Source organism: Blastococcus sp. SYSU DS0616, from assembly GCF_054051015.1.
In genome coordinates, this window is sequence record NZ_JBJHAJ010000007.1 from 1 (window position 1) to 57,671 (window position 57,671).

At 73.4% G+C, this 57,671-nt stretch carries 51 protein-coding genes and 5 tRNA genes (1 of these 56 running past the window's edge); 41 read left to right on the forward strand and 15 right to left on the reverse strand.

Features of this window, described 5'->3' with window-relative positions:
* From ACI79K_RS06935 to ACI79K_RS06970, 8 genes are all read left to right on the forward strand, one after another.
* On the forward strand, positions 1–984 hold a 984-nt coding region (locus ACI79K_RS06935), incomplete at its 5' end, for an HNH endonuclease signature motif containing protein (protein ID WP_456599326.1).
* 85 nt (positions 985–1,069) lie between these two features.
* On the forward strand, positions 1,070–2,419 hold the full coding sequence (gene trpB / locus ACI79K_RS06940; protein ID WP_456599327.1) for a tryptophan synthase subunit beta: 1,350 nt from the start codon (positions 1,070–1,072) through the stop codon (positions 2,417–2,419).
* A complete protein-coding gene (gene trpA, locus ACI79K_RS06945; protein WP_456588591.1) occupies positions 2,416–3,216 on the forward strand; it encodes a tryptophan synthase subunit alpha in 801 nt (266 codons plus the stop codon). The genes trpB and trpA overlap by 4 nt, the downstream gene beginning before the upstream one ends.
* Entirely contained in the window at positions 3,213–4,154 is a 942-nt protein-coding gene (gene lgt / locus ACI79K_RS06950; RefSeq protein ID WP_456588592.1) for a prolipoprotein diacylglyceryl transferase, read from the forward strand. The genes trpA and lgt overlap by 4 nt, the downstream gene beginning before the upstream one ends.
* Before the next feature lie 358 nt (positions 4,155–4,512).
* Positions 4,513–9,177, forward strand: a complete 4,665-nt coding sequence (gltB, locus tag ACI79K_RS06955) for a glutamate synthase large subunit (RefSeq protein ID WP_456599328.1) — start codon at positions 4,513–4,515, stop codon at positions 9,175–9,177.
* Positions 9,170–10,660 carry a glutamate synthase subunit beta gene (locus tag ACI79K_RS06960; protein WP_456599329.1) on the forward strand — a complete coding sequence of 497 codons (1,491 nt, stop codon included), beginning with the start codon at positions 9,170–9,172 and terminating at the stop codon, positions 10,658–10,660. The genes gltB and ACI79K_RS06960 overlap by 8 nt, the downstream gene beginning before the upstream one ends.
* A 113-nt stretch (positions 10,661–10,773) precedes the next feature.
* Positions 10,774–12,189 carry a pyruvate kinase gene (gene pyk / locus ACI79K_RS06965; RefSeq protein WP_456588595.1) on the forward strand — a complete coding sequence of 472 codons (1,416 nt, stop codon included), beginning with the start codon at positions 10,774–10,776 and terminating at the stop codon, positions 12,187–12,189.
* The gene (locus ACI79K_RS06970) at positions 12,186–13,064 is read left to right on the forward strand and encodes an acyl-CoA thioesterase (RefSeq protein ID WP_456588596.1); all 879 of its coding nucleotides are present in this window, start codon (positions 12,186–12,188) and stop codon (positions 13,062–13,064) included. Before pyk ends, ACI79K_RS06970 begins: the two co-directional genes overlap by 4 nt.
* Before the next feature lie 16 nt (positions 13,065–13,080).
* Here ACI79K_RS06970 and ACI79K_RS06975 read toward each other — a convergent pair whose 3' ends face one another.
* On the reverse strand, positions 13,081–14,658 hold the full coding sequence (locus ACI79K_RS06975) for a pyridoxal-dependent decarboxylase (protein WP_456588597.1): 1,578 nt from the start codon (positions 14,656–14,658) through the stop codon (positions 13,081–13,083).
* Positions 14,655–15,161, reverse strand: coding sequence for an ArsR/SmtB family transcription factor (locus ACI79K_RS06980; RefSeq protein WP_456599330.1), 507 nt, complete (start codon positions 15,159–15,161; stop codon positions 14,655–14,657). Before ACI79K_RS06980 ends, ACI79K_RS06975 begins: the two co-directional genes overlap by 4 nt.
* 479 nt (positions 15,162–15,640) lie before the next feature.
* Between ACI79K_RS06980 and ACI79K_RS06985 the strand changes: the two genes are divergently transcribed.
* Entirely contained in the window at positions 15,641–16,009 is a 369-nt protein-coding gene (locus ACI79K_RS06985; RefSeq protein WP_456599331.1) for a hypothetical protein, read from the forward strand.
* 8 nt (positions 16,010–16,017) lie between these two features.
* On the opposite strand, the gene ACI79K_RS06990 is transcribed toward ACI79K_RS06985, so the two are convergent.
* Positions 16,018–16,091: transfer RNA gene (locus tag ACI79K_RS06990), tRNA-Leu, on the reverse strand.
* A gap of 79 nt (positions 16,092–16,170) precedes the next feature.
* Here ACI79K_RS06990 and ACI79K_RS06995 point away from each other — a divergent pair.
* Positions 16,171–16,770 carry an ANTAR domain-containing response regulator gene (locus ACI79K_RS06995; protein ID WP_456597702.1) on the forward strand — a complete coding sequence of 200 codons (600 nt, stop codon included), beginning with the start codon at positions 16,171–16,173 and terminating at the stop codon, positions 16,768–16,770.
* Positions 16,771–17,004: 234 nt separating this feature from the next.
* The gene (locus ACI79K_RS07000) at positions 17,005–18,345 is read left to right on the forward strand and encodes an ABC transporter substrate-binding protein (protein ID WP_456588601.1); all 1,341 of its coding nucleotides are present in this window, start codon (positions 17,005–17,007) and stop codon (positions 18,343–18,345) included.
* Between the two features lie 384 nt (positions 18,346–18,729).
* Here ACI79K_RS07000 and ACI79K_RS07005 read toward each other — a convergent pair whose 3' ends face one another.
* The 5 genes from ACI79K_RS07005 to ACI79K_RS07025 form a co-directional block, all read right to left on the reverse strand.
* Positions 18,730–19,635, reverse strand: coding sequence for an ABC transporter ATP-binding protein (locus ACI79K_RS07005; RefSeq protein ID WP_456588602.1), 906 nt, complete (start codon positions 19,633–19,635; stop codon positions 18,730–18,732).
* A complete protein-coding gene (locus ACI79K_RS07010) occupies positions 19,632–20,639 on the reverse strand; it encodes an ABC transporter ATP-binding protein (RefSeq protein WP_456588603.1) in 1,008 nt (335 codons plus the stop codon). Before ACI79K_RS07010 ends, ACI79K_RS07005 begins: the two co-directional genes overlap by 4 nt.
* The gene (locus tag ACI79K_RS07015) at positions 20,629–21,627 is read right to left on the reverse strand and encodes a branched-chain amino acid ABC transporter permease (protein WP_456588604.1); all 999 of its coding nucleotides are present in this window, start codon (positions 21,625–21,627) and stop codon (positions 20,629–20,631) included. The genes ACI79K_RS07010 and ACI79K_RS07015 overlap by 11 nt, the downstream gene beginning before the upstream one ends.
* A gap of 3 nt (positions 21,628–21,630) precedes the next feature.
* Positions 21,631–23,007, reverse strand: a complete 1,377-nt coding sequence (locus ACI79K_RS07020) for a branched-chain amino acid ABC transporter permease (RefSeq protein WP_456588605.1) — start codon at positions 23,005–23,007, stop codon at positions 21,631–21,633.
* 164 nt (positions 23,008–23,171) lie between these two features.
* The gene (locus ACI79K_RS07025) at positions 23,172–23,582 is read right to left on the reverse strand and encodes a PaaI family thioesterase (RefSeq protein ID WP_456588606.1); all 411 of its coding nucleotides are present in this window, start codon (positions 23,580–23,582) and stop codon (positions 23,172–23,174) included.
* Between the two features lie 66 nt (positions 23,583–23,648).
* Here ACI79K_RS07025 and polA point away from each other — a divergent pair, with 66 nt between their 5' ends.
* Together polA and ACI79K_RS07035 are read left to right on the forward strand one after the other, a co-directional pair.
* A complete protein-coding gene (polA, locus tag ACI79K_RS07030) occupies positions 23,649–26,387 on the forward strand; it encodes a DNA polymerase I (protein ID WP_456599332.1) in 2,739 nt (912 codons plus the stop codon).
* Positions 26,388–26,439: 52 nt separating this feature from the next.
* Entirely contained in the window at positions 26,440–27,513 is a 1,074-nt protein-coding gene (locus ACI79K_RS07035; protein ID WP_456588608.1) for an AI-2E family transporter, read from the forward strand.
* Positions 27,514–27,525: 12 nt separating this feature from the next.
* Here ACI79K_RS07035 and ACI79K_RS07040 read toward each other — a convergent pair whose 3' ends face one another.
* Entirely contained in the window at positions 27,526–28,380 is an 855-nt protein-coding gene (locus ACI79K_RS07040) for a class I SAM-dependent methyltransferase (protein WP_456588609.1), read from the reverse strand.
* Between the two features lie 220 nt (positions 28,381–28,600).
* On the opposite strand from ACI79K_RS07040, the gene rpsA reads away from it, so the two are divergent.
* A complete protein-coding gene (gene rpsA / locus ACI79K_RS07045) occupies positions 28,601–30,070 on the forward strand; it encodes a 30S ribosomal protein S1 (RefSeq protein ID WP_456588610.1) in 1,470 nt (489 codons plus the stop codon).
* Between the two features lie 212 nt (positions 30,071–30,282).
* Here rpsA and ACI79K_RS07050 read toward each other — a convergent pair whose 3' ends face one another.
* Complete coding sequence (locus ACI79K_RS07050) at positions 30,283–30,543, reverse strand: hypothetical protein (protein ID WP_456588611.1); 261 nt, start codon at positions 30,541–30,543, stop codon at positions 30,283–30,285.
* Positions 30,544–30,688: 145 nt separating this feature from the next.
* Here ACI79K_RS07050 and coaE point away from each other — a divergent pair, with 145 nt between their 5' ends.
* Positions 30,689–31,285 (forward strand): dephospho-CoA kinase, encoded by a 597-nt coding sequence (gene coaE / locus ACI79K_RS07055; protein WP_456588612.1) that lies wholly within the window; start codon positions 30,689–30,691, stop codon positions 31,283–31,285.
* 123 nt (positions 31,286–31,408) lie between these two features.
* Here the strand turns inward: coaE and ACI79K_RS07060 are convergent.
* From ACI79K_RS07060 to ACI79K_RS07075, 4 genes are all read right to left on the reverse strand, one after another.
* Positions 31,409–31,483, reverse strand: a tRNA-Val gene (locus ACI79K_RS07060).
* A gap of 56 nt (positions 31,484–31,539) precedes the next feature.
* A tRNA-Cys gene (locus ACI79K_RS07065) sits at positions 31,540–31,610 on the reverse strand.
* Between the two features lie 41 nt (positions 31,611–31,651).
* Positions 31,652–31,724: transfer RNA gene (locus ACI79K_RS07070), tRNA-Gly, on the reverse strand.
* 95 nt (positions 31,725–31,819) lie between these two features.
* On the reverse strand, positions 31,820–32,284 hold the full coding sequence (locus ACI79K_RS07075; RefSeq protein ID WP_456599333.1) for an SsgA family sporulation/cell division regulator: 465 nt from the start codon (positions 32,282–32,284) through the stop codon (positions 31,820–31,822).
* Positions 32,285–32,651: 367 nt separating this feature from the next.
* Between ACI79K_RS07075 and ACI79K_RS07080 the strand changes: the two genes are divergently transcribed.
* From ACI79K_RS07080 to ACI79K_RS07185, 22 genes are all read left to right on the forward strand, one after another.
* Complete coding sequence (locus ACI79K_RS07080; RefSeq protein WP_456599334.1) at positions 32,652–33,107, forward strand: TIGR02611 family protein; 456 nt, start codon at positions 32,652–32,654, stop codon at positions 33,105–33,107.
* Positions 33,108–33,133: 26 nt separating this feature from the next.
* Positions 33,134–33,205 (forward strand) — tRNA-Val (locus tag ACI79K_RS07085).
* A 92-nt stretch (positions 33,206–33,297) separates the two neighbouring features.
* Positions 33,298–33,681, forward strand: a complete 384-nt coding sequence (locus tag ACI79K_RS07090) for an HNH endonuclease (RefSeq protein WP_456588615.1) — start codon at positions 33,298–33,300, stop codon at positions 33,679–33,681.
* 9 nt (positions 33,682–33,690) lie between these two features.
* Positions 33,691–34,236 (forward strand): MOSC N-terminal beta barrel domain-containing protein, encoded by a 546-nt coding sequence (locus ACI79K_RS07095; protein WP_456599335.1) that lies wholly within the window; start codon positions 33,691–33,693, stop codon positions 34,234–34,236.
* 10 nt (positions 34,237–34,246) lie between these two features.
* A complete protein-coding gene (locus ACI79K_RS07100) occupies positions 34,247–35,377 on the forward strand; it encodes a CapA family protein (RefSeq protein ID WP_456599336.1) in 1,131 nt (376 codons plus the stop codon).
* 50 nt (positions 35,378–35,427) lie between these two features.
* Positions 35,428–37,473, forward strand: coding sequence for a threonine--tRNA ligase (gene thrS, locus ACI79K_RS07105; RefSeq protein ID WP_456599337.1), 2,046 nt, complete (start codon positions 35,428–35,430; stop codon positions 37,471–37,473).
* Positions 37,470–38,051 carry an HIT family protein gene (locus tag ACI79K_RS07110; RefSeq protein ID WP_456588619.1) on the forward strand — a complete coding sequence of 194 codons (582 nt, stop codon included), beginning with the start codon at positions 37,470–37,472 and terminating at the stop codon, positions 38,049–38,051. Before thrS ends, ACI79K_RS07110 begins: the two co-directional genes overlap by 4 nt.
* The gene (gene pgsA, locus ACI79K_RS07115) at positions 38,052–38,669 is read left to right on the forward strand and encodes a phosphatidylinositol phosphate synthase (protein ID WP_456599338.1); all 618 of its coding nucleotides are present in this window, start codon (positions 38,052–38,054) and stop codon (positions 38,667–38,669) included.
* Entirely contained in the window at positions 38,666–39,610 is a 945-nt protein-coding gene (locus ACI79K_RS07120) for a phosphatidylinositol mannoside acyltransferase (RefSeq protein WP_456588621.1), read from the forward strand. Before pgsA ends, ACI79K_RS07120 begins: the two co-directional genes overlap by 4 nt.
* Entirely contained in the window at positions 39,610–40,824 is a 1,215-nt protein-coding gene (locus tag ACI79K_RS07125) for a glycosyltransferase family 4 protein (RefSeq protein WP_456599339.1), read from the forward strand. Before ACI79K_RS07120 ends, ACI79K_RS07125 begins: the two co-directional genes overlap by 1 nt.
* 11 nt (positions 40,825–40,835) lie before the next feature.
* On the forward strand, positions 40,836–41,387 hold the full coding sequence (locus ACI79K_RS07130; protein WP_456588623.1) for a hypothetical protein: 552 nt from the start codon (positions 40,836–40,838) through the stop codon (positions 41,385–41,387).
* 48 nt (positions 41,388–41,435) lie between these two features.
* Positions 41,436–42,344, forward strand: coding sequence for a pyridoxal 5'-phosphate synthase lyase subunit PdxS (gene pdxS, locus ACI79K_RS07135; protein ID WP_456588624.1), 909 nt, complete (start codon positions 41,436–41,438; stop codon positions 42,342–42,344).
* Positions 42,341–42,970, forward strand: a complete 630-nt coding sequence (gene pdxT, locus ACI79K_RS07140; RefSeq protein WP_456588625.1) for a pyridoxal 5'-phosphate synthase glutaminase subunit PdxT — start codon at positions 42,341–42,343, stop codon at positions 42,968–42,970. Before pdxS ends, pdxT begins: the two co-directional genes overlap by 4 nt.
* Complete coding sequence (locus ACI79K_RS07145; RefSeq protein WP_456588626.1) at positions 42,967–43,728, forward strand: YebC/PmpR family DNA-binding transcriptional regulator; 762 nt, start codon at positions 42,967–42,969, stop codon at positions 43,726–43,728. Before pdxT ends, ACI79K_RS07145 begins: the two co-directional genes overlap by 4 nt.
* Before the next feature lie 108 nt (positions 43,729–43,836).
* Complete coding sequence (gene ruvC / locus ACI79K_RS07150) at positions 43,837–44,409, forward strand: crossover junction endodeoxyribonuclease RuvC (RefSeq protein ID WP_456597718.1); 573 nt, start codon at positions 43,837–43,839, stop codon at positions 44,407–44,409.
* Positions 44,406–45,044: a Holliday junction branch migration protein RuvA gene (gene ruvA / locus ACI79K_RS07155; RefSeq protein WP_456597719.1), complete on the forward strand. Its 639-nt coding sequence runs from the start codon at positions 44,406–44,408 to the stop codon at positions 45,042–45,044. The genes ruvC and ruvA overlap by 4 nt, the downstream gene beginning before the upstream one ends.
* Complete coding sequence (gene ruvB / locus ACI79K_RS07160) at positions 45,041–46,165, forward strand: Holliday junction branch migration DNA helicase RuvB (protein ID WP_456599340.1); 1,125 nt, start codon at positions 45,041–45,043, stop codon at positions 46,163–46,165. The genes ruvA and ruvB overlap by 4 nt, the downstream gene beginning before the upstream one ends.
* 148 nt (positions 46,166–46,313) lie before the next feature.
* Positions 46,314–46,625 carry a preprotein translocase subunit YajC gene (yajC, locus tag ACI79K_RS07165; protein ID WP_456588630.1) on the forward strand — a complete coding sequence of 104 codons (312 nt, stop codon included), beginning with the start codon at positions 46,314–46,316 and terminating at the stop codon, positions 46,623–46,625.
* Between the two features lie 14 nt (positions 46,626–46,639).
* On the forward strand, positions 46,640–48,271 hold the full coding sequence (secD, locus tag ACI79K_RS07170) for a protein translocase subunit SecD (protein ID WP_456599341.1): 1,632 nt from the start codon (positions 46,640–46,642) through the stop codon (positions 48,269–48,271).
* Complete coding sequence (gene secF, locus ACI79K_RS07175) at positions 48,268–49,602, forward strand: protein translocase subunit SecF (RefSeq protein ID WP_456599342.1); 1,335 nt, start codon at positions 48,268–48,270, stop codon at positions 49,600–49,602. Before secD ends, secF begins: the two co-directional genes overlap by 4 nt.
* The gene (locus ACI79K_RS07180; protein ID WP_456599343.1) at positions 49,599–50,150 is read left to right on the forward strand and encodes an adenine phosphoribosyltransferase; all 552 of its coding nucleotides are present in this window, start codon (positions 49,599–49,601) and stop codon (positions 50,148–50,150) included. Before secF ends, ACI79K_RS07180 begins: the two co-directional genes overlap by 4 nt.
* A gap of 93 nt (positions 50,151–50,243) precedes the next feature.
* The gene (locus ACI79K_RS07185) at positions 50,244–52,691 is read left to right on the forward strand and encodes a RelA/SpoT family protein (protein WP_456599344.1); all 2,448 of its coding nucleotides are present in this window, start codon (positions 50,244–50,246) and stop codon (positions 52,689–52,691) included.
* 148 nt (positions 52,692–52,839) lie between these two features.
* Here ACI79K_RS07185 and ACI79K_RS07190 read toward each other — a convergent pair whose 3' ends face one another.
* Entirely contained in the window at positions 52,840–53,679 is an 840-nt protein-coding gene (locus tag ACI79K_RS07190; RefSeq protein ID WP_456588635.1) for a peptidylprolyl isomerase, read from the reverse strand.
* Positions 53,680–53,825: 146 nt separating this feature from the next.
* Between ACI79K_RS07190 and ACI79K_RS07195 the strand changes: the two genes are divergently transcribed.
* The 4 genes in view from ACI79K_RS07195 to aspS are tightly spaced (at most 32 nt apart) and all read left to right on the forward strand, a layout consistent with a single transcriptional unit that may run on beyond the window.
* A complete protein-coding gene (locus tag ACI79K_RS07195; RefSeq protein ID WP_456588636.1) occupies positions 53,826–54,509 on the forward strand; it encodes an MBL fold metallo-hydrolase in 684 nt (227 codons plus the stop codon).
* Positions 54,506–55,768, forward strand: coding sequence for a histidine--tRNA ligase (gene hisS, locus ACI79K_RS07200; protein WP_456588637.1), 1,263 nt, complete (start codon positions 54,506–54,508; stop codon positions 55,766–55,768). Before ACI79K_RS07195 ends, hisS begins: the two co-directional genes overlap by 4 nt.
* Positions 55,769–55,776: 8 nt before the next feature.
* Positions 55,777–56,760 (forward strand): aldo/keto reductase, encoded by a 984-nt coding sequence (locus ACI79K_RS07205; RefSeq protein WP_456599345.1) that lies wholly within the window; start codon positions 55,777–55,779, stop codon positions 56,758–56,760.
* A gap of 32 nt (positions 56,761–56,792) precedes the next feature.
* Positions 56,793–57,671, forward strand: partial view of an aspartate--tRNA ligase gene (aspS, locus tag ACI79K_RS07210; RefSeq protein WP_456599346.1) — the 5' end (the start) only. It continues 897 nt past the right edge of the window; 879 of the gene's 1,776 nt are visible here — the first part of the coding sequence; it begins with the start codon at positions 56,793–56,795; the stop codon falls past the right edge of the window.

The following is a 57,671-nucleotide window of genomic DNA, read 5'->3' on the forward strand; positions in this document are numbered from 1 at the left end:
TTGGGGGTGGGGAAGCTGCGGGAGGCGGTGCGCGCCGTCCTGATCGCCCGCGACGCCCCCGCGGCCGACCGCCCCCGACGGGCCCGTCGGCGGGCAGCGGATGTGACGGTGCGCCCGGTCGGGGACGGGATGAGCGAGCTGCGTGCCCTGCTGCCCCATCCCGAGGCCCGGGCCTGCCGGGACGCCGTCGATGCCCACGCCCACGCCGCCAAGGACGCCGGCGACGATCGGCCGATCGGCATGCTGCGCACCGGAGCCCTCACCGACCTGCTGCTGCGCCCCTGGCAGCAGCAACCGGCGGTGACCGCGCACCTGACCGTGGTGGCGCCGCTGCCCGCGCTGACTTCGGCCGGGTTCCTCGCCGCCGGCGCCCCGGCACCGGCCGCCTTCACCCCGCCCGGCACGCCCGCGCCGGTCGGGGAGGTGGACGGGGAGCCGATCACCGCCGCCCACCTGCGCGAACTACTCGCCGCCCTGGATGCCGCAGGCGTGCAGGCCCCACCCGGCGGCAGCCTGCAGATCGCGCTCACCGACGCCACCGGAAGACTGCGGGCGGTCACCGGCCGCCGCGAGCTGGAGAAGCTGGCCACCCGCGGCTGCCCGCTGCTCGGCCCACCGGGTCCGGTGGACCGCTACCGGCCCTCGGCCGCCCAGCAACGCTTCCTCGCAACGCGGGACCGCACCTGCCGGCACCCCGGCTGCACCGTGCCCGCCGGCTGGGCCGATCTGGACCACGTCATCCCGCACGCCGACCGCGGCGCCACCGCCTGCGAGAACTTGTGCTGCCTGTGCCGCCACCACCACCGGCTCAAGACCTTCGCCCCCGGCTGGACCCACACGCTCAGCGACGACGGCGTGCTCACCGTCATCACCCCGTCCGGGGTCACCCGCACCAGCCGACCACCCGGCTACCGCGTCCTCACCGCACCACCGCAACCACCACCGCCACCACCCGAGCCGGACGCCGACCCACCCCCGTTCTGATCCCGTGCCGGGGCACTCGACCGATCCGGTGACGTCCCGCGCACCCCTGCGCCGCTCGTGGTCCCCGGCGCGGGACACTGTGCGCATGACGACGACCAGCCCACCGCAGACCGGAGACCTCTCGCTCCCGGCGCGACCGGGCTGGCCGGACGCCACCGGGCACTTCGGGGTCTTCGGCGGCCGGTTCGTCCCCGAGGCGCTGATCGCCGCCCTCGACGAGCTGACCGAGGCCTACGAGGCGATGCGGGTCGACCCGGCGTTCCTCAGCGAGTTCGCCCGCCTGCAGCGCGACTACACCGGCCGGCCGAGCCCGGTCACCGAGGTGCCGAAGTTCGCGGTGCACGCGGGCGGCGCGCGGGTCCTGCTCAAGCGCGAGGACCTCAACCACACCGGCTCGCACAAGATCAACAACGTGCTGGGCCAGGCCCTGCTCACCCGGCGGATCGGCAAGACCCGTGTCATCGCGGAGACCGGCGCCGGCCAGCACGGCGTCGCCACCGCCACCGCGGCGGCGCTGATGGGGCTGTCCTGCACCGTCTACATGGGCGAGGAGGACACCCGACGCCAGGCGCTGAACGTCGCCCGCATGCGGCTGCTCGGCGCCGAGGTCGTCCCGGTCACCACCGGCTCGCGCACCCTCAAGGACGCGATCAACGAGGCCTTCCGCGACTGGGTCACCAACGTCGAGACCACCAACTACGTCTTCGGCACCGTCGCGGGGCCGCATCCGTTCCCGGCGATGGTCCGCGACTTCCAGCGGGTGATCGGCGACGAGGCCCGTACCCAGGTGCTCGAGCGCGAGGAGCGCCTGCCCGACGCCGTCCTGGCCTGCGTCGGCGGGGGGTCCAACGCCATCGGCATCTTCACCGCCTTCGTCCCCGACGACGGGGTGCGGCTGATCGGCCTGGAGGCCGGCGGCGACGGCGTCGACACCGACCGCCACGCGGCCACGATCACCGGGGGCTCGCCCGGCGTCCTGCACGGCGCCCGGTCCTTCCTGCTGCAGGACGAGAACGGCCAGACCGTGGAGTCGCACTCGATCAGCGCGGGGCTGGACTACCCGGGCGTCGGCCCGGAGCACTCCTACCTGCACGACATCGGGCGGGCGGAGTACCGGCCGGTCACCGACGCCGAGGCGATGGAGGCCTTCGCGCTGCTCTGCCGGACCGAGGGCATCATCCCGGCGATCGAGTCGGCGCACGCCCTCGCGGGGGCGCTCGCGCTGGGGCGCGAGCTGGGTCCGGACTCGCTGCTGCTGGTCAACCTCTCCGGCCGCGGCGACAAGGACGTGGAGACCGCGTCCCGGTGGTTCGGGCTGGGCGACCGGGACGACGCCGCTCCGGGCCCGGGCCTGGACACCGATCAGCAGCCCACCGAGGGTGGGGTCACCAACGACGAGGCCGTGGCCGGCCCGGACGCAGGGGAGATGGCGTGAGCAGGCTGGCCGAGCGGCTCGGCGCGGCGAGGACCGAGGGCCGGGCGGCGCTGATCGCCTACCTGCCGGTCGGCTACCCGGACGTCGAGGGGTCGATCGCCGCCATGGTGGCGGCCGTCGAGGCGGGGGCGGACGTGATCGAGGTCGGTGTCCCGTACAGCGACCCCGGCATGGACGGACCCGTCATCCAGCAGGCGGTGGACGTCGCCGTGCGGGCCGGGGTGGGCATGCGCGACGTCCTGCGGGCCGTCGAGGCGGTGGCCGCGGCCGGCGCCGTCCCGGTGGTGATGAGCTACTGGAACCCGATCGAGCGCTACGGCGTCGAGCGGTTCGCGACCGATCTGGCCGCGGCCGGGGGAGCGGGGGCCATCACCCCCGACCTCATCCCCGACGAGGCCGGTGCGTGGATCGCCGCCGCCGAGCGGTCCGACCTCGACCGGGTGTTCCTCGTCGCCCCGTCGTCGACCGACGCCCGGTTGCGGTCCACCACCGCCGCCTGCCGCGGGTTCGTGTACGCGGCCTCGACCATGGGGGTCACCGGCACCCGTGCCACCGTCGGCGACGCCGCCGAGCGGCTCGTGGCCCGCACCCGGGAGGCCGCGCCCGACCTCGCCGTCTGCGTCGGCCTCGGCGTCTCGGACGGCGACCAGGCCGCGGAGGTGGCCGCGTTCGCCGACGGGGTCATCGTCGGCTCCGCGTACGTGCGGGAGCTGCTCGAGGGGCGGGGGACCGAGGGCGTCCGCGTGCTGACCCGGGACCTGGCCGACGGCGTCCGCCGGGCGGAGGTGCGCGCGTGAGCGTCCTCGCGGCCATCCCCAGCCCTACCCAGGCCGTCTGGCACCTCGGTCCGCTGCCGATCCGCGCCTACGCGCTGTGCATCATCGCCGGGATCGTCGCCGCCATCGTGCTGACCCAGCGGCGCTGGGTCGCCCGGGGCGGGCACGCCGACGACGTGCTGGACATCGCCATCTGGGCCGTCCCCTTCGGCATCGCCGGCGGCCGGCTCTACCACGTGGTCTCCAGCCCCCGCCCGTACTTCGGCGAGGGTGGCGACCCGCTGCGCGCCTTCGCCATCTGGGACGGCGGCCTCGGCATCTGGGGCGCGATCGCGCTCGGCGGGGTGGGGGCGTGGATCGCCTGCCGGCGGCGCGGCATCCCGCTGCCCGCGTTCGCCGACGCCCTGGCGCCCGGGCTGCTCGTCGCCCAGGCGATCGGCCGGCTGGGCAACTGGTTCAACAACGAGCTCTACGGCGGCCCGACCGACCTCCCCTGGGCGCTGACCATCTACGAGTGGAGCGGGGGCCAGGCGGTCACCGGCGCGGATGGTGAGCCGGTCGTCCTCGGGACGTTCCACCCGACGTTCCTCTACGAGATGCTGTGGAACCTCGCGGCCGCGGCGCTGGTCATCTGGGCCGATCGCCGCTTCCGGCTCGGCCACGGCCGCGCGTTCGCGCTCTACGTGGCGTCCTACTGCGCCGGGCGGCTGTGGATCGAGTTGCTGCGCACCGACCCCGCGGAGACCTTCTTCGGAGTCCGGGTCAACGTCTTCACCTCGATCGTCGTCGGCCTGCTCGCCGTCGCCTACTTCGTCTGGCAGCGCGGGCGCCCCCGGGAGGTCGTCGACCGCGGTCCCCGCCCGTCCTCCGGGCCGGCGGCCGAGGCGTCCGGCGAGTCGTCCGGGGCCTCGGCGGCCGGGGCGCGTGACGACGATCACCGACCGCCGGCCACGGGCTGACGGCGGCACCGCCGGTCCGGTGCGACGACCCGCGGCCGGTGGGCGTGTGCACCGTCACGGATCGGCTTCGGACGTGTCAGGACGGTGTTACGGCTGTGTACTCTTCCGGCTGACCCGCCAGCGATCCTGGTCGGGTCGTAGTGTCGGACCGGGCCAGCGCTGCCCCGCGGACGACGGCCTGCCGGCACCAACCGGTGGGCTCGCGCGCCGCTGCCGGTCGGGGCCACCTGTGTCCGGCCGGTCCCCGCGCCTCCGCACGTGCCGCCCCTGACCGCCGCCCTTGACCCCCGGCCCGGGCCCCCGCCCCCCGTCCACCCCTCGCTCCGAGGGACGACGGTGCGCCGACGACGGGAGTGACATGACCGACCTTCCCGCCACCGCCACCGCGGCAGCCCCCGCCAGCGCTGTGCCGTTCTCCGCCGTGCCCGCCCCCAGCGGGCTCTACGACCCGGCCAACGACAAGGACGCCTGCGGTGTCGCCTTCGTGGCCGACGCCCGTGGCCGCCGGAGCCGCCGGATCGTCGCCGCCGGTCTCACCGCGCTGCACAACCTCGACCACCGCGGCGCCGCCGGCGCCGAGCCGAACTCGGGTGACGGGGCCGGCATCCTCACCCAGATCCCCGACGCGCTGCTGCGCGCCAGCGTGGGCTTCGACCTGCCGCCGCTCGGCGAGTACTCGGTCGGCATCGCGTTCCTGCCGACCGACGAGGCCGAGCGCGCCGCCCGGTACGACGACGTGGCCCGCCTCGCCGAGGAGGAGGGGCTCACCGTCCTCGGCTGGCGCGACGTCCCGGTCGAGCCCGAGGGCGCGGACCTCGGCCCCACGGCGCGGGCGGTGATGCCGCACTTCGCCCAGGTCTTCGTCGCCGAGACCATGGGCGGCCGGGCCGACGAGAAGGCCTTCGGCGGGAACGTCGTCTGCAACGGGGTCACCCGGCTGGAGCGGCGCTCCTTCGTGCTGCGCAAGCGTGCCGAGCGGGCCGCCGTCGACGCGGGCAGCTCGCTGTACATCGCCTCGCTGTCGTCGCGCACGATCACCTACAAGGGCATGCTCACCACCGACCAGCTGCCGCTGTTCTTCACCGACCTGCGCGACGAGCGCTACGAGTCGGCGATCGCGCTGGTGCACAGCCGGTTCTCCACCAACACCTTCCCGAGCTGGCCACTGGCCCACCCGTTCCGCTTCATCGCGCACAACGGCGAGATCAACACGATCAAGGGCAACCGCAACCGGATGCGCGCCCGCGAGGCCAAGCTGGAGACCGAGCTGTTCGACGGCCCGGCCGGCCCGGCCAGCGAGCTCGGCCTGGACCGGATCTTCCCGGTCACCGCCAGCGACTTCAGCGACTCGGCGACCTTCGACGAGGTCCTCGAGCTGCTGCACCTGTCCGGCCGCTCGCTGCCGCACGCGGTGCTGATGATGATCCCCGAGGCGTGGGAGAACCACGCCGAGATGGACGCCGCCCGCCGGGCCTTCTACCGCTTCCACTCCTCGATCATGGAGCCGTGGGACGGCCCCGCCGCCGTCTGCTTCACCGACGGCACGCTGATCGGCGCGGTGCTCGACCGCAACGGCCTGCGCCCGGGCCGCTGGTGGCACACCAAGGACGACCTGGTGGTCATGGCCAGCGAGGTCGGCGTGCTCGACATCCCGGCCGCCGACGTCGTGGCCAAGGGCCGGCTGCAGCCGGGCCGCATGTTCCTCGTCGACACCGCCTCGGGGCGGATCGTCTCCGACGAGGAGGTCAAGGGCGCCCTGGCCGCGGAGCACCCCTACGACGACTGGCTGCACGCCGGCCTGGTGCACCTGCCGCAGCTGCCCGAGCGCCGTCGCTCCCGGCCCAGCCACGAGTCGGTCGTGCGCCGTCAGCTCCTCTTCGGCTACACCGAGGAGGACCTGCGCATGCTGGTCACGCCGATGGCGGCCAGCGGCGCCGAGCCGATCGGCTCGATGGGGACCGACACCCCCATCGCCGCGCTGTCGGACCGCTCCCGGCTGCTCTACGACTACTTCGGTCAGCTGTTCGCGCAGGTGACCAACCCGCCGCTGGACGCCATCCGTGAGGAGCTGGTGACCAGCCTGGGCCGCACCTTCGGCCCGGAGCAGAACCTGCTCGCCGCCACCCCGGCGTCCTGCCGGCAGGTCTACCTGCCCTTCCCGGTCATCGACAACGACGAGCTGGCCAAGATCCTGCACATCGACGACGACGGCGACCTGCCCGGGTACGCCGCCGTCCGGATCACCGGTCACTTCGACGTCAACGGCGGCGGCACGGCGCTGGCCGAGGCGATCGAGCAGCTGCGCACCAAGGTCTCCAAGGCCATCTCCGCCGGCGCCCGGATCATCGTGCTCTCCGACCGCGACTGCGACGAGCAGCGCGCTCCCATCCCGTCGCTGCTGATGACCGCCGCGGTGCACCACCACCTGGTGCGGGAGAAGACCCGCATGGAGGTGGGCCTCGTCGTCGAGTCCGGCGACTGCCGCGAGGTGCACCATGTCGCGCTGCTGCTGGGCTACGGCGCCGCAGCGGTCAACCCCTACCTGGCCTTCGAGTCGATCGAGGACCTCATCCGCGACGGCGTCCTCACCGGCGTCGAGCCCGCCCAGGCGGTGCGCAACGTGGTGAAGGCGCTGGGCAAGGGCGTCCTGAAGGTCATGAGCAAGATGGGCATCAGCACCGTCGGCTCGTACACGATGGCGCAGATCTTCGAGGCCGTCGGCCTCTCCCAGGAGCTCGTCGACGAGTACTTCACCGGCACCTCCTGCCCCCTGGGCGGCGTCGGCATCGACGTGCTGGCCGAGGAGGTGGCCATGCGCCACCGCCGCGCCTACCCGGAGAACCCCACCGAGACCGCGCACCGTCGCCTCGAGGTCGGCGGCGAGTACCAGTGGCGCCGCGAGGGCGAGGTGCACCTGTTCAACCCCGAGACGGTGTTCCTCCTGCAGCACGCCACGCGCTCCCGGCAGTACGACGTCTTCGAGAAGTACACGCAGACCGTCGACAAGATGTCCGAGGAAGCCGCCACGCTGCGCGGCCTGTTCACGCTGAAGACCGGCGTGCGTCCGCCCGTGCCGCTCGACGAGGTGGAGCCGGTCAGCGAGATCGTGAAGCGCTTCAACACCGGCGCGATGAGCTACGGCTCGATCTCGCAGGAGGCGCACGAGACCCTCGCCATCGCCATGAACCGCCTCGGCGGTCGCTCGAACACCGGCGAGGGCGGTGAGGACCCCGACCGGTTCACCCCCGACCCGAACGGCGACCTGCGCCGCTCGGCGATCAAGCAGGTGGCCTCCGGCCGGTTCGGCGTCACCAGCGAGTACCTGGTCAACGCCGACGACATCCAGATCAAGATGGCGCAGGGCGCCAAGCCCGGCGAGGGCGGACAGCTGCCCGGCGGCAAGGTCTACCCGTGGGTCGCCCGGACCCGGCACTCGACGCCGGGCGTCGGCCTGATCAGCCCGCCGCCGCACCACGACATCTACTCGATCGAGGACCTCAAGCAGCTCATCCACGACCTGAAGAACGCCAACGACCAGGCGCGGGTGCACGTCAAGCTCGTCGCCGAGGTCGGCGTCGGCACGGTCGCGGCGGGTGTCAGCAAGGCGCACGCCGACGTCGTCCTGATCTCCGGGTTCGACGGCGGCACCGGTGCCGCGCCGCTCACCTCGCTCAAGCACGCGGGCTCGCCGTGGGAGCTCGGTCTGGCGGAGACCCAGCAGACCCTGCTGGCCAACGGGCTGCGCGACCGCATCGTGGTGCAGGTCGACGGCCAGATGAAGACCGGTCGCGACGTGATCGTCGCGGCGCTGCTGGGGGCCGAGGAGTTCGGCTTCGCGACCGCGCCGCTGGTGGTCTCCGGATGCGTGATGATGCGGGTCTGCCACCTCGACACCTGCCCGGTCGGCGTCGCCACCCAGAACCCGGAGCTGCGCAAGCGGTTCACCGGGCGGCCGGAGTTCGTGGTCACGTTCTTCGAGTTCCTCGCCGAGCAGGTGCGCTCCTACCTGGCCGAGCTGGGCTTCCGGTCCATCGACGAGGCCGTCGGTCACGCCGAGCTGCTGGACACCCGCCAGGCCGTCGACCACTGGAAGGCGCAGGGCCTCGACCTCGCACCGGTGCTCGTCGTGCCCGAGCTGCCCGAGGGCACGCCGCGGCGGGCCGTGCGCGGCCAGGACCACGGCCTGGACGTGGCGCTGGACCAGACGCTCATCCAGCTGTGCGAGGGGGCGCTGCTCGACGCGCGACCGGTGAGCCTGGAGCTGCCGGTGCGCAACGTCAACCGCACCGTGGGCACGATGCTGGGGTCGATGGTCACCCGCCGCTTCGGCGGCGAGGGGCTGCCCGACGGCACGATCGACCTCACCTTCGGCGGATCGGCCGGGCAGTCGTTCGGCGCGTTCGTGCCGCGCGGCATCACCATGCGGCTGTTCGGTGACGCCAACGACTACGTCGGCAAGGGGCTGTCCGGCGGCCGGATCATCGTGCGGCCGTCCCGCGAGGCGTCGTTCGCGGCCGAGGACAACGTCATCGCCGGCAACGTCATCGGCTACGGCGCCACGGGCGGGGAGATCTTCCTCCGGGGCCGGGTCGGCGAGCGGTTCTGCGTGCGCAACTCCGGCGCGCTGGCCGTCGTCGAGGGCGTGGGCGACCACGCCCTCGAGTACATGACCGGGGGGCGCGCGGTGATCCTCGGGCCGACCGGCCGCAACATCGCCGCCGGCATGTCCGGGGGCATCGCGTACGTGCTGGACCTCGCCCGGCACCGGGTGAACCCCGAGATGGTGGACGTCGAGCCGCTGGACGGCGAGTCGGCGCAGTGGCTGCGCGACGTGCTCGTGCGCTACGCGGCCGACACCGAGTCGACCGTGGCGACCGCGCTGCTGGCCGACTGGGGCCGCTGGTCGGAGCAGTTCAGCGTGATCATGCCGCGCGACTACCGGCGGGCACTGGAGGCCCGACGGGCCGCGGAGGCCGCCGGTACGGACGTGGACCGAGCAGTGATGGAGGCGGCACGTGGCTGACCAGACCGGTTTCCTGAAGTACGAGCGCGACCTCCCGCCGCGCCGCCCCGTCGAGGTCCGCCTCCTGGACTGGAAGGACGTCTACACCCGGCGCCAGAACGGGGAGGACCCGTTGTTCCCGACGGCGGAGGTGCGCAAGCAGGCCGCCCGCTGCATGGACTGCGGCATCCCGTTCTGCCACCACGCCTGCCCGGTGGCGAACCTGATTCCGGAGTGGAACGACCTCGCCCGCCGCGACGACTGGCACGACGCGATCGAGCGGCTGCACGCGACGAACAACTTCCCGGAGTTCACCGGGAAGCTCTGCCCGGCGCCGTGCGAGGGCTCCTGCGTGCTGAACCTGCAGGAGTCGCCGGTCACCATCAAGCAGATCGAGTGGGAGATCATCGACCGCGCCTGGGACGAGGGCTGGGTGCAGCCGCAGACCTCGGCCGAGCGCACCGGCAAGAAGGTCGCCGTCGTCGGGTCCGGCCCCGCCGGGCTGGCCGCCGGCCAGCAGCTCACCCGGGCCGGCCACGACGTGACCGTCTACGAGCGGGCCGACCGCATCGGCGGGCTGATCCGCTACGGCATCCCCGAGTTCAAGATGGAGAAGTCCGTCCTGGACCGGCGGCTGGACCAGATGCGCGCCGAGGGCACCCGGTTCGTCACCGGCGTCGAGGTGGGCGGTAGCGGCGAGGGTGACCTGTCGGTCGAGCAGCTGCGTGGCGACTTCGACGCCGTGGTGCTCGCCGGCGGCGCGACCATCGGCCGCGACCTCCCGGCTCCCGGCCGTGAGCTGGCCGGCATCCACCTGGCCATGGAGTACCTGCCCTACGGCAACCGCCAGGCTCTCGGCGAGCTCGACGACCCGCCGATCAACGCCCACGGCAAGCACGTCGTGATCATCGGTGGCGGTGACACCGGTGCCGACTGCCTCGGCACCGCCCACCGCCAGGGCGCGGCCTCGGTCACGCAGCTGGAGATCATGCCGTCCCCGCCGGACCGTCGCGACCAGGCCAGCAACCCGTGGCCGACCTACCCGATGATCATGCGCGTCTCCAGCGCGCACGAAGAGGGCGGCGAGCGGCTGTACTCGGTCAACACCGAGCGGTTCCTCGGCGACGAGAACGGCAACGTCCGCGCGCTGCTCCTCCACGAGGTCGAGCGCGTCGACGGCCGGTTCCAGAAGATCGAGGGGACCGAGCGAGAGCTCCCCGCCGACCTGGTGTTCCTCGCCATGGGCTTCACCGGGGCGCAGCGCGAGGGCCTCGTCGACACCCTCGGCGTCGAGGTCGACGGCCGGGGCAACGTCTCCCGTGACGGGGAGTTCATGTCCACCGTGCCCGGCGTCTTCGTGGCCGGCGACATGGGCCGGGGCCAGTCGCTCATCGTCTGGGCGATCGCGGAGGGCCGCGCCGCTGCTGCCGCCGTCGACACCTGGCTGACCGGGGAGTCCATGTTGCCCCGGCCGGTCACCCCGACGGCGGTCGCGCTGCGGTAGCAGCACCCGCTCCAGCCCCGGGCCCGGTTCCTACCGGTCGGTATCACCGACACGCGGGAACCGGGCCCGGGTCGCTCCGCCACCGAGTTCGTCGTGGCACTAGCGTTATCCCCATGTCCCGCCGCGCGAAGATCGTCTGCACCCTCGGTCCGGCCACCAGCTCCGCCGAGCAGGTCACCGCCCTCGTCGAGTCGGGGATGGACGTCGCCCGCCTCAACTTCAGCCACGGTTCCCACGAGGACCACGCGACCGCCTACCACCTGGTGCGGCAGGCCTCCGACAGCACCGGCCACGCCGTGGCCATCCTGGCGGACCTCCAGGGGCCCAAGATCCGGCTGGGCACCTTCGCCGACGGTCCGGTCACCTGGGCGACCGGCAGCGAGGTCTGCATCACCGTCGAGGACGTCGAGGGCACCGCGGAGCGGGTCTCGACCACCTACAAGGACCTCGCCAACGACGTCCGGGTGGGGGACCGGCTCCTGGTCGACGACGGCAACCTCTCCCTCAGCGTCGTCCGCGTCGAGGGCCCCGACGTCTTCTGCCTCGTCGTCGAGGGCGGCAAGGTGTCGAACAACAAGGGGCTCTCGCTGCCCGGGGTGGCGGTGAGCGTGCCGGCCCTGTCGGACAAGGACGAGCGCGACCTGCGGTTCGCCCTGCACCTCGGCGTCGACTTCATCGCCCTGTCCTTCGTGCGCTCGCCCGCGGACGTGGCGCTGGTCCGCGACATCATGCGCCAGGAGGACATCTCCGTCCCGGTCATCGCCAAGCTGGAGAAGCCCGAGGCGGTGCGCAACCTCGATGCCATCGTCGAGGCGTTCGACGGCATCATGGTCGCTCGCGGGGACCTGGGCGTGGAGCTCGCCCTCGAGCAGGTGCCGCTGGTGCAGAAGCGGGCCATCCAGGCGGCCCGCGAGCGCAACAAGCCGGTCATCGTGGCGACCCAGATGCTCGAGTCGATGATCACCAACTCGCGGCCGACCCGCGCGGAGGCCTCCGACGTCGCCAACGCCGTGCTCGACGGCGCCGACGCGGTGATGCTCTCGGGGGAGACCTCCGTCGGGGCGTACCCGATCGGCGCGGTCCGGACGATGGACCGGATCATCGAGGCGGTCGAGAGCGACCACCTGTGGGTGCCCGAGGTGGCACGGCGGTCGCGGTCCCGCTCCGGCGCGATCGTCCGGGCGGCGCGGGACATCGGGGAGTCCCTGGACGTCAAGGCGCTGGCCACCTTCACGCAGACGGGGGAGACCGCCCGGCGGCTCGCGGCGCTGCACCCCAGGCAGCCGCTGCTCGCGTTCACCGTCGACGCGAGGGTGCGCAGCCAACTCGCCCTGTCGTGGGGCGTGGAGACCTTCCTGGTGCCCATGGTGGAGCACACCGACGACATGGTGGCGCAGGTGGACTTCTCGCTGCTGTCCATCGGCCGGCTGAAGGTGGGCGACCGGGTGGTCGTGGTGGCGGGCAGCCCGCCCAACACGGTCGGGTCCACGAACCTCATCCGCGTTCACGAGGTGGGGACGGACTCGTGACCGGGGGGCCGCAGGACACCCAGGCGGCGGCGCTGCTGTCGGTGCTCGACCTCGCCGAGCGCGAGCCCGACGTGTTCGTCGGCAAGACGCCGAGCAGTGAGCGGCAGCGGATCTTCGGCGGGCAGGTGGCCGGCCAGGCGCTCGTGGCCGCGGGCCGCACCGTGCCCGGCGAGCGGGGCGTGCACTCGCTGCACTCCTACTTCCTCCGGCCCGGCGACCCGTCGGAGGAGATCCGCTACTCCGTCGACCGGATCCGCGACGGGCGCTCGTTCTCCACCCGGCGGGTCATCGCCTGCCAGCGGCGCGGGGGCGAGGACGTGGCGATCTTCGCCCTCACCGCCGACTTCCACGCGGGGGAGCCCGCCGTGGCGGAGCACTCCCTGCCCATGCCGGAGGCGCCCGGCCCCGACGAGATGATGGGCACCGACGAGGTCGTGGCCCGGCACGGCGAGCGGGCCGCGTTCATGGCGGCGATGGGGCGGGTCGTCGAGCAGCGCTTCCAGCAGGACCCGTTCGCCGCGCCGCCCAAGTCGCCGCCGCACACGCAGTCGTGGACCTGGTTCCGCGTCGCCGGCGAGCTGGGGGACGACCCGGTGGTGCAGGCGGCGGCGCTGACGTTCGTCAGCGACCTGACCCTGCTCTCAGCGGGGTTCGCCCGGCTGGGCGGGGGGTGGCCGGACTTCATCGGCGCCAGCCTCGACCACGCCGTGTGGTTCCACCAGCCGGTGCGTGCCGACGACTGGCTGCTCTACGAGACCGACAGCCCCGCGGCGTCGGCAGGGCGCGCGCTCTGCTTCGGGCAGATCTGGTCCGCCGACGGCCGGCACGTGGCCACCGTGGCGCAGGAGGGGCTCATCCGGTCCCTGGACCGGTGAGCCCCGGCCCCGCCGCTCAGGCGGGGCCCGCGCCCGCCGTGTCGCCGGTGCGCTCCCCGTCCGGCTGCGCAGCCGGCTGCTCGGCCCGTTCGCGCTCGGCGGCGCGTGCCGCGGCCTGCTCGGCGGCCTGGGTGGCGAAGTCGGCGGCCAGCCAGTCGTGGCCCTCGGTGAGCAGGGCCCACACCCGCTCGACGTGCGCCCGCGTCGTCGCCGGCGAGCCGATCGCGACGCGCAGGACCACCTCCCGACGCACGGTGGTGTGGGTCAGGAAGACCTCGCCGCCGTCGTTGAGGCGGTCGAGCAGCGTCATCGTCGCGACGTCGGCGTCGACACCGGCCGGCCAGCGGGGCTGGAGGCAGACCAGGGACAGCGGGTGCGGTGCGACGACGTCGAACCGGTCGTCGGCCGCGGCCCAGCCGGCCAGCTCCTGGGCCAGCGCCACGTGCCCCCGGACGTGGGCGCGCAGCCCTTCCGCGCCGTACCAGCGGAGGACGAACCAGAGCTTGAGCGCGCGGAAGCGCCGGCCGAGCTCGATCTGCCAGTCGCGGTAGTCGACGACGGCGCCGGCGTCGGTGGCGGCGTTGCGCAGGTAGTCGGGGAGGATCGCCAGGGCGCCGGTGAGGGCCGCCCGGTCGGCGACCCAGAAGAGCGTCGCGTCGAAGCCGGTGAGCAGCCACTTGTGGGCGTCGGTGGTGTAGCTGTCGGCCCACTCGACGCCGGCCTGCAACTCGCGCAGCTCGGGGGCGACCGCGCTCACGCCGGCGTACGCGGCGTCGACGTGCAGCCAGACGCCGTGCTGCTGGCAGATGGGACCGATGGCGGCCAGCGGGTCGACCGCGGTGGTCGACGTCGTGCCGATGGTCGCGCAGACCAGCACGGGCCGGTACCCGCGGGCGACGTCCCGCTCGAGCCGGGCGGCGAGCGCGCCGGGGTTCATCGCGAGGTCGCCGTCGACCTCCACGATCCGGACCGCATCGCTGCCCAGGCCGGCGATGCGCACGGCCTTCTCCATCGACGAGTGCGTCTCGGCGGACACGTAGACGGTGGCGCGGTCGGGTTGCACCCCGCCGCGGACGGTGGCCCCGCCGGAGGCGCGGTGGAGGGCGGCCAGCAGCGCGACGAGGTTCGCCCCGGAGCTGGAGTCCTGGACGACGCCCCCGCCGCTGCCCGTGGAGAGGAAGGACTCCGGCAGGCCCAGCAGGCCGGCGAACCAGTCCATGACGTGCTGTTCCAGCTCGGTCGCCGCCGGGCTGGTCACCCAGGACATCCCCTGCACGCCCAGGCCCGCCGAGACCAGGTCGCCGAGCACCGACGGGCCGGAGGTGTTGGCCGGGAAGTAGCCGAAGAACCCCGGGTGCTGCCAGTGCGTGATGCCCGGCATGACCACGCGGTCCAGATCGGCCAGCACCGCGGAGAACGGTTCACCCGACTCCGGGGGATCCGCGGGCAGCGCCGCGCGGACGTCGCCGGGGGAGACCTGCGAGCGCACCGGGAAGGAAGAGATCCGCGTCCAGTAGTCGGCGATCCAGTCGACCACCTCGTGGCCGTGCTGCCGGAACTGCTCGGGCGTCATGTGCGGCGCGGGCTCGGTCACGGTGCCACCGTATTGCGTCGCTCAGCGCGACCGGGGAGGGCACCCGGGCGCGGTACCGGGGCCGTCCGGCCCGCTGCGGGGACGAGCCGGTCGCCGAGGTCGGAGCGGCGGTAGAGCACCGAGCGCCCGTGCCGGGCGGAGAGGAGCAGGCCGGCGGCGCGCAGCGCGCGCAGGTGCTGGTTGACCGCGGGGGTGGTGACCCCCAGGCGCACCGCGAGCTCGGTGGACGACGACGGGGTGGCCAGCTCGGTGAGCAGCCCGGCGCGGACAGCTCCGACCAGGCCCGCGAGCGCCGCCGGAGAGGTCAGCCGCCGGCTCTCCCACAGCGTGCCCACCCCGCGGGCGGCGTACATGACCAGCGGCGGTTCCTCGGGCGAGATGGGGGCGGAGGCGGTGCGCCCGAACAGTGTGGGCACGAGCGTCAGCCCCTCCCCGCTGGTCGACCGGGTGTAGCTGATCGCCGCTTTCAGGCGCACCGAGGCGACGCCGTCGGCGAAGCTCACCGTCTCGCCGCGGCGCGGACCGCGTCGGCGTGCGGGCGCGGCTGCGGGTGGTGACCAACGTCTTCATCGGCCTGGGCACCTGCCTGGCCGCGGGTGCGCTGCTGCACGACACCGCGGGCGCCTACCGGGCCACGCTCGCCGCGGTCGGCGTCCTCGTGTCGTCTCCTGCCTGCCGCTGCTCGGCCTCCCGGCGCTCGTGCGGGGGCGCTGCGGCGACACCCCGGCCGTCACGCTCGCGCAGGCGCCGGGAGGTCGCTCGCCGCTGCGGGACGGGCGCTACCTGGCCGTCGCCGGCCTCAACGCGGTCCTCGCCATGCACTTCGGGTTGCAGACCGTCGGCGTCCCGCTCTGGGTGGCCGGCGGGACGGTCGCGCCCCCGGTGACCGTCTCGGTGCTCCTCGTGCTGAACACGGTGCTCATCGCGCTCTTCCAGGTCCGGGCCGCGCGGCACCCACGACATCCCCACCGCAGGGCGCGCCGTGGCGCTGGCCGGGGCCATGCTGGCGGTGGCGTGCGCGCTGTACGCGGCGGCCGGCCTCGGCGGCGTCGTGGTGGCGGTCGGCGTGCTGGTGCTCGCGGCCCTCGCGCACACCGCCGGCGAGATGTGGGGTGAGGCCGGCAGCTGGGGGCTGGCCTTCGAGCTGGCCGACGAGCGCCGCGCCGGGGCGTACCAGGGGGTGAGCCAGACCGGCTACGCCCTCGGTGCGATGGCCGCGCCGCTGGTGGTCACCGCGACCGCCGTCGAGCACGGCGCGGCGGGGTGGGCGGTGCTCGGTGCGACCTTCCTCGTCGCCGGGCTGCTCACGCTCGCCATCGCACGCCGGGCGGCCGACCCGGTGGAACGGTGACCGCTCGGTGCCCCCGGTGCGACTCGAACGCACACTGCGCGGGTTTTGAATCCGCTCCCTCTGCCGATTGGGGTACGGGGGCGTGCCGGCCAGGTGCGACCGGCGCCCGAGAAGAGTAGCCGGGCGGTGGGCCGGCGCCCACGCCGATAGGCTGCCACCCCGTGAGCAGCGAGCCGATCCGGGTTCTGATCGCCGAGGACGAGGCGTTGATCCGTCTCGACCTCAAGGAGATGCTCGAGGAGGAGGGGTATCTGGTCGTCGCAGAGGTCGGTGACGGCCAGCAGGCCGTGGAACGCGCCGAGGAGCTCCGCCCCGACCTGGTCATCCTCGACATCCAGATGCCGGTGCTCGACGGGCTCTCCGCCGCCGAGCAGATCGCCTCGGCCCGCGTGGCGCCGGTCATCGTGCTCACCGCGTTCAGCCAGCGCGAGCTGGTGGAGCGGGCGCGCGACGCCGGGGCGATGGCGTACCTGGTCAAGCCGTTCTCCAAGAACGACCTCGTGCCGGCCATCGAGGTGGCGCGGGGCCGGTTCGCCGAGATGACCGCGCTCGACGGCGAGGTGAAGTCGCTCGAGGAGCGGCTGGAGACCCGCAAGGTCGTCGAGCGGGCGAAGGGCCGGCTGATGGCCGACCAGGGCATGACCGAGGCCGAGGCGTTCCGCTGGATCCAGCGCACCGCCATGAACCAGCGGACCAGCATGAAGGCCCTCGCGGAGTCGATCCTGACGGCCACCGCGACGCCCGACGACAGCACCGCCTGATCCCGGACGGCGTTCCGGCAGGTCTGTCGCGCCGCAGCGTCGCCTGGCGATCACCGACCGTGCCCGCGGTTCCACCATGCGGACACCGAGGTCACGACCTCATCACGGTCCCTCTCGGGCCGGGTGCAACCTTCCGGACGGCAGCTAGGTTCTGCGCACCGATCGGCGCCCGGTCGGCGGTCGTCGCGTACGCGCGCCGGCGCCGGGCGCACTGATGACACTGGGAGTCATTTGATGCGCACTGGCACTACTGCCCGCAGCATCGCCGTCACCGGTGCTGCCCTGCTCGCGCTGACCGCCTGCGGTGGCGGCGACGAGGACGGTGGCACGTCGGCCGAGGGCGGCGGCGACAGCGGCGAGAAGCAGGTCAACGTCTACGGCACCGACGGCAACATGGGCAACGCGCTCGGGGAGTCGTTCACCGAGGAGGGCGCGCTCGCCGGGATGAAGGGCACCACGCCCCTGACCGACCTGGGTGAGGACTTCACCAACCGGCTGCTCGAGGTGGACCCGAACCTGGTCGACTTCAACTACGCCGGGGAGACCTACGACGCGATCATGATCTCCGCGATCGCCGCGTCGCTGGCGGGCAGCACCGACCCCGCCGTGTTCGCCCCCTACATCAACGGCGTGACCTTCGGCGGGGAGACCTGCACGGACTTCGCCTCCTGCCAGGAGATCGTCAACGCCGGGGGCAACCCCGACTACGACGGTGTCTCCGGCCCGCTGGCCTTCGCCGCGCCCGGTGAGCCCTCCGTGGCCAGCTTCGGCATCCTGCAGTTCGGCGACGACAACACGATCGCCGCCGACGAGACCGAGTTCGTGCTCGCCGGCGACGAGGCGAACGCCGCGGAGGACGAGGGCCCTGCGCCGGCCCCGCCGGGCGCCACCTCCGACGACCCGCTCGTCATCGGCACCCTGCTCCCGCAGACCGGCGACCTGGCCTTCCTCGGCCCCCCGGAGATCGCCGCCGCCGAGCTGGCCGTCCAGGAGATCAACGGGGTCGGCGGCGTGCTCGGCCAGCCGGTGCAGCTCATCCAGCGTGACTCCGGTGACACCTCGACCGACATCGCGACCCAGTCGGTCGACGCCCTGCTGCAGCAGAACGTCGACGTGATCGTCGGTGCGGCCTCCTCGGCCGTCACCCGGACGGTCATCGACAAGGTCACCGGTGCCGGTGTCGTGCAGATCTCGCCGGCGAACACGTCCGACGAGTTCACCAACTACGACGACGGCGGGCTGTACTTCCGCACCGCCCCGCCGGACACGCTGCAGGCTCGCGCCCTGGCCGACGAGATCATCGCTGACGGTGTGAGCACCGTCGGGATCCTCGCCCGCAACGACTCCTACGGCACCGGGCTGGCGGAGAACACCGTCGACAACCTGGTGAGCAGCGGGCTGGCGGAGGACAGCATCGAGCTGGTCATCTACGACCCCACGGCGGCGAACTACGACGCCGAGGTGCAGCAGATGGTCGACCTCAACCCCGACGCCATCGTGGTCATCGGCTTCGACGAGTCCGCCCGGATCATCGAGGGGCTCAACGCGCAGGGCATCGGCCCGGCGCGCGGCTGAACCCGGCGAGCGGATCGCTGATCCGCTGACAGCCACCAGGGGCCCGGCACCGCATCGGTGCCGGGCCCCTGTGCGTCTGCCCGGTCGCAGTGCACACCGCTGCGCGCCGTCGCCGCAGCCGTGCGGTCGTCGCCGCGGTGGTAGACGCCTGGGGTCGCGACCACGGGCCCGGGGCCACCCGCGGCGCACCGGTCAGGACGACGACGGCGCCGGCGCCGGCACCGGCTGCACGGATACCCGCTCCGGGCGTGCGTCGTCGCCGCAGCTGCACACGCCTGGGGTCGCGACCACGGGCCCGGGGCCACCCGCGGCGCACCGGTCAGGACGACGACGGCGCCGGCACCCCGTGCGGGGTGCCGGCGCCGTGTGCGTGCCGAGCGGGGGTCAGTGCGCCTTGGCCAGCGTCCCGAGGTAGAGCTCGATGACCTTCGGGTCGTGCATCAGCGACTCGCCGGTCGCGGTGTAGGCGTTGCGGCCCTGGTCGAGCACGTAGCCGCGGTCGCAGATCTGCAGGCAGCGCCGGGCGTTCTGCTCGACCATGATGATCGAGACCCCGGTGGCGTTGATCCGGCGGCACCGGATGAACACCTCGTCCTGGTAGACGGGGGAGAGGCCGGCCGAGGGCTCGTCGAGCAGCAGCACCGACGGCTCCATCATCAGCGCCCGGCCCATGGCGACCATCTGCCGCTCGCCGCCGGAGAGCGAGCCCGCCTTGATCCGACGCCGCTCACCGAGCATGGGGAACAGCTCGGCGACGTAGTCGAACCGCTCCTTGAACACCTTGGGCCGCAGGTAGGCGCCCATCTGCATGTTCTCCTCGATGGTGAGCGAGGGGAACACGTTGTTGTTCTGCGGCACGTAACCCACACCGAGGGACACCAGCCGGTGCGCGGGCGCCGAGGTGATGTCCTCCCCGCGCAGCGTCACCGTGCCCGAGCGCACCGGGATCAGCCCGAAGAGGGTCTTGAGCAGCGTCGACTTCCCGGCCCCGTTGGGGCCGATGATGCCGACCAGCTCGCCCTCCTGCAGGTAGAAGTCGCACCCGTTGAGGATGTTCACCCCGGGGACGTAGCCGGCGACGAGCTCGTCGCCCCGCACCAGGGCGCCCTCGGCCAGCCGGGTGTGCTCGGGCCGGGTGGCGGCGAGCTCGGCGGGGGAGAGGCCGGCCGTGGGGCCGTCCTCTCCCGCGGCGACCGGCGCGCCGGTGCCCTGGTCGACCGGCCGGTCGAACTCGTACTCGGGGTTCGTGCTGGTGCGCGGGTCTCCGCCCGCGCCCGGATCGATCGTCATCGGTCGCCGCCCTTCCGGTGCGTGCCGTCGGAGCGGAGGGTGTCCCCGCCCCGGCCCTGCTGCCGGGCGATCGTGTCCTCGGCCTCGGCGAGCTGCGCGTCCTCCTCCTCGATGCTGAGGGGGGCGTCGTGGTGGGCGCCGAGGTAGGCGTCGACCACGGCCTGGTTCTGGCTGATCGACTCCGGCGGCCCCTCCGCGATCACGTTGCCCGCGGCCATCACCACGACCCAGTCGCTGATGTCGCGGACCACGTCCATGTCGTGCTCGACGAAGATGACCGTCATGCCCTGCTCGCGCAGGTCCTTGACGTGCCCGAGCAGGCTCTGGGTCAGGGCCGGGTTCACGCCGGCCATCGGCTCGTCGAGCATGACCACCTTCGGGTCGCTCATCAGCGCCCGGGCCATCTCGAGGAGCTTGCGCTGACCACCGGACAGGGTGCCGGCGAACTCGTCCTTCTTGGCGTCGAGCTTGAACCGTCGGAGCAGTTCCAGCGCCTTCTCGGTGTTGGCCCGCTCCTGCGCCCGCCACAGCCCGGGGACGAGCGCCGAGAAGAAGCCCTCGCCCTTCTGGCCCTGGGCGCCGAGCAGCATGTTCTGCAGCACGGTGAGCCGGGACAGCGCCTTGGTGAGCTGGAAAGTGCGCACGACACCGAGCCGGGCCACCTGGTGCGACGCCAGCTTGCCCAGCGGTCGCCCGTCGAAGGACCAGGTCCCGCCGTCGGGCTGGTCGAACCCGGTGAGCAGGTTGAACAGCGTGGTCTTCCCGGCCCCGTTCGGGCCGATCAGGCCGGTGATGCCGCCGCGCTGGATCTCCAGGTGGTCGACCGAGACGGCGGTCAGCCCGCCGAAGGTGCGGGTCACGCCGTCCACGACGATCGTCGGGTCCGGCTTGGCGACGCCGATCTCCCAGGGGACGTCGCGCAGCGCCTCGCGGGCCAGCATGCGGGCGCCGGACGCCGTGGCGCCGGACGCCGTGGCGCCGGTGGGGATGGGCTCAGCGGGCATCGAGCATCACCTCTCGTCGGTCGCCGAAGATCCCCTGCGGGCGGAACACCAGCAGCAGGATCAGCCCGAGACCGATGATGACGAAGCGGATCTGGGCGACGTCGGTCGTCGACAGCAGGCCCTCGGGGATGACACCGGTCTCGATCATGCTCCGGAGACCGGAGTCGGCGAACTGGATGATGAAGTACATCAGCATGGCGCCCACGACGGGCCCGAGCACGCGCGCGGCGCCGCCCAGGATGAGCGCCACGTAGGCGAGGAACGTGTTGGCGTTCTGGTACTGGTCCGGGGTCGCCGACCCGGTGCCGAGGGCGTAGACCATGCCCCCGAGGGCACCGAAGACGCCGCCGAGGACCAGCGCCTGCATCTTGTAGACGTACACGTTCTTGCCGAGCGCGCGGACGGCGTCCTCGTCCTCGCGGATCGACTTCACGACCCGGCCCCACGGGCTGCGGACCAGGCCCCACACCAGCAGGCAGCCGAGGGCGACCAGCGTCCAGCCCACCGCCGTCACCCACAGGTCCGCACCGCTCCAGAAGGTGCCGAGCAGGCGGTAGCGGCGGCTGGTGTCCCACGGGGCCAGCTCCACGAAGCCGCGGTTGAAGCCGGAGATGCCGCGGGAGCCGTTGGTGACCGGCGTCGCCGACACCGAGCGGAACAGCAGCCGCAGCCCCTCCGCCGTCGCGATGGTCGCGATGGCGAGGTAGTCCGCGCGCAGCCGCAGCGTGGGGAGGCCCAGCAGGAGCGCCAGGACCACCGCGGCGGCGAGCCCGATGGCGACCCCGACCCAGAAGTTCAGCCCCCACTGGCTGACCGAGACCGCGATCCCGTAGGCGCCGACCATGGCGAAGGCGATCTGGCCGAAGTTGAGCAGGCCGGCGTAGCCGAACTGCATGTTGATGCCGAGCGCCAGGAGGGCCAGGAAGACGGCCTGGAAGCCGATCCCTGCCTTGACCGCGATCGCCAGCGCGTCGATGAACTCACCCATTGCTCAACCCACCCGAACCCGGCTGCCGAGGATGCCCTGCGGTCGGACCATGAGGATCACGATCAGCAGCAGGAGCCCGCCGACGTACTTGACGTCGTTGGGGATGACCAGCGTGGACATCTGCACGAAGACGCCCACGACGATGCTCCCGACCAGCGCGCCGTAGGCGGTGCCGAGCCCGCCCAGGGTCACCCCGGCGAACATCAGGAGGAGCAGCCGGAAGCCCATGTCCCACTGGACCTCGTCGGACAGCCCGAGCAGTACGCCGCCCAGCGCGGCCAGCGCGCCGCCCATCATCCAGACGACCAGGATCACCCGGTTCACGTCGATGCCCGACGACGCCGCGAGATCGCGGTTGTCGGCCACCGCGCGCATCGCCTTGCCCATCGTGGTCCGCTGCAGCATCAGCGCGACCAGCAGGAGCACGACCAGCGCGATGACGATCGAGTAGAGGTCCTTGTCGGTCATGTTGAACGGGCCGTAGTCGACGGCGCGCTGCCCGCGGTAGTCGGCGTACGCCTGCGAGCTGCCCCCGAAGAAGATCTGGTAGGCGTAGCGCAGCAGCAGCGAGAGGCCGATCGAGATGACCAGGGCGGCCACCAGGCCGGTGCCCCGGCGGCGCAGCGGCCGCCACAGCAGGCGCTCGTTGAGCAGGCCCACGACGGCGCCGATCACCATCGCCAGCAACGCGGCCGGGATCAGCGGCACCCCGCCCTCGACGTTGATGAACCAGGCGGCGATGGCGCCGATGGTCACCAGCTCCCCGTGCGCGAAGTTGGTCAGGCCGGTCGTCCCGAAGATCAGCGACAGGCCGACCGCGGCCATGGCGATCAGCAGGCCGAAGCGCAGGCCGTCCACCAGCAGCTGGACCCACCGGACCGTGCCGCCGCCGGAGTTCCGGCTGCCGTCGTCGAGGCCGATGATGACGCCCTGGTTGCGACCGGGGTCGACGGTGACGGTCCGGCTGTTGCCCGAGTTGAACTCGACCCCCTCGGGGAGCGCGTCCTCGGGGACGGTGACCGTGTACTCGCCGGGGCCGGGCAGCTCGACGGCGAACCGGCCGTTCTCGTCGGTCTCGTCGGTGCCGACCTCGTCGCCGTCCGGCGTGGTGACGACGACCTCGACCCCCTCGATGGGGCCGCTGAGGCTGGTGCGCAGGGTGCCGGAGACCTGCTCGCTCGCGGTCTCCGCCGGGTCCTCCGCTGCGTGCGCGGCGCCCGGGGTCAGCGTGGCGAGGCCGGCGGTGAACAGCGCGACCAGCAGCAGGCGCAGGGCCGTGAGGCCGCCGCTCCCCGGTGTGCCGGCCGGCTTCCCAGACCACGCGCGTGCGGGCCTGCATCGTCGACCGTGCCGGCGGACACGGTCCGTCGGGTGCGTCACTCGACCTCCTCGGCGGATTCGTTGAGGCAGGAACCTAACGCAGTTGCGCGGTCAAGCCGCCACCGTGCGCCGAGCTGTGACCTTTCCGCGACACGCCGTGCTGCGGGCGTTGCGGACAGTCGCGAGATGTAGACCGGGCGGGGGACGCGGCCGATCCGGCGGGCTCAGCCCCGCGCGGCCATCGACATGCAGGTCAGCCGCGCGGTGGCGGTCCGACGGCCCTGGTCGTCGGTGATGTCGATCAGGAAGGTCGAGAGCGTCCGCCCACGGCGCACCGGCGTGCAGACGGCCGTCACCGTGCCGGCCGTCGCCGCGCGGAGATAGCTGACGTTGAGCTCGATGCCGACGACCTGCCGGTCCGGGCCGGCGCCGACGGCCGCGGCCATGGACCCGATCGTCTCGGCAAGCGTGCAGGTGGCCCCGCCGTGCAGCAGACCGAAGGGCTGCTCGTTGCCGGCGACCGGCATCGTGGCGACCAGCCGGTCGGGGTTCCAGTCGGTGATCCGCACGCCGAGCTTGTCGTCGAGAGGGCTGCTGATGCCGTCGGGCAGCCAGTCCGGGGGAGGGGTGGTCACGGCTGGCACCGTAGCCAGCGGTCGGCGCCCCGGTTCTGTCGGGAGCCGCCCCTAGGATCGTCGACGATGTCCGCTCCGGTTGCCACCTCCGCGCCCGCCGCCCCCTCGAGCACGGGCACGCGCCCGCGCCTGCTCCTGCTCGACGGGCACTCGCTGGCCTACCGCGCGTTCTTCGCGCTGCCGGTGGAGAATTTCTCGACCACCACGGGCCAGCCGACGAACGCCGTCTACGGCTTCACGTCGATGCTGATCAACATCCTGCGCGACGAGCAGCCCACCCACCTCGCCGTCGCCTTCGACGTCGGCCGGAAGACCTTCCGCAGCGAGATCTACGCGGAGTACAAGGCCAACCGGGCCGAGAGCCCGACCGACTTCCGCGGCCAGGTGAGCCTCGTCCAGGAGGTGCTCGGCGCGCTCCGGGTCCCGGTGATCACCGCCGAGGGCTACGAGGCCGACGACGTCATCGCCACGCTCACCGTGCAGGCGGTGGAGCACGGCATGGACGTGCTGATCGCCACCGGCGACCGCGACGCGCTGCAGCTGGTCAACGAGCACGTCACCGTGCTCTACCCGCGCAAGGGCGTCTCGGACATGACCCGGTTCACGCCGGAGGAGGTCGAGGCCAAGTACGGGCTGAGCCCCGTGCAGTACCCCGACTTCGCCGCCCTCCGGGGGGACCCGAGCGACAACCTGCCCAGCATCCCGAGCGTCGGTGAGAAGACCGCCGCCAAGTGGGTGCGGGAGTACGGCTCCCTCGACGCCCTGGTCGACCAGGTCGACACGGTCAAGGGCAAGGTGGGGGAGAAGCTGCGCGAGCACCTCTCCTCCGTGCTGCAGAACCGGCGCCTCACCGAGCTCGACCGGCAGGTTCCCCTCGAGGTCGGGCCGCAGGACCTCGCCGTCCAGGCCTGGGACCGCAACGAGGTGCACACCCTCTTCGACAACCTGCAGTTCCGCGTGCTGCGCGACCGGCTGTTCGCCACGCTGACCAGCGCCGAGCCGGAGGTCGAGGGCGGCTTCGACGTCACCGTCGACGAGGTCCCGGCCGGCGAGCTCGGCTCCTGGCTGGACGCCCACGCCCGCACCGGGCAGACCGGCGTCATCTTCCGCGGCACGTGGGGTCGCGGCACCGGTGAGCTCACCGGGCTGGCGCTGGCCGCCGCGGACGACCACACCGCCTTCGTCGACCTCGGCCCGGCCCTGGACGTCGCCGACGAGCAGGCGCTCGCCGCGTGGCTGTCCGACGCCGAGCGCCCCAAGGTCGTGCACGAGGTGAAGGGCCCGCTGCTGGCCATCTGGGCGCGCGGGTGGGAGCTCGCCGGGGTCGTCAGCGACACCGCGCTGGCCGCCTACCTCGCACTGCCCGGGCAGCGCTCGTTCGACCTGGGCGACCTCGCGGTGCGTTACCTGCGCCGGGAGCTGAAGGACGCCGCCGAGGCCGACGGTCAGCTCACCCTGGACGGGCTCGGGCCCAGCGAGGACGACCGGGCCGCCGAGGCCGCGAAGGCCGACGTCCTCAAGGCCGTCGCGGTCAACGACCTCTCCGATGCGCTGGAGCAGGTGCTCGGCCAGCGCGGTGGCGGCCACCTGCTCGGCGAGATCGAGCTGCCGCTCACCCGGGTGCTCGCCGCGATGGAGTACCGGGGCATCGCCGCGGACCTGGAGTTCCTGCACGACCTGCAGAAGGAGTTCGCCGACGGCGTCGCCGCGGCGGCGGCCGAGTGCTACGCCGTCATCGGCCGGGAGGTGAACCTCGGTTCCCCGAAGCAGCTGCAGGCGGTGCTCTTCGACGAGCTGGGTCTGCCCAAGACCAAGAAGAACAAGACCGGCTACACCACCGACGCCGAGGCGCTGACCGGCCTGCTGGCCACGACCGGGCACCCGTTCCTGGAGCACCTGCTCCGCCACCGCGACGTCACGCGGCTGCGCACCGTCATCGACGGCCTCATCCCGATGGTCGACGACGCGGGCCGCATCCACACCACGTTCCAGCAGACGATCGCGGCCACCGGCCGGCTCTCCTCGACCGACCCGAACCTGCAGAACATCCCGATCCGCACCGCCGAGGGCCGCCGGATCCGGCAGGCGTTCGTGGTGGGCCAGGGCTACGAGTCGCTCATGACGGCGGACTACAGCCAGATCGAGATGCGGATCATGGCGCACCTCTCCGGCGACGAGGGGCTCATCGAGGCGTTCACCTCGGGGGAGGACCTGCACTCCTTCGTCGCGTCCAGGGCGTTCGACATCCCGATCGAGAAGGTCGACCCGGAGATGCGGCGCCGGATCAAGGCGATGAGCTACGGCCTGGCCTACGGCCTCTCCGCCTACGGGCTGTCCGGGCAGCTGCGCATCTCCGTGGAGGAGGCGCGCGAGCAGATGCACGCCTACTTCGAGCGCTTCGGCGGCATCCGCGACTACCTCGACGGCGTCGTGGACGACGCCCGGCAGACCGGCTACACCGAGACCACCCTGGGCCGCAGGCGCTACCTGCCCGACCTCACCAGCGACAACGGGCAGCGCCGGCAGATGGCCGAGCGGATGGCGCTCAACGCGCCCATCCAGGGCTCCGCCGCCGACGTGATCAAGGTTGCGATGCTCAACGTGGAGAAGGCGATCGCCGCCGAGGGCCTGCGGTCCCGGATGCTGCTGCAGGTCCACGACGAGCTCGTGCTCGAGGTCGCGCCGGGGGAGCAGGACGCCCTGGAGGCGCTGGTCCGCCGGGAGATGGCCGGGGCGGCCCAGCTCTCGGTGCCGCTGGAGGTCTCGGTCGGCGTCGGGCCGAGCTGGGACGCCGCCGCGCACTGAGGCCCTCCCGGGCCGATGTGTCAGCTGCCGCGCTGCTGATCATGTCGGAGGCATGAGCTCTCCACGCCCGCCCGGTCCCGGGCAGCAGTCGGTCCCGCCCTGGCTGGCCCGGTCGGCGGCCGTGGGTGGTCGGCTGCTCGTGCTGGCGGTCCTGCTGTGGTTGCTCGCCGGGTTCGCGGTCCGGCTCACCCTGCCCCTGGTGGCCGTGGCCGTGGCGCTGCTGCTGGCCGGTGTCGCCGCGCCCGCGGTGGGGTGGGCCGAGCGCACGGGCGTTCCGCGCTGGCTGGGCGCCCTGGGCGCCCTCGCCCTGCTGCTGGCGGCGGTGGCCGGGATCGCCGCCGGGCTGGGCGCCCGCATCGTCGGTCAGCTGCCCCAGCTGCGCGACCAGTTCCAGCAGGTCACCGCCCAGCTGTCGGAGCGGTTCGGCATCCAGGTGCCGTGGGCGAACTCCTCCGGTGGCGGCTCGGGGGCCGGGGGCGCGAGCGCCGGCGATCTCCTCGGCCCCGCCCAGACCGTCGCCGAGGTGCTGATCGCCGCCTTCCTCACCCTGGTGCTGGCCTTCCTCTTCCTGGCCGGCGGGGCCGGCATGTGGGGCTGGCTGCTGGGCAAGTTCGGCGGCCAGGTGCGCGAGGACGTCGACGCCGCCGGTCGTGCGGCCTGGACGACGGTCGGCGGGTACGTGCGCGGGCTGACGGTCGTGGCGCTGTTCGACGCGGTCGGCATCGGCGCCGGGCTGCTGCTGATCGGCGTCCCGCTGGCGCTCACGCTGGCCGTGCTGCAGTTCCTCGCCTCCTACATCCCCACGATCGGTGCCTTCGTCGCCGGCCTCCTCGCGGTGGCCGTCGCCTACGGCTCCGGCGGGCTGACGACGGCGCTGCTGGTGTTGGCGCTGGTGGTGGTGGTCCAGCAGATCGGCAACGACGTCGTCGAGCCGTGGGTGATGAAGAACCGCCTGCCGCTCAACGCCGCCACCGTGCTGATCGCCGTCACGGCGGGCGGCGTCCTGTGGGGGATCGCCGGCGCGCTGCTGTTCGTCCCGCTGGCGGCCGCGATCACGGCCGCGGCGCACGAGCTGTGGGTGCGGCGCGGGTGCCCGCCCATCGCGGGGGAGCCGGCGGAGGCGTGACCGGCGCGGGGATCAGGCCGCCGGCTTCCCGCAGACGATGATCAACGTCCCGGGCACCAGCGCGCCGCGCTCGGGGGACCACTGGCCCCAGTTCTCGGTGCGGCCCGGCGTCCACTCCGGCTCGACCAGGTCCTGCAGCACCAGGCCCGAGCCGACGACGGCGCGCGCCCAGTCGCCGACCGTGCGGTGGTGCTCCACGTAGACGGCCCGGCCCGCACCGTCGGTCTCCACGTACGGCGTGCGGTCGAAGTAGGAGGCCACGATCCGCAGGTCCTCGGGATCGGGCGAGTCCGGGAACGGCCAGCGCATCGGGTGGTTGACCGAGGCCACGAACCGGCCGCCGGGTCGCAGCACCCGTGCCACCTCGCTCAGCGCCCCCTCGACGTCGGCGACGAAGGGCAGCCCGCCGAACGCGGAGCACACGACGTCGACGCTCGCGTCGGCGACCGGGAGGGCGCCGACGTCGGCCTGCAGCAGCGGGACGGCGATGCCCGTGGACCGGTTCAGCTCCGCCGCGCGGGCGAGCATGCCGCCGGAGAGGTCCATGGCCACGACCTCGGCCCCGGCCGTCCGCAGCCACCGGGCGCAGGGCGCGGAGCCGCAGCCGATCTCGAGCACCCGCCGGCCGGCGACGTCGCCCAGCAGGTGCGCATCGGCCTCCCGCAGCCCCTCGGGGCACCAGAGGAAGTCGGCGTCCCCCAGGTCGGGGCCGTGCTCCGCGAGGTAGGCGGGCGCGGCCGCGTCCCACCAGCGGCGGTTGGCGCGCACCGACTCCGCGGTGCCCGCCGGGCGGCGGGCGACGCCCCCGGCGGCCGGGTAGCCGTCGCTGCCGAGGGGGAGGGGCGGGCCGGCGGAGGATGCGTCCATGACACGCCGATGGTGACACGCCGCCGACCGGGGAAGACCGCTCCCACCCAGGTGGACCGGACGCGCCCGGCGTCCGTACCATGGAGGCGCGCCAGAGGTCTGTCGTGCCCTTCCCTTTCCGGGAATGCCCGCGCCGGTTCTCCCCGCTGTACCTCCCCGCGGTCCGACGGCCGCGGGTCGTCCTGTCCCTACGCATAAACCGTCCGGAGCAACCAACCACATGACCTCCACTCAGGTCCGTCCTTCCAGCACTCCCCAGGTCGCCATCAACGACATCGGTACCGCCGAGGACTTCCTCGCGGCGATCGACCAGACGATCAAGTACTTCAACGATGGCGACATCGTCGAGGGCGTCATCGTCAAGGTGGACCGGGACGAGGTGCTGCTGGACATCGGCTACAAGACCGAGGGCGTCATCCCCTCGCGCGAGCTGTCCATCAAGCACGACGTCGACCCGAACGAGGTCGTCAGCGTCGGCGACGAGGTGGAAGCCCTGGTCCTCCAGAAGGAGGACAAGGAAGGGCGGCTGATCCTCTCCAAGAAGCGCGCGCAGTACGAGCGCGCCTGGGGCACGATCGAGGCCAAGAAGGAAGCCGACGAGGTCGTCACCGGCACCGTCATCGAGGTCGTCAAGGGTGGCCTCATCCTGGACATCGGCCTGCGCGGGTTCCTCCCGGCGTCGCTGGTGGAGATGCGCCGCGTCCGCGACCTGCAGCCCTACGTGGGCCGCGAGCTCGAGGCGAAGATCATCGAGCTGGACAAGAACCGCAACAACGTGGTCCTGTCCCGCCGCCAGTGGCTGGAGCAGACGCAGTCCGAGGTCCGCAGCGAGTTCCTCAACAAGCTCGCCAAGGGCCAGGTCCGCTCGGGTGTCGTCTCCTCGATCGTCAACTTCGGCGCGTTCGTGGACCTGGGCGGCGTCGACGGCCTGGTGCACGTCTCCGAGCTGTCGTGGAAGCACATCGACCACCCGTCCGAGGTCGTCGAGGTGGGCCAGGAGGTCACCGTCGAGGTCCTCGACGTCGACCTGGACCGCGAGCGGGTCTCCCTGTCGCTGAAGGCGACGCAGGAGGACCCGTGGCGTCAGTTCGCCCGCACGCACCAGATCGGGCAGGTCGTCCCCGGCAAGGTCACCAAGCTCGTCCCCTTCGGTGCGTTCGTGCGCGTCGACGAGGGCATCGAGGGCCTGGTGCACATCTCCGAGCTGGCCGAGCGCCACGTGGAGATCCCGGAGCAGGTCGTGCAGGTCGGCGACGAGATCCTGGTCAAGGTCATCGACATCGACCTGGACCGCCGCCGGATCTCGCTGTCGCTCAAGCAGGCCAACGAGGGCGTCGTCGGCGACGAGGAGACCTTCGACCCGGCCGCCTACGGCATGGCTGCGTCCTACGACGAGCAGGGCAACTACATCTACCCCGAGGGCTTCGACGCCGAGACCGGCGAGTGGCTCGAGGGTTACGACGAGGCCCGCGAGGCGTGGGAGCGGCAGTACGCCGAGGCCCAGGCGCGCTACGAGGCGCACCGCAAGCAGATCGCCGCGGCCAAGGAGGCCGACGCCGAGGCTGCGGCGGGCGGCAGCTACTCCAGCGACGACGCTGCCGGCCCGGACGCCCCGGCCAGCACCGGCGGCACGCTGGCCAGCGACGAGGCGCTCGCCGCGCTGCGTGCCAAGCTGGCCGGCGGGGAGTGACCTGAGGGTCTGACCCGCCAGCGCTGAACGTCAGAGGCCCAGGACCCGAGCGGTCCTGGGCCTCTGACGTTCGCGGCCGCTGCCCGAGCCCCGCGGGTGCGTCGGCGCGGGTGCGAGCACGACGAAGGGCCCGTGGACGGTGTCCACGGGCCCTTCGCATCGTGATCGACCCGGCTGGGGTCGGCCCGCCCTCCCTGCAGGAGGGGCCTCTTTCAGAGGCTGAGGATGATGGCGAACGCCGTGCGGGGGCGGCCGCCGGAGCCGGCGAGGAAGCTCCAGGTGTGACGGCCGGTGGTCGGCGTGGAGAACATCCAGCGCAGCAGCGAGCTGCGGTGGGCGACGGCGGGGCGCTGGTACTGCATCCGCTCGCGGACGGCGGGGATGTCGGCGCAGCGCACGCCCGAGGCAGCACCGAGCCGGTGCCGGCCGGCGGCGCGGGACGACGGGGATGCGACGGGCGTGTGACGTGACATGTTCTCGTTCTGCCTCTCTCGGCGGGGAAGATCGCCGGGGCAGACGTTAACGGTGGTGCGCGTGTGACTGCTGCGACGCGCCCGGCGCGTCGGCGGCGTGTTACCTCTCCGTGATCTGCGTCCGGGCGGTCGCTACTGTCCGTGCGTGCTGAGGATCGGACTCACGGGTGGCATCGGTTCGGGCAAGAGCACCGTGGCCCGGTTGCTGGCCGAACGGGGCGCGGTGGTCGTGGACGCCGACCGGATCGCGCGGGAGGTGCTCGAGCCGGGCACCCCGGGGCTCGCCGCGGTCGCGGCCGCGTTCGGCGACGGGGTGCTCGCGGCCGACGGCTCCCTCGACCGCGCCGCACTGGCGGCGATCGTCTTCTCCGACGAGGAGGCCCGCCGTCGGCTCGATGCACTGGTCCACCCGATGGTGCGGCAGCGGTCCGCCGAGCTGGTCGCCACGGCGCCGGACGACGCCGTCGTCGTCAACGACGTCCCCCTGCTCGTGGAGACCGGGCAGGCGGGAACCTACGACCTCGTCGTCGTCGTGGAGGCAGACCTGTCGACGCGCCTCGCCCGGCTGGTCGGGCGAGGTCTCGCCGAGGCCGACGCGCGTGCCCGGATCGCCACGCAGGCGAGCGACGAGCAGCGGCGCGCGGTCGCCGACGTCGTCCTGGACAACAGCGGGTCCCTCGAGCAGCTGGCCGAGCAGGTCGAGCGCTTCTGGGCCCAGCGGGTCGAGCCGCTGCGGAGCTGAGCGCCGGCCGCCCGGGGAATCGTCACCGTGCGGTGGTGCGAGCTCGATCACGTGCGCCGACCACGGGCACGCCGTCCCGAGACGCAGCAGAGCCCCGGGCCGCGGCCCGGGGCTCTGCTGTCGTGGTGGGCGATACTGGGATCGAACCAGTGACCTCTTCCGTGTCAGGGAAGCGCGCTACCGCTGCGCCAATCGCCCTTTCCGGCCTGACGACCGGACCCTCCTCCGCGCTCGTGCCCCGCGAGGAAGCGACGAGGTGGAGACGGGATTTGAACCCGTGTAGACGGCTTTGCAGGCCGTTGCCTCGCCTCTCGGCCACTCCACCGCACGCGGGCACCGATTTCTCGACCGGTGCCCGAGGTTCCGAGCGGACGACGGGATTCGAACCCGCGACCCTCACCTTGGCAAGGTGATGCTCTACCAGCTGAGCCACGTCCGCGTTACGAGAAGAACTCTAGCGGACGTCCGGAGGGGGTGTGCAGGGGGGGTCCCCCACCCCCTTCCCCCGGGGGGCCGCCGGAGCGTTCTCGCAGGTCAGTGCCCTGGCGAGTCCGGCCCGCCGTTGGACAGCAGGGCGTCGAGCTCCGCGTCCAGCTGCAGCAGTGCGCCCTCCGACCCGGACGGCACCAGGGCCTCGGTGTGGCGGAGGAAGGCGGCGACCGTCGCGCGGGAGAGCTCGAAGAGCGCCTCGCCCGAGGGGGCCCGCAGGTGCAGGTACAGCAGGTCGGCCGTGGCGCGCGCGGGCCACACCCGGACGTCGCCGTCGCCGGCGGGGTGCTCGAGGCCGGCCTGGAGCAGTTCCCGGCTCACCAGCCAGGCGACGCTCTCCTCGCCGTCGACCGCGTCGTCCGAGTCCCCGGCGTCACCGAAGGCGATGCGCACCGCGTAGGGATCGGTGGGGTCGTAGCAGAGCAGGGCCGGGACCTCCGTCCACGAGCGCGGGCCGACCAGCTGCAGGGTGACGGGGGAGATGTGGCCGGGCGTCCATCGGCTGGTCATGACAGTTCCAACGACGGCGCTTGTGAGAAGTGACGTGCTTCGTGTGCTCTGGTCACACCCGCATCATGCGCCACGGACGGGTGTTCCGAACCTGCTGGGCGTGTCGCACCGGCCGGGTCGCCACCGCCGCGACGTGCGTCGTGCGGGGGGCTCGGCGACCCGGTGGCGCTCGCCACGTGCGACGTCGTGCGGTCACAGATCGAGATCGGCGCCGTAGGCTCCCAGGTGACCGGCCTCGACGGCTTCCCCGGATACGGCATCTGCTCGAGCCCGGTCGGCAGGCTCCGTCGGCACCGACGGAGGTAGTCGCGACCGGGCAGGTGACCAGCTGAGCGGATCAGAGACCACGGCGGCACCGGCGGCGGGCGTGCGCCAGCACCCGGAGACCCCGGACGAGCGGCGCGCGCGCTACGACGCCGATGACGTGCGCAGCCTGCGCGAGCGCGTGGCCGAGGCGCGCTGGCGGAGGCGGCTGGCCGTGCGCCGGAGCGTCAACCACGGCTACCGGGTGGGCGTGGGGATCGCCGGCGGCCTCATCGTGGCCATCGGCCTGGTCACCATCCCGCTGCCCGGACCGGGGTGGCTGACGGTCATCGCGGGCCTCTTCATCCTCGCCACCGAGTTCACCTGGGCCGAGCGGCTGCTCGAGTTCACCAAGCGCCACGTCGCGCGCTGGACCGACTGGGTCGCCGCGCAGCCGGTCTGGGTGCGGCTGCTGCTCGCGCTGGCGACGGCGGCCCTCGTGTACGGCATCCTCGTCGTCAGCCTGCACCTGGTGGGCGTCCCCGACTGGGTGCCGGGGTGGGTACCGCTCTGGCGATGAGCGTCTGGCACAATCAGAGGCGCAACGGGCGATTGGCTCAGTGGTAGAGCGCTTCGTTCACACCGAAGAGGTCACTGGTTCGAACCCAGTATCGCCCACCGCACGCGAAGGGCCAGGTCACCCCGGCAGGGAGGCCTGGCCCTTCGGCGTTCCGCGGCGGCCCGGCCCGGATCGCGGGACGATGGGTGCGATGAGCGCCCAGCCCGACCGCGCCGCCCGGCTCCAGCTGCTCCTGGACCGCGACGGGCCGACCTGCATGTGGTGCGGGCGCCGGTTCTCCCCGCTGGTCCGCCCCACCACCGAGCACGTCGTGCCCCGCGTCAAGGGCGGGCCGTCGTGGCTGGAGAACGAGGTCGCCGCCTGCTCGCGCTGCAACGGCGAGCGGGGCCACCGCAGCCCGGTCGAGTGGCTGGAGGAGTGCCGCCGCCGGGGCTGGCCGGCCGACGAGGCGCGCCTGGCCCGAGCCCTGGGCGACCTCGCCGCCGCGATCACCCGGACCGGTGGGCAGCGGCGCGCCCGGCCCTACCTGGACGCGCAGCTCCGCCGCCTGCGCCGATCGCGGTCGGCGGCCTAGGGTCGGGCCGTGACGACGACCGGGCGCGTGGCGCGGATCTGGATCTACCCCGTCAAGTCCCTCGGCGGCACGGCCCGGAACTCCGTCCGCGTCGGTTGGGCCGGCCCGGAGGGCGACCGGGCCTGGACGGTCGTCGACGCGGAGAGCGGGGAGGTGCTGCGCGGCAAGCACGCACCGGGCCTGGCCGCGCTCACGCCCGCCGGCGCTCCGGAGGCCGACGCGGCGGCGGTGAGCGGTGCGCTGGGCCGGCCGGTGCGCATCGAGCGGGCACCCGGGGGCTCCGGTGCCGACGCGGCCCCCGTGCACCTCGTCTCCCGCCAGGCGATCGACCGGGCGGCGGCCGGCGACGTCCCCGAGGGCTGCTCCGCCGACGACCCGCGCGCCAACGTGCTCCTGGACCTGCCCGACGACGACGAGCGGAGCTGGGTGGGCCGCACGGTGCGGATCGGCACCGCCGAGCTGGCCGTGGTCCGCACCCCCAAGCACTGCCTCGGCGTCTACGCCGAGGTGCGACAGCCCGGCGAGCTGACCGTCGGCGACGCCGTCCTGCTCTAGCGTCGGCGCCATGCGTCGCTGGGGGGCCGCCGGGGCGGCCGTGCTCCTGCTGGCCGGCTGCGGTGGCGGGGCCGGTGCGCCCGCCGAGCCGGCCGACGTCTCCGGGCCCGGGGCGTCCGCTGCGGCCCCGGAACCGCCGCCCGAGCCCGAGCCCGAGAGCTTCACGCTGCTCGCGACCGGCGACGTGCTGGTGCACCAGGGCCGGGCGCTCACCTCCGGTGCCCGGCAGCCCGACGGCTCGTACGACTTCAGCGGGGTGTTCGCGCCCGTCGCCGACCTGATCGGAGACGCCGACCTGGCCATCTGCCACCTGGAGACGCCGGTCGCCCCGGAGGGTGGCCCGTACCGCGGCTACCCGAGCTTCAGCGTCCAGCCGGAGATCGTCGACGCGCTGGCCGGCGCGGGGTACGACCTGTGCTCCACGGCGTCCAACCACTCGCTGGACGCCGGCTTCGACGGGCTCACCCGCACGATCGACACGCTGGCGGGGGCCGGCATCGGGCACACCGGCACCTACCGCAGTCGGGAGGAGAGCGGCCGGCCGACGCTCGTCGACGTGGACGGCGTGCGCGTCGGCCACGTCGCGGCGACGTTCAGCCTCAACGGCGTGCCGCTGCCTGCCGGCCGGGAGTGGTCGGTGGACGTCGCCGCCCTGCCCGACGTGCCCGGCATGCTGGCCGCCGCGGCGCGGGCGCGGGCGGCGGGCGCCGAGGTCGTCGTCGCGAGCCTCCACTGCTGCCAGGAGTACGACAACGACCCGACGCCCACCCAGGAGGCGGCCGCGCGGGCGCTGCTGGGCTCCCCGGACGTCGACCTCGTGCTCGGCCACCACGCGCACGTGGTGCAGCCGGTCGAGCGGATCGGCGGCGAGTGGGTCGCCTACGGCCTCGGCAACCACCTCGCCGAGCACGCCACCCGCGGGTACCCGACCGAGGACTCGGTGGCCGCCCGCTTCACCTTCACCCGCGGCGCCGACGGCCGGTTCGCCGTCTCCCGGGCGGAGGCGGTGCCGCTGCGCATCGAGCTGGGGAAGGACGCCGTGCGGATCGTCCCGGCCGACCCCGAGAGCTTCGCGCGGATCGCCGGCGTCCTCGACCGGCGGGGTGCGGTGGCCGCGGGGCTGGGCATCGTCCCGGGGTGAGCGCGGGGGCGCACTAGGCTCAGGGCGCCCGTTCCTCGATCCCCTGGAGCATGCTCGTGTCCACCCAGCCCTCGCCCACCGCCGTCGGACCGATCCGGGTGCCGGCCGGGACGACGGCCCAGGACGCGCTCAAGGCCGCCGGCGTCCCGCTCAAGGGCCCCGACGGCGCCGTCGTCGTCCGCGACGTGGCCACCGGTGACCTCAAGGACCTCGCCTGGGCCCCGGACGCCGACGCCGAGGTCGAGGCCGTCGCGGCGTCCAGCGCCGACGGGCGCGCGGTCATCCGGCACTCCGCCGCCCACGTGCTCGCCCAGGCGGTGCAGGACCTCTTCCCGGGCACTCGCCTGGGCATCGGCCCGCCGGTCGAGAACGGCTTCTACTACGACTTCGACCCCGAGCGGCCGTTCACCCCCGAGGACCTGAAGGCGCTCGAGAAGCGCATGCAGGAGATCGTGAAGGCCGGGCAGTACTTCGCCCGGCGCGAGATCGGCGACGACGACGCCAAGGGGGAGCTCGCCCACGAGCCGTACAAGCTCGAGCTCATCGGGCTGAAGGGCGGCGCAGGCGACGACGTCGGGGCCGCGGCCGAGGGCGCCGACGTCGAGGTCGGCGGCGCGCAGCTGACGATGTACGACAACCTCGACCCGCGGTCGGGCGAGCGGGTCTGGACCGACCTGTGCCGCGGCCCGCACCTGCCGCGGACGTCGAGCATCCCCGCCTTCAGCCTCACCCGGAGCGCGGCGGCGTACTGGCGGGGCAGCGAGAAGAACCCGCAGCTGCAGCGCGTCTACGGCACCGCCTGGGAGAGCAAGGAGGCGCACAAGGCCTACCTGGAGCACCTCGCCGAGGCCGAGCGACGCGACCACCGCCGGCTCGGCGTCGAGCTGGACCTGTTCAGCTTCCCGGACGAGATCGGCTCCGGGCTGCCCGTCTTCCACCCCAAGGGCGGGGTGATCAAGCGGGAGATGGAGGACTACGTCCGGCGCCGGCACCTGGAGGAGGGCTTCGACTACGTCGGCACCCCGCACATCAGCAAGAGCGGGCTGTTCGAGACCTCCGGGCACCTCCCGTACTACGAGGAGACCATGTTCCCGGGCATGGACCTGGACAACGCGAAGTACTACCTCAAGGCCATGAACTGCCCGATGCACAACCTGATCTTCCGGTCGCGCGGGCGGTCCTACCGCGAGCTCCCGCTGCGGCTGTTCGAGTTCGGCTCGGTCTACCGCTACGAGCAGTCCGGCGTCGTGCACGGCCTGACCCGGGTGCGGGGCTTCGCCCAGGACGACTCGCACAGCTACGTCACCCCCGAGCAGGCGCCCGGGGAGATCCGGCACCTGCTGGCGTTCGTGCTGGGCCTCCTGCGCGACTTCGGGCTGGACGACTACTTCCTGGAGCTGTCCACCCGCGACGCGTCCGACAAGTTCATCGGGTCCGACGAGGAGTGGGCGGTCGCCACCGCCGTCCTCGAGGAGGCGGCGAAGGAGACCGGCCTGGAACTGGTGCCCGATCCGGGCGGGGCGGCCTACTACGGGCCGAAGATCTCCGTGCAGGCCCGCGACGCCATCGGCCGGACCTGGCAGATGTCGACGATCCAGTACGACTTCAACCAGCCGGCCCGCTTCGGCCTGGAGTACACCTCCGCCGACGGCGGCCGCCAGCAGCCGGTGATGATCCACTCGGCGAAGTTCGGCTCGATCGAGCGCTTCTTCGGCGTCCTCACCGAGCACTACGCGGGCGCCTTCCCGGCGTGGCTGGCCCCGGTCCAGGTCGTCGGCATCCCGGTCACCGACGAGCAGGTGCCCTACCTCACCGACGTCGCGCTGAAGCTGCGCGCCCGCGGCCTGCGGGTGGAGATCGACGACTCCGACGACCGGATGCAGAAGAAGATCCGGACGGCGAGCAAGCAGAAGGTCCCCTTCGTCCTCATCGCCGGGGCCACCGACGCCGACGCCGGCGCGGTCTCCTTCCGCTTCCGCGACGGCAGCCAGCGCAACGGTGTGCTGGTCGACGACGCCGTCGAGTTCGTCGCGGCCTGGGTCGCGGCCCGGACCAACGCCGACCCGACGGCGGACACCGCGGCGGTCCCCGGATGACCGGAGAGCCGCACGAGCCGTACCGGGTGGCGGTCTCCTCCGACGACGGCGGTCCGGCGACGGTGTTCGAGCACCTGTGGACGCCCTACCGCATGGCCTACATCCGCGGGGAGGGGAAGCCGACGGGCGCGCACGACTGCCCGTTCTGCGTCATCCCCACCCTGGAGGACGCCGCCGGGCTGGTCGTGGCGCGGGGGGAGACGGTCTTCGCCGTCCTCAACCTGTACCCCTACAACGCCGGCCACCTCATGCTGGTGCCGTACCGGCACGTGCCCGACTACACGGACCTCACGCCGGCGGAGGTCGCCGAGCTCGGCGCCTTCACGCAGACGGCGATGCGGGTGGTGCGGGCGGTGACCGGTGCGCACGGCTTCAACATCGGGATGAACCAGGGTTCCGTCGCCGGCGCCGGCATCGCCGACCACCTGCACCAGCACGCCGTGCCGCGCTGGGGCGGGGACACCAACTTCATGCCGGTCATCGGGCTCACCCGCGTGCTCCCGCAGGTGCTGGGGGAGACGCGCGCCCTGCTCGCCGCCGCCTGGGCGGACCACCACGCCACGAGCCCGGAGGCCTGAGTGCTCGGCGTCAACGCCCGCCCCGTGGTGGCCAAGGTGGTCAACCCGCTGGCCGTGCGGCTGGCCCGGCTCGGGGTCACCCCGGACATGGTCACGATCACCGGGACCGTCGGGGCGATCGCCGGCGCCGCCGGGCTCATCGCGACCGGGCACCTCTTCTGGGGGGCGTTCACCGTCACGGTCTTCGTGCTGCTGGACATGCTCGACGGCGCGCTGGCCCGCCTGCGCGGCGGCGGCTCGGTCTTCGGTGCCGTGCTGGACTCCACCGGTGACCGCGCCGCCGACGCCGCCATCTTCGGCGCGCTGATCTGGTGGTTCGCCGGGAGCGGGGACAACCGGCTCCTCGTCCTGCTCGCGCTGCTCTGCCTGGTGCTGGGCGTCCTCACCTCCTACATCAAGGCGCGGGCCGAGGGGATGGGGCTGTCCTGCGACGTCGGCGTCGTCGAGCGGACGGAGCGGCTGATCCTGGTGCTGACCGGCACCGGCTTCACCGGGCTGGGCATCCCGTACGCCGTCCACGTGGCGTTGTGGGTGCTGCTGGCCGGCAGCGCCGTCACGGTGGCCCAGCGGGTGCTGGCGGTGAAGCGGTCCGCGGACGGACGGCGGATCGAACCGTGAGCGGCGCTCGGGAGCGGCTGGCCGGTCGGCTGTCCGACGCGGGGTACGCAGCGGGGTGGCGGGCGGTGCGCATGCTCCCGGAGCCGGCCGCGCGGTCACTGTTCGACCGGGCGGGGGAGTGGGCCGCCGGTCGCGACGGCCGGGGCGTCCGCCAGCTGCGCGCCAACCTGCGGGTGGTGACCGGCGGGCGGCTGTCCGAGCCGGAGCTCGCGGAGCTGACCCGCCGGGCGATGCGGTCCTACGCCCGCTACTGGCAGGAGGCCTTCCGGCTGCCGACGCTGACCGCGGAGCGGATCCGGCGCGACAGCGTGGTCCCCGGGATCGAGCACATCGCGCGCGCCCGTGCCGAGGGGCGCGGGGTGATCGCCGCCCTGCCGCACAGCGGCAACTGGGACGCGGCCGGCGCCTGGTTCACCGATTGGCTGGACGGCCCCTTCATGACCGTCGCCGAGCGGCTGCGCCCCGAGTCGCTGTACCGGCGGTTCCTCGACTACCGCGAGTCCCTGGGCTTCCGGGTGGTGCCGCTCACCGGTGGGGAGCGGCCGAGCTCGGAGGTCCTGCGCGAGTGGCTGGCCGACGGCGGCGTGGCCTGCCTGCTGGTCGACCGCAACCTCGGTGCCGGCGGTGTCCCGGTGACGTTCTTCGGCCGGGCGGCCACCATGCCCGGTGGCGCGGCGCTGCTGGCCGAGCGCACCGGTGCCGCCCTCGTGCCGGCGGTCTGCCAGTTCACCGCGACCGGGTGGCGGATGTGCATCTCGCCCGAGGTGCCGGTCCGGGGTCCCGGCCGGCTCGCCGACCGGGTGGGGACGGCGATGCAGCAGGTGGCCGACGTGTTCGCCGCCGGGATCGCCGAGCGTCCCGAGGACTGGCACATGCTCGGCCGGATCTGGCCCGACGTGCCGGCCGATCCGGTCGCGCCCGGCCGGGGGGGCGCGGACTGATGCGCATCGGCCTGGTCTGCCCCTACCGCTGGGACGTCCCCGGTGGTGTCCAGTACCACGTGCGCGATTTCGCCGTGACGCTGCGCGGGATGGGCCACCACGTGGAGGTGCTCACGCCCGCGCAGCACGAGGAGTCGGTCACCGACCCCTTCGTCACCTTCGCCGGCCGCACCGTCCCGGTCCCGTACAACGGCTCGATGGCGAGCCTCCAGTTCGGCCCCGTGTCGGCCGCGCGGGTGCGCCGCTGGCTCCGGGAGGGCCGGTTCGACGTCGTCCACGTGCACGAGCCGGCGACCCCGTCGGTGTCCCTGCTGGTCTGCATGATCGCGACCGGGCCGATCGTGGCGACCTTCCACGCGGCGACGACCCGCTCCAAGTGGCTGGCTGCCGTCGGCCCCATGACGCGGCCCTGGCTGGAGAAGATCAGCGGCCGGATCGCCGTCTCCGACTTCGCCCGGCGCGTGCAGGTCGAGCACCTGGGGGGCGACGCCGTCATCATCCCCAACGGCGTGCACGTGCCGTTCTTCGCCGACGGGCCGCCGCTGCCCGGCTACGGCCGGGGGACGGGCGCCCCGCCCACCATCGGCTTCGTCGGGCGGTTCGACGAGCCCCGCAAGGGGCTGCCGGTGCTGCTGGCGGCGCTGCGCACCGTCGTCCGGACCCACCCGGCGGTGCGGCTGCTCATCGCCGGACGCGGTGACGCCGACCAGCTGTGGTCCATGGTGGGCACCGAGCTGCGGCCGCACGTGACCCTGCTCGGGGAGGTCTCGGAGGCGGACAAGGCGGCGCTGCTGCGGAGCGTGGACGTCTACTGCGCACCCAACCTGCTCGGTGAGTCGTTCGGCGTGATCCTCATCGAGGCGATGGCCGCCGGGGCGCCCCTCGTCGCCAGCGACCTGGACGCCTTCGTCCGGGTGCTGGACGACGGGGCCGCGGGAGTCGTGGTGCGACGCGACGACCCGGCCGCGCTCGGCCGGGCGCTCGCGGACCTGCTCGCCGACCCCGCCCGGCGCGCCGAGCTCGCCGCGCGCGGCTCCCAGGTGGCCGCGCGCTACGACTGGCAGGTGCTCGCCCGCCGCGTCCTGGCGGTGTACGAGACCGTCCTGCCGCCCGGCGGCGGCGTGGTGACCGCGGCGCCCGAGGACGAGTTCCCCGGCGTGCCGCCGACAGGCACCGCGGCCGGACCTCCCCGCATACGGCGGCCGCGCCGCTAGCCTCGGGGACCGTGACGTCCCTGGCCTGGTTGCTGCTCGCCGCCGGAGTGCTCCTGCTCCTGGTGGTCTGGACCGGCTGGACGCTCACCCGGCTGCGGCGGCTGGACGCCCGGGTCGACCGGGCCTGGGCGACGCTGGACGCCCAGCTGCAGCGCCGCGCCGGGCTCGCCGAGGAGCTGGCCCGCCACCACCCAGCGGCCCTCGCCGCCGAGGTCCGGCTCGGCCTGGTGTCGCACGCAGCGGAGGCGCGCGCGGCCCGCGACGCGGGGGACCGCGAGCTGGCGGAGAACGCGCTCGGGCACCAGCTGCGCGAGCTGCCGCCCGGCCTGCCGGGCGTCCCCGCGGCGCTGCGCGCGGACCTGGCGGGCACCCAGACGCGGGTCGCCCTGGCCCGCCGGTTCTACAACGACGCCGTGCGCGACACCCGCGAGCTGCGCGGCCGGCGCTTCCCCCGTTGGGCGGGCCTGCACCGCACGCGCCCGCTGCCGCGCTACTTCGACATCGACGACCGCCTGGGCGACGTGACCAAGGACGCCGACGTGGCCGGCCGCCTCGCCGGCTGACGCCCGTAGGGTGGGGGACCCCCGTTCTCGACCCCAAGGCGGAAACCTGTGACGACGCAGCCCGACCCGTCCGTCGCCCGGACCGGTACCGACCGCGTGAAGCGCGGCATGGCCGAGCAGCTCAAGGGCGGCGTCATCATGGACGTCGTCACGCCGGAGCAGGCCCGGATCGCCGAGGACGCCGGCGCCGTGGCGGTGATGGCGCTGGAGCGGGTGCCGGCCGACATCCGCGCCCAGGGCGGCATCGCGCGGATGAGCGACCCGGACATGGTCCAGGGGATCGTCGACGCCGTCTCCATCCCCGTGATGGCCAAGGCCCGCATCGGCCACTTCGTCGAGGCGCAGGTGCTGCAGTCCCTCGGTGTGGACTACATCGACGAGTCCGAGGTGCTCACCCCCGCGGACGAGGCGCACCACATCGACAAGCACGCGTTCACCGTGCCGTTCGTCTGCGGCGCCACCGACCTCGGCGAGGCGCTGCGGCGCATCTCCGAGGGCGCGGCGATGATCCGGTCCAAGGGCGAGGCCGGCACCGGCAACGTCGTGGAGGCCACCCGGCACATGCGGTCGATCCGGGCCGGCATCAAGGCGCTGGGCACCCTCGACGAGAGCGAGCTCTTCGTGGCCGCCAAGGAGCTGCGGGCGCCGTACGACCTGGTGGCCGAGGTGGCCCGGCTCGGCAAGCTGCCGGTGGTGCTGTTCACCGCCGGTGGCATCGCCACCCCGGCCGACGCGGCGATGATGATGCAGCTGGGCGCCGAGGGCGTGTTCGTCGGCTCGGGCATCTTCAAGTCCGGCGACCCGGCGCAGCGGGCGGCGGCCATCGTGCAGGCGACGACGTTCTCCGACGACCCCGACGTGATCGCCAAGGTCTCGCGCGGGCTGGGCGAGCCGATGGTCGGGATCGACGTCTCGACGCTGCCGGCGGCCGAGCGCTACGCCACCCGCGGGTGGTGACCGCCCCCGTCATCGGGGTGCTGGCGCTGCAGGGCGACGTCCGCGAGCACCTCGCGGTGCTGCGGGCCGAGGGGGCCGAGCCGCGGCCGGTGCGCCGGCCGGAGGAGCTGGCCGGCGTCGACGGGATCGTCGTCCCCGGCGGGGAGTCGACGACGATGGGGACCCTGGCCGGGCGGTTCGGTCTGCTCGAGCCGCTGCGCGCGGCGGTGCGCGCGGGGCTGCCCGCCTACGGGACCTGCGCGGGCATGATCCTGCTCGCCGACCGGCTGGTCGGCGCCCCGCCGGGGCAGCCGACCGTCGGCGGGCTGGACGTGACGGTCCGGCGGAACGCCTTCGGCCGGCAGGCCGACTCCTTCGAGACCCGGGTCGAGCTGGACGGGCTGGGCGGGGGCCCGCTGCACGCCGTCTTCATCCGCGCGCCGTGGGTGGAGGAGGCCGGCCCGGGGGTGCAGGTCCTCGGGCGGGTCGTGGGCGGTGCGGCCGACGGTAGGATCGTCGCGGTCCGCCAGGGCGACGTGGTGGCCACCAGCTTCCACCCCGAGCTGACCGGGGACCGCCGGGTGCACGCGCTGTTCGTCGACATCGTGCGCGCTCACCTGGCCGACGCAGAGAGGGGAGAGCCGTGAGCGGCCACTCCAAGTGGGCGACGACCAAGCACAAGAAGGCCGGGATCGACGCCAAGCGCGGCAAGCTCTTCGCCAAGCTGATCAAGAACATCGAGGTCGCCGCCCGCACGGGCGGCGGTGACCCCGCCGGCAACCCGACGCTCTTCGACGCCATCCAGAAGGCGAAGAAGAGCTCGGTGCCCAACGACAACATCGACCGCGCGGTCAAGCGCGGATCGGGCGCCGAGGCCGGTGGCGTCGACTACCAGGGCATCACCTACGAGGGCTACGCGGCCGGCGGTGTCGCGGTGCTCATCGAGTGCCTCACCGACAACAAGAACCGCTCGGCCATGGAGGTCCGCACCGCCATGACCCGCAACGGCGGGTCGATGGCCGACCCCGGCTCGGTCTCCTACCTCTTCTCCCGCAAGGGCGTGGTCGTGGTGCCGAAGTCCGGCGACGTCGACGAGGACAGCGTGCTGATGGCGGTGCTGGACGCCGGCGCCGAGGAGGTGCGCGACCTGGGCGACACGCTCGAGGTCATCTGCGAGCCCGGTGACCTGGTGGCCGTGCGCACCGCGCTGCAGGAGGCCGGTATCGAGTACGACTCGGCCGACGCCGGCTTCCTGCCCAGCGTCCAGGTGGAGCTCGACGAGGACGGGGCGACCAAGGTCTTCAAGCTCATCGACGCCCTCGAGGACCTCGACGACGTGCAGAACGTCTACGCCAACTACGAGGTGCCCGACGACGTCATGGAGAAGGTCACCGCCGACGCCTAGAAGGACCCCGGTGCCGATTCGTCAGATCACCTGGCGTGTTGACGGGGTCCGGTCGGGGGCTGCGGTTAGCCTCGGTCGAACACCAGTTCGGCTGACGGGAGCGTGACGATGCGGGTGCTCGGTATCGACCCGGGCCTCACCCGGTGCGGGTGGGGCGTGGTCGACGGGCGCCCGGGGGCGCGGCCGACGGCGGTCGGCGTCGGCGTGGTCCGCACCATGGCCGAGCTCGACCTCGAGCTGCGGCTGCTCGAGCTGCACACCGCCGTCACGGCGCTGTTGCGCGAGCACCGTCCCGACGTCGTGGCGATCGAGCGGGTGTTCACCCAGAACAACAAGGGCACGGCGACGGGCACGGCGCAGGCGGCGGGCGTCGCCGCGCTGGCCGCCGCCCAGGCCGACCGCCCGGTCGCCTGGCACACGCCCAGCGAGGTGAAGGCGGCGATCTCGGGCAACGGCCGCGCGGACAAGGAGCAGGTCACCCTCATGGTCACCCGGGTCCTGGGGCTCGCCACCGCCCCCAAGCCGGCCGACGCCGCCGACGCCCTGGCGCTGGCGGTCTGCCACGCGTGGCGCGGCCCGGCGCAGCAGCGGCTGCGGACCGCCGCGATCGCCGGCGGGATCGGCGCGCCGGTGCGGTCCACCGGCACGCTGCCCCGGTGGACGGGGGTGGCGGCCCGATGATCGCCAGCGTGCACGGCCGGGTGGCCGCGGTGGGGCCCGACGGCGCCGTCGTCGAGGTCGGCGGGATCGGCCTGGCGGTGCAGTGCACCCCGGGGACGATCGCCCGGCTGCAGGTGGGGGAGGCCGCCCGGCTGGCCACCAGCCTGGTCGTGCGCGAGGACTCGCTCACCCTCTACGGCTTCGCCGACGACGACGAGCGCCAGCTGTTCGAGCTGCTGCAGACGGCGAACGGCGTCGGGCCGCGGCTGGCCCAGGCGGTGCTGGCCATCCACCCGCCGCGGGAGGTCCGCCGCGCCGTCTCGATGGCCGACGTCAAGGCGCTCATGCAGGTCCCCGGCATCGGCAAGAAGGGGGCCGAGCGGCTCATCCTCGAGCTGCGCGACCGCCTCGGCTCGACCAGCACCGACACCTCGCTGGACGCGCCGGCGCCCGCCGGGCTGCCGTCGGTCACGCCGGTGGCCCCGTGGCGGGACCAGCTCACCTCGGCCCTCGTCGGGCTGGGGTGGAGCGGCAAGGAGGCCGAGGGGGCGGTCGCCCAGCTGGCCCCGGTGGCCGACGAGCAGCTCGCGGCGACGGGGAGCGTGGAGGTCGCGGTGCTGCTGCGGCGGGCGCTCCAGCTGCTGGGTAGGTCGTGACCGCGCCGTTCGACCGGTCGCTGACCGGTGAGCTGGCCGCCGAGGCGGCGCCGGAGTGGTCGGTGTCGCCGCAGGCGGGGGACGAGGAGCGGGTCGTCGAGTCGGCGCTGCGCCCGCACTCGCTCGACGACTTCATCGGCCAGCCCAAGGTCGCCCGCCAGCTGGCGCTGGTGCTCGAGGGGGCGCGCCGCCGTGGCCGCACGCCCGACCACGTCCTGCTCTCCGGCCCGCCCGGGCTGGGGAAGACCAGCCTGGCGCTGATCATCGGCTCCGAGCTGGGCACCTCGGTGAAGATCACCAGCGGGCCGGCGATCGAGCGGTCCGGCGACCTCGCCGCGATGCTGTCGAACCTGGCCCCCGGCGACGTCCTCTTCATCGACGAGATCCACCGCATCGCCCGCCCCGCCGAGGAACTGCTCTACATGGCGATGGAGGACTTCCGGGTCGACGTCGTCGTCGGCAAGGGCCCCGGGGCGACGGCGATCCCGCTGGAGATCAACCCGTTCACGCTGGTCGGCGCCACCACCCGCGCCGGGCTGCTCACCGGCCCGCTGCGGGACCGGTTCGGCTTCGTCGGCCAGATGGAGTTCTACGAGCCGGCCGACCTGCAGCGGGTGCTGGCCCGCAGCGCGGCGCTGCTCGGGGTGGAGCTGACCAACGAGGGGTCGGCGGAGATCGCGGGGCGCTCCCGCGGGACCCCGCGCATCGCCAACCGGCTGCTGCGCCGGGTGCGCGACTACGCCGAGGTGGAGGCCGACGGCCGGGTGACCCGCGAGGTCGCCGAGGCCGCGCTGGCCCTGTACGACGTCGACCACCTGGGCCTGGACCGGCTGGACCGGGAGGTGCTGGACGCGCTGGTCGGCAAGTTCGGTGGCGGGCCGGTCGGCGTCGCCACCCTGGCGGTGGCCGTCGGCGAGGAGCCGCACACGGTGGAGGAGGTGTGCGAGCCGTTCCTGGTGCGCGCCGGGCTGCTGGCCCGCACGCCGCGCGGGCGGGTCGCGACCGAGGCCGCCTGGGCGCACCTCGGCCGGCCGCTGCCGGCCGGCGGCGGCGCGCTCGGCCGGGTCACAGCAGACCCACAGGCACCGGGGTCGTCGTCAGAGACCCTGTTCGACGCCTAGACTCCCGGACGCTGGCGCGCAACTCGCAGGCCGGGCCGTGCGCGTCCCGCCTGGTCGCCGTGCGTACGGCAACCGATGCACCCGAGCGGTCCCGTCCCGGGCCGCACCCACCGCGAGCAACCAGTCGCGGAAGAGAGGCACACCTGTCGTGGAGTACTTCCCGCTGATCATGCTGGCCCTGCTGGCCGTCGTGCTGTTCGTGCTGCCCGCGCGACAGCGCAAGAAGATGCAGGAGCAGCACGCGGCTCTGCTGGCCTCCCTGACCGTCGGCACCCCGGTCATGACGACCAGCGGCATGCACGGCACGGTGGCCGGGGTCGGTGAGACCACCATCGACCTCGAGATCGCGCCGGGTGTCGTGGCGACCTTCGCCCGCCAGGCGATCCTCGAGGTCCGCCGCCCGGCCGGGACCGCGCCGTCCGACGAGGACCCCGCGCGCCCGGCCGACGGCACGGTCTGACCCGGGGGACCTCCGTGGCCAACCGCACCCTGCCCGCGGGGCGCTACTTCGGCGCGTTCGTGCTGATCGTCGCCCTGCTCTACGGGCTGGTCTTCTTCACCGGGGACACCCGGACGCCGCAGCTCGGCCTCGACCTGCGCGGCGGCACGACGGTGACCCTGACCGCCCGCACCCCAGACGGCCAAGCGCCGGCCCAGGAGGACCTGGAGCTGGCCCGCCGGATCATCGAGCAGCGGGTGAACGGCCTCGGCGTCGCCGAGGCCTCGGTGGTCACCGAGGGCGACTCCAACATCATCATCTCGGTGCCCGGGGACGACGGCGAACAGGCCCGGGAGCTCGGTGCCACGGCGCAGCTGCGCTTCCGGCCCGTGTTGGAGGTGGCCCCCGCCGGCCCCGCCGAGGAGGAGCCCGGCACCGACGCCGAGGCGATCGAGGGGGAGACGGCCGACGGGAGCGCCGCGGAGGACACCGGCGACGCGGCGGAGGACCCGGCGACCGGCGACGGCGCCGTCGCCGACCCCACGCTGCCCGACCCGGACGCCCCCGCCGTCACGCAGGAGGAGGCCGCCGCCGAGTTCGCGACGCTGACCTGCGACGCGGAGGAGCTGCTGGGCGAGGTGACCCGGCCCGAGGACTTCGTGGCCGCGTGCAGCGAGGACGGCACCGTCAAGTACCTGCTCGGCCCCACGATCATCGAGGGCACCGAGATCGACGACGCCAACGCCGCCACCCACCCGACCGACGGCAGCTGGATCGTCCTGCTCGACTTCCGGTCCGGCGGGCGGGAGACGTGGGCCAACTACACCGCGGCCAACGTGGGGTCGAACGTGGCCTTCACCCTGGACGGCCGGGTCGTCTCCGCACCCACCATCCAGGGCGCCATCAACGGCCAGACCACGATCCAGGGCAGCTTCGACCAGGAGTCGGCCACCGAGCTGGCCAACCAGCTCCGGTACGGCGCCCTGCCGCTGACCTTCACCCAGGCCACCGCCCAGTCGATCTCCACCGAGCTCGGCGAGGAGCAGCTGGAGGCAGGCCTCATCGCGGGCGCCCTCGGCATCGCGCTGGTCTTCGTGTACGCGCTGGTCTACTACCGCCTGCTCGGCCTCGTGATGATCGCCAGCCTGATCCTCTCGGCGGTGGTGGTCTACGCCTGCCTGATCCTGCTGGGGCGGGAGATCGGCTTCACCCTCAGCCTCGCCGGCATCGCCGGGTTCATCGTCTCGATCGGCATCACCGCCGACTCCTTCGTCGTGTACTTCGAGCGGCTCAAGGACGAGATCCGCGAGGGCCGGTCGCTGCGGTCGGCGGTTCCCCGGGCCTGGGTCCGGGCGCGGCGCACCATCCTGTCCGCGGACGCGGTCAGCTTCCTGGCCGCGGCGATCCTGTACCTGCTCGCCATCGGCGACGTGAAGGGCTTCGCCTTCACCCTCGGCATGTCGACGGTGCTCGACCTCGTCGTCGTCTTCCTCTTCACCCACCCGCTCATGGCCGTGCTCTCCCGGTTCAAGAACTTCGGCAAGAACCGGTTCTCGGGCCTCGGCCGGGTGGAGCACACCCGTCGCACGGGCCCCGCCGCACCGGCGCGGGAACTCGTCGGTGCCACCGCCGCGGTCGGCGGCCGGCAGGACAGGAGCACCTCATGACCCGCCCGACGGACCCGGCCGAGCCGACCTCCGAGCAGCCGCCGGTGAGCACCGGCGAGGAGGCGCTCGCCGACGCCGGGCTCCCCCAGGACCCGGGCAGCGACGACGACGCCGCCACCCCGGCCGCGCCCGGCGGACGCGGCGGACTGGCCCACCGGCTCTACAACGGCGAGGCCGGCCTGGACGTCGTCGGTCGCAGCCGCCTGATCTACCGGATCACCGCGGTCGTGGTGCTGCTGTGCCTGCTCTCGATGGTCTTCCGCGGGTTCAACTTCGGCATCGACTTCGAGGGCGGCAACAGCTTCCGGCTGCCCGGCACCGAGCAGCAGCTGCAGCAGGCGCGTGCCGCGGCGGAGGACGCCGGCGCCAGTGTCGCCTCCGCCCAGGTCGTCGGCGGCAACACGCTGCTCATCCGCACCTCGCAACTGGACAACGAGACCGAGCGCGCCGTGGTGGAGGAGATGGCCGAGGCCGTCGGCATCGCCCCGCAGCAGGTCAGCCCGGAGTCGGTCAGCGCGGAGTGGGGCCAGGACATCACCGACCAGGCGCTCGTGGCGCTGGCGGTCTTCCTCGTCGCCGTCGTGCTCTTCCTCGCCGTGCGCTTCCAGCCGAAGATGGCCGTCGGCGCCATGGCCGCGCTCGTGCACGACATCGTCGTCACCGCCGGGGTGTACGCCCTGGTCGGCTTCGAGGTCACGCCGTCGACGGTCATCGGCTTCCTCACGATCCTCGGCTTCTCCCTGTACGACACCGTCGTCGTGTTCGACAAGGTCGACGAGAACACCCGCGACCTGGAGCGCAGCGCCCGCATGACCTGGGGCGAGGCGGCCAACCTCGCCGTCAACCAGACGTTGATGCGGTCGATCAACACCTCGGTCATCGCGCTGCTCCCGGTCGCCGGACTGCTCTTCGTGGGTGCCGGCCTGCTCGGCGTGGGCACCCTCAAGGACCTGGCCCTCGTGCTCTTCGTGGGCCTGGCCGCCGGTACCTACTCGTCGATCGTGCTCGCCACGCCGATCGTCGCCGACCTCAAGGAGCGCGAGCCGGCCCAGCAGGCGCTGCGCCGGCGGGTGCTGGCCAGGCGCTCCTCGGCCGCGCGGGCCGACGGCGTCGCCGTCCCAGCTGGCCCCGTGGCCAGTGCCCGCCGGCGCCGGAGCACCGGCGCGGCCGCGGCCTCCGAGCTGCCCGGTGCCGTCACCGCCGACGTCGTCGTCGAGTCGCCGCCGTCGGTGCGGCCGGACGCGCCGCGGGGCGCCAGCGCCGCCCCGCGGCCGGGTGCCCGCCCGCAGCGCCCCGGTTCCAGCCGGCCGTCGGGCAAGCGGCGCCGGTGAGCGCGGCCCCGGTCGTGCAGCCGCTCGACGAGCTCATCGCCTCCCTCACCGTCGACGTCCCCGACCACCCGGAACCGGGCATCGTCTTCCGCGACCTGACCCCGGTCTTCGCCGACGGGCCCGCCTTCCGGCGCATGGTCGACGGGCTGGCGGCGCCGCACGGGTCCGGTCCGCGGCCGTTCGACGTCGTCGCCGGGGTGGAGGCGCGCGGGTTCCTGCTGGCCGCGGCGGTGGCGCTCGACGCCGGGGTCGGCGTGGTGCCCATCCGCAAGGCGGGCAAGCTGCCGCGCGAGCGGGTGTCCGCCGACTACACCCTGGAGTACGGGACGGCGACGCTGGAGCTGCACGCGGACTCGGTCCGCCCCGGTCAGCGGGTGCTGCTCGTCGACGACGTGCTCGCCACCGGCGGCACGCTCGGCGCCGCCGTGGCGCTGGTCGAGCAGCTCGGCGGCGTCGTGGCGGCGATCTCGGTGGTCGTCGAGCTGGACGCCCTCGGAGGGCGGCAGCTCCTGGCACCGCACCCGGTGCACGCACTCTGGACCACCTGACCGAGGGAGAACCCGCTCGCCGCCCGGGCGGCGGCGGGCGCGGTCCGGCTAGCATGGTGGGGGTCCCCCCTCTGCCAGCCGCAGGAGTCGCCCGTGGCCTCCGAAGTAGCCGCCGACGCGGCTGTGGCGCGGCCCGGTGCGGTCTCCGGTGGGGCCGTCGCCGATGCAGTGGGTGAGGCGCCGGTCCGCAGCCCGCTGCCCGAGCGGCCCGCGGTCCGCCGTCCCGACGACGTCGGCGCCGACCCGCCCGACGCCGACCTCGGCACCCCCCGCCGGCGGGTGCGCGACCGCCTCGCCCGGCGGATCGTCGCCGGGCAGCGCAGCGGCCTGGTGCGCCCCGTGCTCGAGCCACTGGCGTCGCTGCACCGGCAGAGCCACCCCAAGGCCGACCTGGCGCTGCTGCAACGCGCCTACGACGTCGCCGAGACCGCGCACAGCAGCCAGAAGCGCAAGAGCGGCGACCCCTACATCACCCACCCGCTCGCCGTCGCCACCATCCTCGCCGGCCTCGGGATGGACACGACCACCCTGATCGCGGCGCTGCTGCACGACACGGTCGAGGACACCGGCGTCACCCTGGAGACGATCACCACCGACTTCGGCTCGGAGGTCGCCCACCTGGTCGATGGGGTCACCAAGATCGACAAGGTGAAGCTGGGTGACGCCGCCCAGGCCGAGACGATCCGCAAGATGATCGTGGCGATGTCCCGCGACCCGCGGGTGCTGGTCATCAAGCTGGCCGACCGGCTGCACAACATGCGCACGCTGCGCTTCCTCCCGCCCGAGAAGCAGGAGAAGAAGGCGCGCGAGACGCTCGAGATCCTCGCCCCGCTGGCCCACCGGCTGGGCATGAACACGATCAAGTGGGAGCTGGAGGACCTCGCGTTCGCCACGCTCTACCCCAAGCGCTACGACGAGATCGTGCGGCTGGTGGCGGAGCGGGCCCCCTCCCGCGACACCTACCTGGCCGAGGTCGCCGCGTCGGTGACCGAGCAGCTGAAGGCGGCCAAGATCGACGCGGTCGTCACCGGGCGGCCGAAGCACTACTACTCGATCTACCAGAAGATGATCGTCCGCGGCCGGGACTTCACCGACATCTGGGACCTCGTCGGCATCCGCATCCTGGTCGACTCGGTGCGCGACTGCTACGCCGCGCTCGGCATCATGCACGCCCACTGGCAGCCGGTGCCGGGCCGCTTCAAGGACTTCGTGGCGATGCCGAAGTTCAACATGTACCAGTCGCTGCACACGACCGTCATCGGGCCGCAGGGCAAGCCGGTCGAGCTGCAGATCCGCACCCACGACATGCACCGCACCGCCGAGTACGGCATCGCGGCGCACTGGAAGTACAAGGAGAAGGCCCGCGCCGGGGGCAAGCCGGCCGCGGGGGAGAGCGGTGCGCCGCCCAAGGCCGGCTCGCCCGACGACATGCTGTGGCTGCGCCAGCTGCTGGACTGGCAGCGGGAGGCCCAGGAGCCGGGGGAGTTCCTCGAGACCCTGCGCTACGACCTGGGGCCGCAGGAGGTCTTCGTCTTCACGCCCAAGGGCGACGTGGTGAGCCTGCCCGGGGACTCCACGCCCGTCGACTTCGCCTTCGCGGTGCACACCGAGGTCGGCTACCGCACCATCGGCGCCCGCGTGAACGGCTCGCTCGTGTCGCTCGACAGCAAGCTCAGCAACGGCGACGTCGTCGAGATCTTCACCTCGAAGTCGCCCACGGCCGGCCCCTCGAAGGACTGGCTGACCTTCGTCGGCTCCTCCCGCGCCCGTACCAAGATCCGCCAGTGGTTCACCAAGGAGCGCCGCGAGGACGCCGTCGACGCCGGCAAGGAGTCGCTGACCCGCGCGATGCGCAAGGCCGGGCTACCGCTGCAGCGGCTGCTCGGCGGCGAGGCGCTGTCGACGCTGGCCAAGGACCTGCGGTTCGCCGACGTCACCGCCCTCTACGCCGCGGTGGGGGAGAACCAGCTCTCCGCGGCCTCCGTGGTCGAGAAGCTCATGGCCGCGCTCGGCGGCAGCGAGGGCGCGACCGAGGACATCGCCGAGACCGCGATCCCCACCCGCCGGCCGGTGGCGCGCCGCTCGGCCGGTGGCGACCCGGGCATCGTCGTGCACGGCATGACCGACGTCTGGGCCAAGCTCGCCAAGTGCTGCACCCCGGTCCCCGGCGACGACGTCCTTGGGTTCGTGACCCGCGGCGGCGGCGTGAGCGTGCACCGGACCGACTGCACCAACGCCGGGGACCTGCGCAGCAAGCCTGAACGTCTGGTCGAGGTCGAGTGGGCGTCGTCGCCGGGGTCGGTGTTCCTCGTGGCCATCCAGGTGGAGGCCCTCGACCGGCACCGGCTGCTCTCCGACGTGACCAAGGCGCTGGCCGACGAGCGGGTCAACATCCTCTCGGCGTCGGTGCAGACCAGCCGCGACCGCGTGGCCATCAGCCGGTTCACCTTCGAGCTGGCGGACCCGGCGCACCTGGGCGCGGTGCTGCAGACGGTGCGCAACGTGGACGGCGTCTTCGACGTCGAGCGCGTCACGGCGTAGCCGCAGCCCGCACGGCGACCGCCGGACCGGGTCGGCCCCCGATGATCAGGTCACCTGATCGTCCGGGGTCCTGGCTCACCGTCGACGCTGAGCCAGGACCCTGCCAGGTGAGCCAGGACGTGCCGGCGCCCGACGGCGGCGCCGCGCCTCAGCCGACGACGGCCATGTCCTCGATCGTCACCGGGATGTTCGGCGCGCCGTCGCCGGGGCCGTCCGCGCCCTGGACCCCACCGGCGGCCACCTCGTCGAGCACGGCCAGCCCCGCCTCGTCGATCGAGCCGACCACGGTGTACTCCGGCGGCAGCTCGGTGTCGACGAAGGTCAGGAAGAACTGACCGCCCGTGCTGTTGGGCGCGGCGGTCTTCGCCATGGCCACGGTGCCCCGCGGGTACGTGGTGTCCGGGGTGACCTCCTCGGCGTACTTGTAGCTCGGGCCGCCGGCGCCGGTGCCGGTCGGGTCGCCGCACTGCAGCACCCCGAACGTCTCGGCGTTCACCAGCCGGTGGCAGGAGGTGTCGTCGTAGAAGCCCTGCTCGGTCAGGTACACGAAGCTCGCCGCCGCGCACGGGGCCTGCGCCCGGTCCAGCGTGAGGGTGAGATCCCCCTGGTTCGTGCTCATCAGGAGGGTGGCGGTGCCCTGCGTGGGGGTGGCCTCCGGGTTCGGCGGCGTCCCGACGTCGGTCAGGTTGGTGTTCCCCGACTCGTCGGGCAGGTACTCGCAGGTGACGGTGCCGTCGGCGTTGGTGGTGCGCGCCGCTGACGAGGTGGCCGCCGGGGTCGTCGGGTCGGCCGCCAGGTCGTCGGTCTCGTCGTCCCCGCCGAACACGTTGGTGATGAGCAGCGCGGCGCCCACGATCGCGACGACGGCGATCGCGGTGAGCAGCAGCCCCAGGTTGCGGCGGCGCTTCTTCGCCTGCTCGGTGCGGCGCTCCAGCTGGCGCTGCAGGTGGCGCTGCGCGGCTTCCCGGCGCTGCTTGTTCGTGGGCACGGGGGCGGACTCCTCGGCGGACGGGGCGCGGTGCACGGCCGGGTGCGGCGGGCGGCGGCGCTGGTCGGGGTGCGAGTCTAGGTGCCGGGGCTGGGCGATCCCTGGCAGCGCCGGGTGCGGCGGGGAGCCCCGCGTAACCTGCACGGGTGCTCATCCGCTCGTTCCCCGCCGGCGCGTTCGGCACCAACTGCTACGCCGTCGCCTCCGGGCCGGGCCAGGAGTGCGTCGTCGTCGACCCGGGCATGGACGCCGTCGAGCCCCTGGCCCGCATGCTCGCCGACGACGGCCTCAAGCCGGTCGCGGTCGTGCTGACCCACGGGCACCTGGACCACACCTTCTCGGTGCTGCCGGTGTGCGACGGCTACGACATCCCCGCCTACCTGCACCCCGACGACTTCGGGATGCTCTCCGACCCGGTGCGCTGGCACGGGCCGCAGCTGGCGCCGCTGATCACGGGGGTCCGGCTCCCGGACCCGTCGGAGGTCCGCACGCTGGACGACGGCGCGGTGCTGTCGCTGGCCGGGGTGGATCTCACCGTCCGGCACGCGCCCGGGCACACGCAGGGCTCGGTGATGTTCTCCCTCGACCTCGGTGAGGCGCCCGGGCTGCTGGCCGGGGACGTGCTGTTCGCGGGCTCGGTGGGCCGCGTCGACCTGCCGGGCGGCTCGTGGGACGCGATGCTGCGCTCGCTGCGCGACGTCGTGCTGCCGCTGGACGACGAGACCGTGGTGCTGCCCGGCCACGGCCCGGCGACCACGATCGGTCGGGAGCGGGCGACCAACCCCTACCTGGCCGAGGCCGCGCAGGCGCCGAAGGGGCGCGGGCTGTGAGCGGGCTGACCGCCCCGAAGGGCACCTTCGACACGCTGCCGCCGGACTCGGCACGGTTCCTCGCCGTCCGGGACGCGCTGACCGCGCCGCTGCGCCGGGCCGGCTACGGGTACGTCGAGACGCCGGTGTTCGAGGAGACCGCCGTCTTCTCCCGCGGGGTCGGTGAGTCCACCGACGTCGTGACCAAGGAGATGTACACGTTCGAGGACCGGGGCGGCCGGTCGCTGACCCTGCGCCCCGAGCTGACCGCCGGGCTCATGCGGGCGTTCATCGAGCACCGGCTGCACGCCGCCGCACTGCCGGCGAAGCTGTGGACGGTCGGCTCGGCGTTCCGGTACGAGCGCCCGCAGGCCGGCCGCTACCGGCACTTCACCCAGGTGGACATGGAGGCGCTCGGCGTCGACGACCCCGCGCTGGACGCCGAGGTGGTGGCGCTGGGCGTGCAGGGGTTCCGCGACCTCGGGCTCACCGACTTCGAGCTGCTGCTGACCTCGCTGGGGGACGCCACCTGCCGGCCGCAGTACCGCGAGCTGCTGGTGGCCTACCTGGCGAAGCTCGACCTCGACGAGGAGACCCGGCGCCGGGCGGCGATCAACCCGCTGCGGGTGCTCGACGACAAGCGGCCCGAGGTGCAGGCCCAGCTCGACGAGGCCCCGCTGATGGTCGACCACCTGTCGGACACCACGAAGGCGCACTACGACGCCGTCCGCCAGCACCTCACCGACCTCGGCGTGACCTGGACCGAGGCGCCGCGGCTGGTGCGCGGGCTGGACTACTACACGAAGACGACGTTCGAGTTCGTGCACAACGGCCTCGGCGCGCAGTCGGCCATCGGCGGCGGGGGGCGCTACGACGGGCTCTCGGCCGCGCTCGGCGGCCCCGACGTATCCGGCATCGGCTACGCCGTCGGGGTGGACCGCACCCTGCTGGCCGTCCAGGCCGAGGGGCTCGACGTCGGCGCGGTCGCGGGCGTGCAGGCGTTCGTGGTCCCGCTGGGCGCCGAGGCGAAGCGGGTGGCCGTGCGGCTGGTCGGTCAGCTGCGCGCCGCCGGGGTCGCGGCCGACACGGTCTACGGCGACCGCGGCCTCAAGGGCGCGATGAAGGCCGCCGACCGGTCGGGTGCCTCGCACGTCGTCGTCATCGGGGAGCGGGACCTCGCCGACGGCGTGGGCCAGCTCAAGGACATGCGCACAGGTGAGCAGGTCGCCGTCCCCGTGGGTGAGCTGTTCGACCGGGTGCGTGCGAGTGTGGAGGGGTGACTTCTTCGATGGAGCAGCGACCGCTCGGGAAGACCGGGGCCGACGTCAGCGTGATCGGGCTGGGCACGTGGCAGCTCGGCGGTGACTGGGGCGACGTCGACGAGGACACCGCCGCCGAGGTCCTCGACGCCGCGCTCGACGCCGGGGTGACCCTGCTCGACACGGCCGACGTCTACGGCGACGGCCGCTCGGAGGAGCGCATCCGCAAGGCGCTCGCGCCCCGGGCCGACCGGCCGTTCGTCGCCACCAAGGCCGGCCGCCGCGCCGACCCCTTCACCGCGGAGCAGTACACGCCCGAGAACCTGCGCGCGTGGATCGACCGGTCGCGCCGGAACCTGGGCGTGGACACCCTCGACCTTGTCCAGCTGCACTGCCCGCCCACCGCCGTCTACTCCGACCAGCGCGTCTACGACACCCTCGACGGGTTCGTGGCGGACGGCTCGATCGCGGCCTACGGCGTCTCGGTCGAGACGGTGGCCGAGGGTCTCACCGCGCTGCAGCACGAGGGGGTGGCCACCATCCAGGTCATCCTCAACATCTTCCGGCGCAAGCCGCTCGAGGAGCTGCTGCCCGCGGCTGCCGACGCCGGCGTGGGCATCCTGGCCCGCGTTCCGCTGGCCAGCGGCCTGCTCAGCGGCAAGTACGACGAGTCGACGACGTTCCCGGAGAACGACCACCGGAACTTCAACCGGCACGGCGAGGCCTTCGACGTGGGCGAGACCTTCGCCGGCGTGCCCTTCGACGTCGGTGTCGCGGCCGCCCGCGAGGTGGCCGAGATCGCCGGCGACGCCGTGCCCACCGCGGCGTTCGCGCTGCGCTGGGTGATCGACCAGCCCGGCGTCACCACCGTCATCCCGGGGGCGCGCAACGTCACCCAGGTGCGCGGCAACGTCGCCGCAGCCACCATGGCGCCGCTGTCGGACGCCCAGCTCGCCGACCTCGAGCGGGTGTACGACGAGCGCATCCGCGCCCACGTGCACGACCGCTGGTAACCCCCTCCCTGTCTCTCTCGAAAGGCACCTCCGTGCTCCGCACCCACGACGCCGGAACGCTGCGCGCGTCCGACGCCGGCACCACCGTCACCCTCGCCGGCTGGGTCGCCCGCCGCCGCGACCACGGCGGCGTGGTCTTCCTCGACCTGCGCGACGCCTCCGGCTACGTGCAGGTCGTCGTCCGCGAGGAGGAGGCCCACCACCTGCGCAACGAGTACTGCGTGCTCGTCACCGGCGAGGTGCGCCGGCGGCCCGAGGGCAACGAGAACCCGGAGCTGCCCACCGGCGACATCGAGGTCGCCACCTCGTCGCTGGAGGTGCTGTCGACGGCGGCGCCGCTGCCGTTCCCGATCGAGACCGACCAGGCGGCCTCCGACGACGTCCGCTACCGGTACCGCTACCTCGACCTGCGCCGGCAGGGCCCGGCGCGGGCGATCCGGCTGCGCTCGGAGATCAGCCGCATCGCCCGCGGCGTCATGGCGGAGCACGGTTTCGTCGAGGTGGAGACGCCGAACCTCACCCGCTCCACGCCCGAGGGCGCCCGGGACTTCCTCGTGCCGGTGCGGCTGCAGCAGGGCAAGTGGTACGCGCTGCCGCAGTCGCCGCAGCTGTTCAAGCAGCTGCTGATGATCGGTGGGCTGGAGCGCTACTACCAGATCGCCCGCTGCTTCCGGGACGAGGACTTCCGCGCCGACCGGCAGCCGGAGTTCACCCAGCTGGACTTCGAGATGAGCTTCGTCGAGCGCGACGACGTGCTCGCGATCGCCGAGGACGTCGTCCGCTCGCTGTGGCGGGAGCTGGCCTCGTACGAGATCCACGAGATCCCGCGGATGACCTACCGCGAGGCGATGGACCGGTTCGGCTCGGACAAGCCGGACCTGCGGTTCGGCGTCGAGCTGACCGAGCTGACC

Bases quoted from the DNA above. Each gene is read 5' to 3' on its own strand.
- ACI79K_RS07015 (WP_456588604.1), bottom strand. From the start codon at position 21,627: ATGGGTGAGTTCATCGACGCGCTGGCGATCGCGGTCAAGGCAGGGATC.
- ACI79K_RS07005 (WP_456588602.1), bottom strand. From the start codon at position 19,635: ATGACGATCGATCCGGGCGCGGGCGGAGACCCGCGCACCAGCACGAAC.
- trpB (WP_456599327.1), top strand. From the start codon at position 1,070: ATGACGACGACCAGCCCACCGCAGACCGGAGACCTCTCGCTCCCGGCG.
- pyk (WP_456588595.1), top strand. From the start codon at position 10,774: ATGTCCCGCCGCGCGAAGATCGTCTGCACCCTCGGTCCGGCCACCAGC.
- ACI79K_RS07100 (WP_456599336.1), top strand. From the start codon at position 34,247: ATGCGTCGCTGGGGGGCCGCCGGGGCGGCCGTGCTCCTGCTGGCCGGC.
- ACI79K_RS07075 (WP_456599333.1), bottom strand. From the start codon at position 32,284: ATGACCAGCCGATGGACGCCCGGCCACATCTCCCCCGTCACCCTGCAG.
- ACI79K_RS07035 (WP_456588608.1), top strand. From the start codon at position 26,440: ATGAGCTCTCCACGCCCGCCCGGTCCCGGGCAGCAGTCGGTCCCGCCC.
- ACI79K_RS07010 (WP_456588603.1), bottom strand. From the start codon at position 20,639: ATGCCCGCTGAGCCCATCCCCACCGGCGCCACGGCGTCCGGCGCCACG.
- ruvC (WP_456597718.1), top strand. From the start codon at position 43,837: ATGCGGGTGCTCGGTATCGACCCGGGCCTCACCCGGTGCGGGTGGGGC.
- ACI79K_RS07110 (WP_456588619.1), top strand. From the start codon at position 37,470: ATGACCGGAGAGCCGCACGAGCCGTACCGGGTGGCGGTCTCCTCCGAC.
- ACI79K_RS07205 (WP_456599345.1), top strand. From the start codon at position 55,777: ATGGAGCAGCGACCGCTCGGGAAGACCGGGGCCGACGTCAGCGTGATC.
- ruvA (WP_456597719.1), top strand. From the start codon at position 44,406: ATGATCGCCAGCGTGCACGGCCGGGTGGCCGCGGTGGGGCCCGACGGC.
- secF (WP_456599342.1), top strand. From the start codon at position 48,268: ATGACCCGCCCGACGGACCCGGCCGAGCCGACCTCCGAGCAGCCGCCG.
- ACI79K_RS07050 (WP_456588611.1), bottom strand. From the start codon at position 30,543: ATGTCACGTCACACGCCCGTCGCATCCCCGTCGTCCCGCGCCGCCGGC.
- ACI79K_RS07125 (WP_456599339.1), top strand. From the start codon at position 39,610: ATGCGCATCGGCCTGGTCTGCCCCTACCGCTGGGACGTCCCCGGTGGT.
- ACI79K_RS07090 (WP_456588615.1), top strand. From the start codon at position 33,298: ATGAGCGCCCAGCCCGACCGCGCCGCCCGGCTCCAGCTGCTCCTGGAC.
- thrS (WP_456599337.1), top strand. From the start codon at position 35,428: ATGCTCGTGTCCACCCAGCCCTCGCCCACCGCCGTCGGACCGATCCGG.
- gltB (WP_456599328.1), top strand. From the start codon at position 4,513: ATGACCGACCTTCCCGCCACCGCCACCGCGGCAGCCCCCGCCAGCGCT.
- ACI79K_RS07000 (WP_456588601.1), top strand. From the start codon at position 17,005: ATGCGCACTGGCACTACTGCCCGCAGCATCGCCGTCACCGGTGCTGCC.
- ACI79K_RS07040 (WP_456588609.1), bottom strand. From the start codon at position 28,380: ATGGACGCATCCTCCGCCGGCCCGCCCCTCCCCCTCGGCAGCGACGGC.
- rpsA (WP_456588610.1), top strand. From the start codon at position 28,601: ATGACCTCCACTCAGGTCCGTCCTTCCAGCACTCCCCAGGTCGCCATC.
- polA (WP_456599332.1), top strand. From the start codon at position 23,649: ATGTCCGCTCCGGTTGCCACCTCCGCGCCCGCCGCCCCCTCGAGCACG.